The following is a 57,299-nucleotide window of genomic DNA, read 5'->3' on the forward strand; positions in this document are numbered from 1 at the left end:
CACCCTCGTCGGCGAAGGCAAATGGTCGGCGCGCGACCTGAAAGCCGCGCTCGACGCCGCCGACCGGCAGGCTCTCGGCCTCAACGCACCGCCCGACGGCCTCTATTTCATCGAAGCAAGATATCCCTGACCCACGAAAAAGGGCGGCCCTTGCGGACCGCCCTCTTCACGTCTCGGCAGAAAAGGCTCAGAGCGCCTTTTCAGCGTAATAGAGCGGCGCATGTTCGTTGAGGATCTGAAGGATCTTCGCCTGCGCGGTCTTTTCGTCGCTTTCTTCCATCGCGGCGAGTTCGCGCGCGAGGCGGCTCGACGCCGCTTCGAAGATCTGACGTTCCGAATAGCTCTGTTCGGGCTGATCGTCGGCGCGGAACAGGTCGCGGGTCACTTCGGCGATCGACACGAGATCGCCCGAGTTGATCTTCGCTTCATACTCCTGGGCGCGGCGCGACCACATGGTGCGCTTAACCTTCGGCTTCGTGGTCAGGACCTGAAGCGCTTCCTTCAGCGTCTTGTCCGACGACAGCTTGCGCATCCCCACGCCCTCGGCCTTGTTGGTCGGGACGCGCAGGGTCATTTTCTCCTTTTCGAAGCGCAGGACATAAAGTTCGAGCTGCATGCCGGCGATTTCCGACTTCTGCAGTTCAATGACGCGCCCCACGCCATGTTTGGGATAAACGACATAGTCACCGACTTCAAAGACGAGCGTGTTTGCGGACATGCAGGTTCCTTTCATTTGCCCCGTCGGGACCGGAAAAGCGCGAAAAGGCCGGGTACGTCCGCCCTCGTCGGAGGGGGATCGAAGCAAGGCGGTCGGCGCTAGCCAGTCAAAGCGACAAGGGATATGGCTCCATAAGGACGCCGCAGGGTGCCTTTCCGGCGATGGAAAGAGGCAAGCTGTCGACGCGTTGATATTTATTATATCAGATTCGCAACAAAATTGCCACCCCGCACGGAAATCCGCGGGTCGGCGGCTTGACGCCCCCCAAAACGCGTTTCACCTTGAGACGGAAAGACAGATGGGGATGCCAAGATGAAAGATCAAATCTGGTGGGTTACAGGGGCTTCGTCGGGTATCGGCGCGGCGCTGGCGCGCGGCCTTGCGGCGCGCGGCGCGCGGCTGATTCTGTCGGGTCGCAACGTCGCCGCGCTCGAAGCGGTGGCAAAGGATTGCGGCGCGGGCACGATGATCCTGCCCTTCGAGGCGACCGACTATGACGCGATTCCAGGGCTTGTCGAACAGGCCTGGGCCTGGGGCGGCCGCATCGACGGTCTCGTCAACAATGCCGGTATTTCGCAGCGCAGCCTGGCGGTCGAAACCGATTTTGCGGTCTATCAAAAGATCATCGCGGTCGACCTGCTTGCGCCGATTGCCCTCACCCAGCCGCTGCTTCCGCGCATGATCGCGGCCGGCGGCGGTCAGATCATCGCCATATCGAGCGTCGCGGGGGTTGCCGGCGTGCCGCTGCGCAGCGCCTATTCGGCGGCCAAGCACGGCATCATCGGCTATCATGACAGCGTCCGCGCCGAAAATGAGCATCTGGGGCTGAAGGTGCTGGTGGTCGAGCCCGGATCGGTGCGCACCAACGTCAGCCGCAACGCGCTCAACGCCGACGGCAGCGTCCGCGGCGCGAGCGATGCGGCAATCGACAACGGCCTGTCGCCCGACGATGCTGCGGCACAGATGCTCGCCGCAGTCGATGCCGGAACGCGCGAACTGGTGGTCGCCGAAGGCGCCGAAGCCGCCATCGCCGCCCTGCGCCGTAGCGACCCGAACGCGCTGTTCGACCGGATGAACGCCATGGTGCAGGCGGGCTATGCCCAGCAGATGGGCGCCACGTCAGCGTCCTGAGCGGGGCTTGGCGGTCCAAGGCCGCCTACCCTTATAGCAACAATATGGCAGAGCAAAAAGCCCCGCCGGATCGCTCCGGCGGGGCCATTCTTTCACCCTGACGGGCGCGATGCTTACATCGCGTGTCCCGCCAGCGCCGCGAGCAGCAGCAGCGCGACGATGTTGGTGATCTTGATCATCGGGTTGACGGCCGGACCCGCGGTGTCCTTGTAGGGATCGCCGACAGTGTCGCCCGTCACGGCTGCCTTATGGGCTTCGCTGCCCTTGCCGCCATGATTGCCGTCCTCGATATATTTCTTGGCATTGTCCCATGCGCCGCCGCCCGAGGTCATCGAGAGCGCAACGAACAGGCCGCCGACGATCACGCCGAGCAGCAGGGCGCCGAGCGCGGCAAAGCCGTTCTCCTGGCCCGCAACCGCCGAGATCACGAAATAGACGACGATCGGCGCCAGCACCGGCAGCAGCGAGGGGATGATCATCTCCTTGATCGCCGCCTTGGTCACGAGGTCGACCGTGCGCGCATAGTTCGGCTTCGACGTGCCCGCCATGATGCCGGGATCGCCCGCGAACTGATCGCGCACATCCTTCACCACGTCCCCCGCCGCGCGGCCGACGGCGGTCATGCCCATCGCACCGAACAGATAGGGAAGCAGCGCGCCGAGCAGCAGCCCGACGATGACATAGGGGTTTTCGAGGCTGAAATTGACCGTCAGGCTCGGGAAGAATTCCCGAAGGTCGGTCGTATAGGCCGCGAACAGCACCAGCGCGGCGAGGCCCGCCGAACCGATGGCATAACCCTTGGTCACCGCCTTGGTGGTGTTGCCGACGGCGTCGAGCAGGTCGGTCTTTTCGCGCACGCTGTCGTCCAGCCCCGCCATTTCGGCGATGCCGCCCGCATTGTCCGTCACCGGGCCATAAGCGTCGAGCGCGACGACCATGCCGGCGAGCGCCAGCATCGCAGTCGCAGCATAGGCAATGCCGATCAGCCCCGCGAGTTGATAGGCGATGATAATGCCAGCAACGATGACCAGCGTCGGCAGCGCGGTGGCTTCGAGGCTGATCGCGAGGCCCTGGATCACGTTCGTGCCATGGCCCGTTTCCGAGGCCTTGGCGATCGACCGCACCGGACGGAAGCCCGTGCCGGTATAATATTCGGTGATCCAGATGATCAGGCCGGTGATGACCAGACCGAGCAGCGAGCAATAGAAAAGATCGCGCCCGGTAAAGTCGGTGCCGGTGACCGCCGTTTCCATCCCGCCCAGCGCGTGGCTGGTCGCAAACCAGATCGCGGGGACCGCGAGGATCGCCGAAACCAGGAAGCCCTTGTACATCGCGCCCATGACATTGTTCGAGCCGCCGAGGCGGACGAAATAGGTGCCGATGATCGAGGTGATGATGCACACCCCGCCGATCAGCAGCGGCAGCGACATCAGGCCGGGCAGCAGATCGCCCGCCCCTTTCAGCAGCAGCGCGGTCAACACCATGGTGGCTCCGACGGTGACGACATAGGTTTCGAAAAGGTCGGCCGCCATGCCCGCGCAGTCGCCGACATTGTCACCGACGTTATCGGCGATGACCGCGGGGTTGCGCGGATCGTCCTCGGGGATACCCGCTTCGACCTTGCCGACCAGGTCAGCGCCGACGTCGGCGGCCTTGGTAAAGATGCCGCCGCCGAGACGCGCGAAGATCGAAATCAGCGAAGCGCCGAAGGCCAGCGCGACGAGCCCGTCGACGACCGTGCGGTCATCGCCGCCCACCGTCTTGCCCATCTGGACCGTCAGCACCCAATAAAATACCGCAATCGCAAGCAGCGCGAGCCCGGCGACGAGAAGGCCGGTGATGGCACCGGCGCGAAAGGCGAGCGTCAGCCCGGCCTGCAGCCCCTTTTGGGCAGCGGCCGCGGTACGGACGTTTGCGCGTACCGAAATATTCATGCCGATGAATCCGGCGACACCGGACAGGACGGCGCCGATGACGAAACCCGTCCCCGAAACGGGTCCGAGTGCCCCCGCGACGATCACCGCCACGACGACGCCGACGATGGCGATGGTGCTGTATTGCCGTTTCAGATAAGCCTGCGCGCCTTCCTGAATGGCGGCGGCGATTTCCTGCATCTTGTCATTCCCCGCCGAGGCGCCGAGCACCTGCCGCGAGGTAATGAACCCATAGAGCACGGCCAATAGGCCGCACGCTATCGCGATCAAAACCGGATTCATGCGTGTCTGTTCCTTCCCCAATGAAGGGGGCGGACACAGGATAGCTGTCGAACGTCCGACTTATTGATGCCGGTTCGCTCTCTCCCCTGATGCGACCGCCCCAAATTCTGGACGCCGCGTTATGGGAAGAAACCTCGCCCTTTGGCAAGCCCGGTTTTTTCGCCCTTTTCCGCGCCTAGTGCGCGAAACCGAGACGCTCCGGTAGCGCGACGCGCTGCGCCCGGTGCGTCAGCAGCAATCCGGCGCCGACGGCGGCATGGCCGATCGCCGTCACGGCGACGCCTTCGGCGGCCGCATGCGCCCGGATTGCATCGGCTTGCCCCGAGTCCGCCGCGAAGAGCAATTGATAATCGTCGCCTGCCGTTGCCGCTGCGAGCCGCGTGTCGAGAACGTCGGGACGCACCGCGAGCAGCGCCGCCGACAGCGGCACCACCTCCAGCATCAGCGCGATCTGGCAATCGCTTGCCGCCGCCATCCGCTTGGCGTCGATCAGCAGGCCGTCGGAAACATCCATCATCGCATGGACATGCGGCGCAAGCGCCGCGCCCAGCGCCAGTTGCGGCAAGGGCCGGGCATAGGCGGCCATGCAGGTTGCGCCCGGTTCGATCTCGCCGAGCCGCATCGCCAGGCCGACGCCCGCGTTGCCGATCGTCCCCGTCACCCAGATCTGATCGCCCGGCCTTACCCCGCTGCGCGCCGGCGCTCCGGTCGCGGGCGCGCGGCCGATTGCGGTCAGGCCGAAACTGCGCGGCGCGCCGGCGGGCGGGCGCACCGTGTCGCCGCCGAGCAACGGCACGTCGAACCGGCGCAGCACATCGTCCAGCCCCGCGACGAAGGCGGCGTCCCACGCCGCATCGCCCGACAGGCTATAGCCGAGCAGCACGCCGAGCGGCGCTGCGCCCTTCGCCGCAAGGTCCGACAGATTCACCGCAACCAGCTTCCACGCAATGTCCTGCGGCGTGTCGTCGGGCAGGAAATGGACGCCCTCGACGATCATGTCGTGCGTCAGCACAAGATCGCCGAGCAGCGCCGTGTCATCGGCCAGCCCGCGCGCCGCAGGATCGGTCGCGATGGTGCGCAGATGGGCAATGAAATCGGCTTCGTTCATTGCGGCAAGCCTAGTGGATCATGGGCCGGCATAAAAGGGAGACATCGATCCTCCCTGTGGCGAAGCCATCGGGCGGTGGCAGCGCGAAGCGCTGACGGAGGGGCTATGACGCAAAGCTACCGCTCCTCCACCATAGTTCGGACGGTCCCCCTCCCCACCGCTGCGCGGCAGGGAGGATTTTCTATTTCGCGCGCACATCCTTGCCGATGGCATCGAGCAGGCCGTTGGCAAAACCCGCCTCGCGGCCGTCGAAAAAGGCTTTGGCGACATCGACATATTCGCTCACCACCGCGCCAACCGGCACATCGCCGCGCGCGATCAGTTCATAGGCGCCGGCGCGCAATATCGCCTTCATCGTGCGGTCGAGCCGATCCATGGTCCAGCCGCTTGCCAACCGCGCCGTGATCGCCGCGTCGACCTCTACCGCCCGCGCCAGCGCGCCCTTCACGATATCGTCGAAGAAGGGAACGTCGGCTTCGGCATATTCGGCGTCCTCGATGATCGCGCCGATGCGGTGCTGGTGGAATTCATGGATCAGCTGCGCGGCCGGGGTGCCTTCCATTTCGTGCTGATAGAGTGCCTGGACGGCGGCAAGGCGGGCGGCGGAGCGGGATTGGGCGCGTTTGTTCATGGCTTTTCGTTTCAGTTGAGGCGCTGGCTGACCGACAGCGCATGCGCGGGAAGTCCCTCGGCATCCGCAAGCGCGACCGCTGCGGGTCCGATGGCCGCAAGGCTCGCTTCGTCGAGCGCCAGGAAGCTGGTGCGTTTCATGAAATCGGTGACCGAAAGCCCGCTCGAAAAACGGGCGCGGCGGCCGGTCGGGAGGACGTGGTTGGGCCCGGCGACATAGTCTCCGATCGCCTCGGGTGTCTGACGGCCAAGGAAGACCGAGCCCGCGTGGCGCACGCGCGCGAACAGCGCGTCGGCCTCGGCGGGATCGACCGCGAGTTCCAGATGTTCGGGCGCCAGCCGGTCGCAGAGCGCGATCGCATCAGTCAGGTTCGGCACGACGATGATCGCGCCATTGTCGGCCCAACTCGCCTGCATTGTCGCCGCAGTGCTCAGCGTCGGAATAATCGCGGCGACCGCGTCGGCGACCGCATCGGCAAAGGCGCTATCGTCGGTGAACAGGATCGACTGGCTCGTCGGGTCATGTTCGGCCTGGCTCAAAAGGTCGGCGGCGATGACGTGCGGCGCGTTGCGGTTGTCGGCGACGACGACGATCTCGCTCGGCCCCGCGACCATGTCGATGCCGACGACGCCGTAAAGCTGGCGCTTCGCCTCGGCCACCCAGGCGTTGCCGGGGCCGGTGACGACATCGACCGGAGCGATCCGGCCGGTGCCATGGGCGAGCGCCGCGATCGCCTGCGCGCCGCCGACGCGCCAGATTTCGTCGACTCCGCCAATATGCGCCGCCGCCATCACGACGGGATTGGTTTCGCCGCCCGGCGTCGGCGTGACCATCACGATCCGCTCGACCCCCGCGACCTTGGCGGGCAGGATGTTCATCAGCACCGACGACGGATAGGCCGCGCGGCCGCCGGGAACATAGACGCCCGCGGCATCGACCGCACGCCAGCGCGCGCCGAGCCGGGCGCCGGCGGGATCGCGATAATCGCGGTCCTCGGGCAATTGCGCGGCGTGATAGGCCCGGATGCGCGTCGCCGCGAGGTCGAGCGCGCCCCGCAATTCGGGGGCCAGCGCCGCATAGGCCGCGGCGCAGTCCTCAGCGGTGATGCGCCAGCCGCTGCCGTCGAGGTCGAAGCGATCGAAGCGCGCGGTATAATCGGCGAGCGCCGCGTCGCCTTCGGCCTTTACCCGCGCGACAATCGCAGCGACATCGGCGGATACGTCCGACGCACTCTCGCGCCGGTCGTCGACCAGCGCGTCGAATGCGGCGGCAAAGCCGGGGTCGGAGGCGTCAAGCCGCCGCATCGCGGACGGCCTCGCGGAATTTCTCGACCAGCGCGGGCACCTCGGCCGAACGCAGCTTGAACGCCGCGCGATTGACGATGAGCCGCGCCGAAACCTCGCTGATGATCGTCTGTTCGGCGAGCGCATTTTCGACCAGAGTCCGCCCCGTCGACACAAGGTCGACGATGTGCGAAGCCAGCCCTAGCTTCGGCGCAATCTCCATCGCGCCGTTCAGCTTGATGCACTCGGCCTGAATCCCCTGCCCCTCGAACCAGCGGCGCGTCGTCGCGGGATATTTGGTCGCGACGCGGATATGGCTTTCGCCCAGCCCCGGCGGCGCGCTGCCCTCCGGCCCGGCGAGCGACAGACGGCAATGACCGATGCCGAGGTCGACCGGCGCATAGAGCTCCGAATAGTCGAACTCGTCGACGACGTCCGAACCCACGATGCCGAGCTGCGCGGCGCCGTGCGCCACGAAGGTCGCGACATCGAAGGCGCGTACGCGGATCAGCGAGATATGCGGCTGGTTCGTCCCGAACACGAGCGCGCGGCTCTTCTTGTCGAAGAAGTCGGCGGCCGGCTCGATGCCCACACGGGCGAGCAGCGGCAGCGCCTCGTCGAGGATGCGTCCCTTGGGGATGGCAAAGATGATCGGTTCGGGCATAAGCGAGGGCGCACATAAGCGCCAGCGGGAGAAAGGGCAATGAGCGAGCGGTACAAGTTCGTCGACATGAACGAAACCGGACCCGACGCCGTCCGCACCGCTTTTGCCAATCAGGTCGCCTATTGCCGCGCGGCCGAAGCGCCGATCACGGCGCGCATCGTCGCCGCTGTCGCAACGCTCCTCGACCGGCCCGAAACCGGCTTCGCACGCCGCATCGCCGACTGGCCCGGCGCGGCGCTTGCCGACGCGCTGCCGCTGCGCGCCGCCGGCGGGCTCCATGCGCTGCACCTTTCGGGCGCCGCAGACGATCTCGCGCCAATCTATGCCGACGCCAACGACATCAACGATGCCGTCATCGTGGCGGGCGTGGTGCGACGGCACGAGGCGGCGCTGCTGCCGTGGCTCGACGGTCCGCCGCAGACAAACGAGGCGGGCCGGTCGGCCAACTTCATCGCCGCAATGCTGTGGCTCGCCGATCAGGGCCTTCCTGCGCGTTTCGAGTGCCTCGAAATCGGATCGAGCGCGGGGATCAACCTGATGCTCAACCGTTATCATTACGACCTCGGCGGCGTCCAGGTCGGCCCCCAGCCCGGCGTCATGGCCTTCACCCCGGACTGGCAGGGCCGCCATCCGCCGCAGCATGCGATCGAAATCGTGTCGGCGAAGGGATGCGATGTCGCCCCCATCGATCTGACCGATCCGGCGCAGGCACTACGTCTCAAAGCGTTCGTCTGGCCCGAACATGCCATTCGCTTCGCGCGAATCGAGGCGGCGATCGTTGCCGCCGAAGCGCGGCCGCCCGACCTCGTGCGCATGACCGCGGCCGATTTCGTCGAACAGGAATTGGCAAAGCCGCAGGCCGCGGGCACGACGCGCCTATTGATGCACTCGATCGTCTGGCAATATGTCCCCGGCGACCAACAGGCGCGCATCACCGCCGCGATGGAAGCGGCGGGCGCACGCGCGACCGCGGACCGGCCGCTCGCCTGGGTCGCGCTGGAAGCGAATCGCACCGTTCACGGCCACGAACTCGTCGTGCGCCACTGGCCGGGCGGCGCGGCGCCGGTTATGCTGGCGCGCGCGCACCCGCATGGCGCGTGGATCGAGTGGTTGGTGTAACCCCGCACTTTCCGTAAACGTAAAGTGATTGCGCGCGCCGCCGCGACGCGATAGGCATATCGCATGTTTTTCGGCTTCCTCGACGAGCTTCGCGCCGCGGGCATTCCCGCCAGCCTGAAAGAGCATCTGATGCTGCTGGAGGCGCTCGACCGCGAGGTGATCGATCGCAGTCCCGAACAATTTTATTATCTCAGCCGCGCCATCTATGTGAAGGACGAAGGGCTGCTCGACCGCTTCGATCAGGTCTTCAATAAAGTCTTCAAGGGGCTGCTCACCGATTACGGTCAGAACCCCGTCGACATCCCCGAGGAATGGCTGAAGGCCGTTGCTGAGAAATATCTGACGCCCGAGGAGATGGAGGCGATCAAGGCGCTCGGCGACTGGGACGAGATCATGGAGACGCTGAAGAAGCGGCTCGAAGAACAGCAGAAGCGCCACCAGGGCGGCAACAAGTGGATCGGCACCGGCGGCACATCGCCCTTCGGCAATTCGGGCTATAATCCCGAAGGCGTGCGGATCGGCGGCGAAAGCAAGCACAAGCGCGCGCTGAAGGTCTGGGAAAAGCGCGAGTTCGCCAATCTCGACAACACCAAGGAACTCGGCACCCGCAACATCAAGATCGCGCTCCGCCGCCTGCGCAAATTCGCGCGCGAGGGCGCGGCCGACGAACTCGATATTCCCGGCACGATCGAAGGGACCGCGCGGCAGGGCTGGCTCGACATACGCATGCGTCCCGAACGGCGCAATGCGGTCAAGCTGCTGCTTTTCCTAGACGTCGGCGGATCGATGGACCCGTTCATCAAGCTTTGCGAGGAATTGTTCAGCGCCGCGACGAGCGAATTCAAGAATCTCGAATTCTTCTATTTCCACAACTGCCCCTATGAAGGCGTGTGGAAGGACAACAAGCGCCGCTGGTCCGAACGCACGCCGATGTGGGATATCCTCCACAAATATGGCCATGATTATAAGCTGGTCTTCGTCGGCGATGCGTCGATGAGCGCCTATGAAATCACCCATCCGGGCGGCAGCGTCGAACATTTCAACGAAGAATCGGGCGCGGTGTGGATGCAGCGCATGACGCACGTCTATCCCGCCGCCGTGTGGCTGAACCCCGTTCCTTCGGCGCAATGGGGCTACACCCAGTCGGTGAAGCTGATCAAACAGTTGATGAACGACCGCATGTATCCGCTGACGCTGGCGGGGCTCGACGACGCGATGCGCGAACTGACGCGCAAGCATTGAGCCACGGTTTTCTTTAATCGTCATTGCGAGGGCCGAAGGCCCGTGGCAATCCAGAGCCTGCGTCAACCGCCCTGGATTGCTTCGCTCCGCTTGCAATGACGAGAAACTAGGCCCCGAATGATCGATCTCCCTCTCGTTACAATCCTTCTGCTCACCGGCTTCATCAACCTGATCGGTGCGCTGGCCTATGCCGCCCGCATCGCCGGCGTGCGGACGCGGCGGATCGCGATGTCGTTCGCGCTGTTCAACATCCTCGTGCTCTTTTCGCGCACCTCGAACAGTTTTCTGGGGCCGTTCCTCGCGAAGCGGATCGAAACGCGCATCCATGACGGCAGCGGCGCCTCGCTGTTCCTCGACATGCAATTGGTGCTGGCGGCGGCAAGCGTCGCGACGCTGCTCGGCATCCTGCTCGTTCCCACCGGCCAGCGCATGTTCGCCGCGGCGATCGGCTGGTACCAGAACAACCGCTCGACGACGCGGCTCGCGATGAAGGCGGTCAGCCCGAGCGGCCTGCGCACGATGCGCCAGTCGCTTCGTGTGCCCAGCCTTGGTCACCTCAAAGCGTGGCGCATGCCCAAGGGGATCGGCTGGGGTGTCCTGATCGCCAACTGCCTTGCGCAATCGCTCCTCGCGGTCGGCGTCGTCGCGTCGCTTTATGCGGGCTATCTCGCCCCCGAATTTCGCGTTACCGCTTCGCAGCTTTCGGCACTCATCAACGGCTTCGCGACGATCCTGCTCTTCGCCTTCATCGACCCGCAGCTGTCGGTGATGACCGACGACGCGGTCGAGGGCAAAGTCGACGAGGGTGATTTCCGCCGCGCGATCACCTTCATCTCGCTGAGCCGGCTCGCCGGCACGATCCTCGCGCAGGCGCTGTTGCTGCCCGCCGCGACGCTGATCGCTTACGTTTCCGTGCATGTCTGACGCGCCGATGCGGCACAGCCGCTTTCACGCCGTCCGCACGCGGCTCGAGGCGATGGCGGTCGAGCCCGGGCCGCGCGGCTGGTTTCTCGAATTTCTGGTGTTCGGCTTCAAACAGGGCTGGGCGTGCCTGTTCGGCGCGCTGATGCTCGCGCTTTTGCTCGGCACCCATCTATTCTGGCCCGACAGCGCGCCGGTCCACCGCTATGACGCGATCACCATCGGCGCGGTGCTGACCCAGCTCGGCATGCTCGCGTTCCGGCTCGAGACACCGCGGGAAGCGATCGTTATCCTGATCTTCCACATCGTCGGCACCGTCATGGAGCTGTTCAAGACCGCCGCGGGGTCATGGCAATATCCGGAAGGCAGCCTGCTCCACATCGGTGCGGTACCGCTGTTTTCAGGCTTCATGTACGCCGCGGTCGGCAGCTATATCGCGCGCGTCTGGCGCATCTTCGATTTCCGCTACACCGGCTATCCGCCGATGTGGACGAGTTACGCGCTTGCGGCCGCGATCTATGTCAACTTCTTCGCGCACCACTGGCTGCCCGACATCCGCTGGCTTCTGTTCGCCGTCACCGCGCTTCTCTTCTGGCGTTGTCAGGTGTGGTTCCGCCCGCTCCACATCCACCGCCGCATGCCGCTGCTCGTCGGCTGGGGCCTCGTCGCGCTGTTTATCTGGTTCGCGGAGAATATCGGTACCTTCGCGCGCGCCTGGACCTATCCCAGCCAGGCCGATGGCTGGCACATGGTGGGGTTCGAGAAGCTGGGCAGCTGGTATCTGCTGATGATCATCAGCTTCGTGCTGGTCAGTCTGGTGCAGCAACCGAAGGGGCCGGATCAACCAAACGGCTGATCGATCGAGGGCGGCGGCTCGCTGAACCATTTCGGGCCGCTGTCGGTCATGTGAAAGCAATCTTCCAGCCGGATACCGAACTCGCCGGGAATATAGATGCCGGGTTCGTTCGAAAAGCACATGCCCGCCGCCAGCTTCGTGGTTTCGCCGCGCACCAGATTGACCGGCTCATGCCCGTCGAGGCCGATCCCGTGGCCGGTGCGATGCGACGTGCCGGGCAGGCGATAGCCCGGCCCCCAGCCGAGCTTCTGGTAATAGGCGCGCACCGCATCGTCGACCGTTCCCGCCGCCGCACCGATTTGCGCCGCGGCGAAGGCGACGTCCTGCCCCTTGCGCATTTCGTCCCACACCTGCCGCTGGCGCGGGCTCGCCTTGCCGTAGACGAAGTTGCGCGAGATGTCGGACTGATAGCCGTGCACGGTCGCGCCGCAGTCCATCAGCACCACCTCGCCCGCCTTCACCGCCTGCGGCTTGCCCGATCCGTGCGGATAGGCGCTCGCTTCGCCGAGCAGGATCAGCTCGAATTCGCTGTTGCCGCCCAGCGCACGCGTCGCGGCGCGCATGATCGCGCCAATGTCGGCCGGGGTCATCCCCGCCTCGATCCGCGGCGCGGTGTGGCGATAGGCGGCGATGGTTATGTCGCTGGCGACCTGCATCAGCGCGAGTTCGGCCGCCGACTTGATCATGCGGCAACCGCGCACGACCGGCGCACCATTGACGACGCGCGCCTCCGGCATTGCCTTTTCCAGCGCGTCGACCGCGAAATAGCGCACCGTCTCCTCGACGCCGATCCTGCCCTTGGCAAGTCCGCGCTTCGCCAGCCAGTCTGAAACGAAGCGGAGCGGATTTTCATCCTCGTTCCAGGTCAGCACGTCGGCCGGAACGCCCAGGCTTTCGCGCACCGACGGTTCCTCGAAAAAGGGCGTGACGATCGCCACCTCGCCCTCGCACGTCAGCACCGCGGCCGTCAGCCGCTCGCTCCGCCACCATTCGACCCCGGTGAAATAGATGAGGCTCGACCCCGGCTCGATCAGCAGCGCGCCGATATCGTTCGCGCGCAGCAGCGCCGCCGCCTTCGCGATCCGCGTCTTGCGTTCGTCGGCACCGATCGGGACGGCCTTTGCCGCGAGGTTGGGGAGGCCCGCGGTGTCGGCAGCGAGCGCGGAAATCGGCACACTCGCCACCAATCCGGTCAGCGCCGCCGTACCCAGAAATTGCCGCCGCTGCATCGCCATCCCCTTATCCCTGGTAAATCAGCAAATCCGCAATCTCTTCACGCCACGCCGCCTCGTCGGGCAGCGCCAGCGCGTCGAGGTCGCCCGGCGCTGCCGCCGCATCATCGACCCACAGGCGCAAGTCGGACCCGCCGTTGATCACGTCGATCGCAAGCACATCGTCGGTATATTCATATTTGAAATCCTTGCCGCGCCAGATCGGATAATCGGGATAGAGCGCGCGGATCGCCTTGAAGCCCAGCGCCTGCACGCGCCACGGGCGGAACGTCGCATGGTCGTACCACGGGCCGTCAGCGTGGATATGGATGCCGCTGTTGAGCTGTCCCTTATGCTTGTGAAAGGTCGGCTCGAACCAGATGTCGCGCAGTTTGCAGCCCGTCAGCCATTCGGGGGCGAGCCGGTGCATCTCGGCGATCACCGCCCGCGCATCGATGTCGGGCGCGCCGAAGAGTTCGAGCGGGCGCGTCGTCCCCCGCCCCTCGCTGAGCGTCGCGCCCTCGACCATCACCGTCCCGGCATAGGCGCGCGCCATGTTGACGTTCGGCGCATTGGGACTGGGATTGATCCAAGCGCGGTCAGCGGGCCAGCCGAAACCCGGACCATCGGGCTGCCACCCCTCCATCGCGATGACACGATAGTCGACGTCGACGCCGAAGTGGCGAAGGAACCAGTGCCCCATTTCGCCCAGCGTCAACCCGTGGCGCATCGCCATCGGCCCCGCACCGACGAAGCTTTCCCATCCGGCGCGCAGGAGCATGCCTTCGACCGGGCGCCCCGCGGGATTGGGCCGGTCGAGCACCCACACCGCCTTGCCGTGCGCCGCCGCGGCCTCGAGGATGTAGAGCAAGGTGGTGACATAGGTGTAGATGCGGCAACCCAGATCCTGAAGATCGACGAGCATCACGTCGAACGTGTGCATCGCCTGCCCGGTCGGCCGCCGCACTTCGCCGTAGAGGCTGAACACCGGCATGCCGTAGGCCGGATCGGTGAAGTCGGGCGACTCCATCATATTGTCCTGCAGGTCGCCGCGCACACCATGTTGCGGCCCGAACACCGCGGTGACATTCACCCCCGCCGCGACCAGCGCGTCGATGCTGTGCGTCAGGTCGGCCGTCACCGACGCGGGATGCGCGAGCAGCGCGACGCGGCGCCCCTCGAGCGGTTTGCGAAGCGCCGGATCGGCGAGCAGGCGGTCGATGCCAAATGTCACGGTCATGCTGCGCCGGGTGCCCCAAGCGTCAGTTGAAAGCAATCGGGATGATGGAAGTCGGGCTTGCCGGGCGGGTGCCGCAGTGCCCAATAGCTTTTGGTGCCGTCCAGTTCCTCGATCACCGCCGACAGCGCGAGCTTGCTGCCGCGATCGGGATAGATGCCCGGTTCGATGCGCAGGATATAAAGCGCGGCGCCGCGCTCGCACGTCATGTCCCACGGCGCCAGATCGTCGCTTTTCAAGAGCGAGCGATAATCGTCGAACTGGTAGCAGGCCCAGCGGCCATCGGGCGCATAGTTGAACTCGGTATAGTCGGGCTGCCCCTCTTCGGTCAGAAACGCCTCGAAGCAGCTGCTCTGCCATAGCCCGTCGGTCGCCGTGTCGGCGATTACGAGCTGTCCTTCGCAGGGCGGCAGCACCAAGGCGCCGATATCGCCCTCGACCCCGAAGCGCAGCGAAAAACCGTCTTCGAACGACAGCGCCACCTCCGCCCACACCGCGCGCACCGCTTTCGCGGGCGTCCCGGGGTGGCAGATCAGCTGTGTGCGCATGCTATCCAAATCGCAAACCCCATGCTAAGCGCCCCCCGCTTTCAATGAGGCCGCCATGACGAACTATAAATCCGACCTGCTGCGCCTGCTCGACGAGCGAGGCTATATCCATCAGATGACCGACGCGGAAGGGCTCGATGCGCTTGCCGCCAAACAGGTCGTCCCGGGATATATCGGCTTCGACGCGACGGCGCCCAGCCTGCATGTCGGGAGTCTCGTCCAGATCATGATGCTGCGCCGCCTGCAGCAGACGGGGCACAAGCCGGTCGTGCTGATGGGCGGCGGGACGACGCGGATCGGCGATCCCACGGGGCGCGACGAGAGCCGCAAGATGCTGTCCGACGAAACGATCGCCGCGAACATCGCGTCGATCCGCACGATCTTCGAACCCTTTCTGATCTTCGGCGACGGCCCGACCGACGCGGTGATGGTCGACAATCAGGACTGGCTGGGCAAGCTCGGTTATATCGAGCTGCTTCAGGAAGTCGGGACGCATTTCACGATCAATCGCATGCTGACCTTTGATTCGGTCAAGCTGCGCCTCGAACGCGAACAGCCGATGACCTTCCTCGAATTCAACTACATGATCCTTCAGGGGTACGACTTCCGCCATCTGTCGAAGGCGATGGACGTGCGGCTCCAGATGGGCGGATCGGACCAGTGGGGCAATATCGTCAACGGCATGGAACTCGGTCGCCGCATGGACGGCGCCGAACTCTTCGGGCTGACGACTCCGCTGCTGACCACCGCCGCGGGGGCCAAAATGGGCAAAACCGCCGCCGGCGCCGTCTGGTTAAATGCAGATCAACTGTCCCATTTTGACTATTGGCAATATTGGCGCAACTGCGACGACCGCGACGTCGGCCGCTTCCTGAAGCTGTTCACCGACCTTCCGCTTGCCGAGATCGCGCGGCTCGAAGCGCTCGAAGGCGCCGAGATCAACGAAGCGAAAAAGATCCTCGCCAACGAAGCGACCGCGCTGTGCCGCGGCGCCGATGCAGCGAAGGCTGCGGCGGAAACCGCGACGCAAACCTTTGAAAAGGGCCACATCGGCGGCGACCTGCCGCGCGTTTCGGCCCCGGCCGAAGGGATCGGCATCCTGAACGCGCTGCGCGAAATGGGTTTTGCGGCGTCGAACAAGGAGGCGCGCCGCAAGCTCGACGAGGGGGCGGTGAAGGTCGACGGCACGGTGATCCACGACCCCCATTATCTGGTCGTGCCCGGCGAAAACGATGTGCCGGTCAGCCTGGGGGCAAAGAAGCACGGGCTCGTCACGCGCTGAATCCGCAAAAAAGCGTTTACGGATTCTTCAGCAATCGCGATGATCTTCTCCGGCAAACCACAAAGGTCCGGGACGTATGCGTAAGATTGACACGAGCAAAGCCCACTATGTCGGGCTCGACCAGCGAATTGCTCCGCGCAGCGACGTTTACTGTCGCCTGCCCTTCGTGCTGCCCGACGGGCGGCAGGAAATGTGCACCTGCGTCAACATCAGCGCCGACGGCTTGCTGATGCGTTACGAACGCGGGCTGGAGCCAGGCGATCTGGTCGTGTTCCGCATGCCCATCATCGGCCGCACGGCGGCAAAGGTCGTCTGGTCGCTCGGCGGCAAGACCGGTGTGCAGTTCGAAAAATCGATCACCGCCGAAGATTATCTGCCGATGATCCGCGCCATGGGCGCCCGCGGCGACGTAAACTAGCGCTTCCCGATCGCGGCGCCCCCGCGCAGGCGGGGGCCGTTGGAGACCCGTCTCTCCGTCGTTGCAAAAACTGCCAGCGGCCCCCGCCTGCGCGGGGGCGACGCTTGCTCACCCACTCCGCAGCAGCGGCACCGCCGCATCGCGCTCGAACAGATACAGGCAAAACCGTACCGCTTCGCCGCGCGCGCCTTCCATTCCGCCGTCGCGTTCGACGAACAGCCGCGCATCGTCATGCGCCACCGGCAAGAGGCGAACGAGCTGTTCGGGCGTCGCCAAACGATAATCGGCGTCGCCCGACTGCTTGAGCCCCAGCAATTCGCCGCCGCCGCGCAGCTCCAGATCCTTTTCGGCGATCACGAAGCCATCGTTCGTGTCGCGCATCAACGCGAGCCGCTCGCGCGCCGTTTCGGACAGAGTCTGCGATCGCAGCAGCAGGCACACCGATTTCGCCGTTCCGCGTCCGACGCGGCCGCGGAGCTGGTGGAGCTGGGCCAGCCCGAAGCGGTCCGCATGCTCGACGATCATCAGGCTGGCGGCGGGGACATTGACCCCGACCTCGATCACCGTCGTCGCAACGAGAACGCCGATCTCGCCCGCCTCGAACCGTGCCATGACGTCATCCTTGTCCTGCCCTTTCATGCGGCCATGGACCAGCCCGACGCGCGCCTCGCCGAACCGGGCGCGGAGCAGCGCGGCGCGATCTTCGGCCGCGGCCAGTTCGCTCGCCTCGCTCTCGGCCACCAGCGGGCACACCCAATAGGCCTGCGCGCCGTTCGCCAGATGCCGGGCCAGGCCGTCGATCACTTCGTCGAGCCGGTCGACCGACACGACGCGCGTATCGACGGGCGTCCGCCCGGGCGGCATTTCGTCGAGCCGCGACACGTCCATCTCGCCATGGTTGGCGAGCAGCAGCGTGCGGGGAATCGGCGTGGCGGTCATGACCAGCAGATGCGGCGGACGCGCCGCCTTGTTCGTCAGCATCAGTCGCTGGGCCACGCCGAAACGATGCTGTTCGTCGACCACGACGAGCGACAGATCGCGGTAGTTCACCGCGTCCTGAAAGATCGCATGCGTTCCGACCAATATGTCGATGCTGCCGTCGGCAAGCCCCATCAGCGTCGATTCGCGCGCCCGTCCCTTGTCGCGGCCGGTCAGGATGGCGAGATTGACGGGCAGCCCGGCGAGCATTGATTGCAAGGTCGCATAATGCTGGCGGGCCAGAATCTCGGTCGGCGCGAGCAGCGCCGCCTGCGTTCCCGCTTCTACCGCCGCCAGCATCGCGCGCAGCGCGACAAGCGTCTTGCCCGATCCGACATCGCCCTGCAGCATGCGCAGCATCGGCGTGTCCTGCGCCATGTCGCCGGCGATCTCGCGCCCGACGCGCTCCTGCGCGCCGGTCAGGCCAAACGGCAGCCTTAGCGCATCGACCAATCGCCCGTCGCCGCGCACCGCCCTCCCCCGCCGATTGCGCAATCCCTGCCGGATCAGCATCAGCGCGACCTGACTGGCGAATATCTCGTCGTAGGCGAGCCGGTCGCGCGCCGCTTCGTCGCGCGGGCTGGCGTGGGCGCGTTCCATCGCATCGCGCCACGCGGGCCAGTTGCGACTCGCCAGCAGCGGCGCGTCGATCCATTCGGCAAGTTCGGGTCGGCGCTCGAGCGCCACCGCCGCCAGCTGCGACAGCCGCGCATTGGTCAGTCCTTCGGTCAGCGGATAGACGGGCTCATGTTCCGCAATCCCGGCCTCGTCTCCCGGTTCGGCGACATGGTCGGGGTGCACGATCTGGCGCATATCCCCATAAAGATCGAGCCGCCCCGACACCCGGCGCTGCTCCCCGAGGGGGAACAGTTTGCGCGCCAGACCCGACGTCCGCCCGAAATAGACCAGCCGCACATGGTCGCCCGCCGCGTCGAACGCCTCGACGCCGAAGGGCGCCCGCGGCGATCGGCCGGGGCGGTAATCCTGCGCGGTCAGATCGACGATGATCGTCTGGCCCGCCTGCGCCTGATCGAGGCGGTCGACGGGCACGCGCGAAATCAGGCCGGTCGGCAGATGGAACAGCACATCGACAACGCGCTCGAGCCCCAGTCGCGTCAGCGGCTTGGCAAGCTGCGGACCGACACCCTTGAGGTCGGTCAGCGCGGCAAAGAGCGGGTTGAGGATTTCGGGTCGCATGGCTAGGGCGTGTCTAGCCTCGTCTTTCCGTTCGTGTCGAGCGAAGGAAACCCAACCTCTCTTCCGTTTGTGCTGAGCTTGTCGAAGCACCGTCCTTATTTCCAGCGGCGGAAAGAGAGAACAGCCCTTCGACAAGCTCAGGGCGAACGGTGAGTGGGGGCGATGTCCGTTTTCACTTCATCGCTTGCGCGATTAGAAGGCCCGCCATGCAAGACCGCCTCAAACGCCTGAAATTCCGTGCCTGGCACCGCGGCACGCGCGAGGCCGACTATATGATCGGCGGCTTCTTCGATCGCTATGCGGCGGCGTGGGGCGAAGACGAAATCGCGTGGTTCGAAGCCGTCGTCGAAGAAGATGACGTCGATATCATGGCGTGGGCGCTCGGCACCGGGCACCCGCCCGCGCATCTCGACCGTCCGGCAATGATCGCCGCGATGCGCCGGCTGGACTATATTCCGCTGCCATGACCCGTCCCTCCGCCGACATTTTCGCCGCCATCGCGTCGGCGTCGGCACCGCTGACGCTCGCGCGCACCGCGGACGGCTTCCTGCCGCTGCTGCTCGCCGATCTGGCACGCGCCAGCGACAAGCGGCTCGTCTATGTCGCGACCGACGATACCGCGATGCAGGCGGTCGCCGATGCCGCGCCTTTCTTTGCGCCCGACCTTGTCATCCATCGCTTTCCCGCCTGGGACTGCCTGCCCTATGACCGCGCCGGGCCGTCGATGCGCGTCAGCGCCGACCGGCTCGCCACGCTGTCGGCGCTGCAGGCGCCGCCGAAGCGCGGCGAACTGATCCTGACCACCGTCGCCGCGATCACCCAGCGCACCCTCACGCCCTTCCGCATCCGCCAGCTCGCGACCACGCTCGCACCGGGGCAGCGGATCGATCGCGACGCGCTTGCCGAACTGCTCGTCGCCAACGGGTTCAACCGCGTCGATACCGTCGCCGATCAGGGCGAATTCGCGGTGCGCGGCAGCCTCGTCGACCTTTTCCCCGCCGGCGAGGACGCGGGGCTGCGCGTCGACTTCTTTGGCGACGAGATCGAGAGTATTCGCCGCTTCGATCCCGCCGACCAGCGCAGTCTTGGCCCCGCCAAGTCGCTGCAACTGCTTCCTGCGGCCGAAACGCTGCTCGATCAGGACACGATCAAGCGCTTCCGGTCGAGCTACCGCGAGATGTTCGGCGCGCAGGCAACCGGCGATCCGCTCTATCAGGCGGTCAGCGAGGGCCGGCGGCAGGCGGGGATGGACCATTGGCTGCCGCTGTTCGAGGAACGGCTGGCGACACTGTTCGACCATATCGACCCCGCAACCCCGGTGCTGCGCGGCCACCGCACCGACGCGACGGCGGAGACGCGCTTCGATGCGATCACCGACTATCATGCAAACCGCGTCGCGGCCGAGCGCGAGCAGGCGGGCAGCTATCGCCCGCTCGCCCCCGACACGCTTTACCTGACCTCGAGCGAGTGGGCGGCTGCCGAGCGCGACCGGCCGGTGCATGTCGTCTCCCCCTTCGATGTCCCGCCCGCGCCGAACGTCATCGATCTCGAAAGCTTTGCCGCCCGCGATTTCACGCCCGAGCGCGCGGCGGACCTCAACGTCTATGACAATGTCGCCGACCATCTGTCGGACGAACGCCGCAAGGGCCGCCGGACGATTATCGCCAGCTATTCGGTGGGCGCGCGCGATCGCTTGTCGGGGCTGCTCAGGGACCATGGCGTCAGCGCGCTTGCCTCCGCCGACGGCTGGCAGGAAGCACTCGGCACCGCTTCGGCCGATGCCGGCGGCGCGACCGCAATGGTCGTTCTTCCGCTCGACCACGGCTTCGCGAGCGACGCGATCAGCCTGCTCACCGAGCAGGATATTCTCGGCGAAAGGCTGGTACGTCGTCAAAAGCGCCGCAAAAGCGCCGACGCCTTCCTCGCCGAACTCGCGACGCTCAGCGTCGGCGATCTCGTCGTCCACCTCGATCATGGCATCGGCCGCTACGAAGGGCTGACGTCGATCCCGGTCGGGAAAAGCCCGCACGATTGCGTCGCGCTCACTTATGCGGGCGGCGACAAGCTCTACGTCCCCGTTGAAAATCTGGACGTCCTCTCGCGCTACGGAGGCGAGAGCGACGGGGTTGCGCTCGACAAGCTCGGCGGCGAGGCATGGCAGCGCCGCAAGGCGCGGATGAAAGAGCGCATCCGCGAAATCGCTGGCGAACTGCTCGCGACCGCGGCGCAACGCGCGCTCCGCCCCGGCGAAGTGCTGGCGCAGGACGCCGCTTATCCCGCTTTCGCCGACCGTTTCCCCTACCAGGAAACCGACGATCAGGACCGCGCGATCGGCGACGTGCTGGAGGATATGGCGTCGGGCCGCCCGATGGACCGGCTCGTCTGCGGCGACGTCGGTTTCGGCAAGACCGAGGTTGCGCTCCGCGCCGCCTTCGTCGCGGCGATGGCGGGGGTGCAGGTCGCGGTGGTCGTGCCGACGACCTTACTCGCGCGCCAGCATTACACGAACTTCGTCGAGCGTTTCAAAGGCTTCCCGGTCAACATCGGCCGCCTGTCGCGTCTCGTGCCCGCGGGCGAAGCGCAGAAAACGCGCGACGGCCTCGCCAGCGGGCAAATCGATATCGTCGTAGGCACCCACGCGGTGATCGCGAAATCGGTGGAATTCCGTAATCTCGGCCTCGTCATCGTCGACGAGGAGCAGCGTTTCGGCGTCGTCCACAAGGAACGGCTGAAGCAGCTCAAGGCCGACGTCCATGTGCTGACGCTGACGGCGACGCCGATCCCGCGCACCTTGCAGATGGCGATGTCGGGGCTGCGCGAACTCAGCGTCATCCAGACGCCCCCGGTCGACCGTCTGGCGGTACGCACCTATGTCGCGCCGTGGGATCCGGTGGTGATCCGCGAAGCGCTGCTGCGCGAGCATGACCGTGGCGGCCAAAGCTTCTTCGTCACCCCGCGCATCAAGGATCTGCCCGACATCGAGGAGTTCCTGCGCACCCGCGTCCCCGAAATCAAATATGTCGTCGCGCACGGCCAGATGGCGCCCGGCGAAGTCGAAGAGCGCATGAGCGCCTTCTACGATCGCAAATATGACGTGCTCGTATCGACCACGATCGTCGAAAGCGGCCTCGACATTCCGAGCGCCAACACCTTGATCGTGCACCGCGCCGACCGTTTCGGCCTGGCCCAGCTTTACCAGCTCCGCGGCCGCGTCGGCCGGTCAAAAACGCGCGCCTACGCGTACCTCACAACGCCCGAGGGCGGCGCGATCACCGACACCGCCGAAAAGCGGCTCAAGCTGCTCGGCGATCTCGACACCTTGGGGGCCGGCTTCCAGCTTGCCAGTCACGACCTCGACATTCGCGGCGCCGGCAATCTCGTCGGCGACGAACAGTCGGGACATATTCGCGAGGTCGGATTCGAACTCTATCAATCGATGCTCGAAGAGGCGATCCTCGTCGCCAAGGCCGAAGGTGCCGGCGTCGCACCGCCGCGCGAGGCCTTGTCGCCCGTTATCACGGTCGATGCGCCGATCCTTATCCCTGAAGATTATGTACCCGACCTGCCGCTACGCATGGCGCTCTATCGCCGCCTCAACGAGGCCGAGGACCGTACCGGGCTCGACGGTTTCGCGGCCGAGATGATCGACCGCTTCGGCCCGCTGCCGCCCGAAACCGCGAACCTCATCCAGCTCATGGAGATCAAGGCGAACGCGAGGGCGGCTGGCATCGCCAAGCTCGACGTCGGCACCAAGGGCGCCCTCGTCAGCTTCCACGGCGACCAGTTCGCCAATGTCCCCGGTCTGATCGCCTATGTCGAGCGGCTGAAGGGTCGCGCGCGCATCCGGCCCGACAACAAGCTGTCGGTGAGCGGAGACTGGATCAGCGCGGGCGCGCGGCTCAACGGCGCACTGCAACTGTCGAAAGGTTTGGGGAAACTCGCACGGCAGGCGAGCTAAGACGGCCGCTATTGCGGACTTATTCCATCAGCCCCGGCAGTTCGCTTCCCGGCACCGGCCCCGACTTCAGAAAGCCCTGCCAGGTCGCAACGCCCAGTTCGCGCAGCCGCTCGAGTTGGCGTTCGTTCTCGACCCCTTCGGCGACGACGAGCAATCCAAGCGCACGCGCAAGGTCCACGATCGCGCGCACCACGATGCGGTCGCGGTCGCTGCCGTCGATCGTGCGCGTGAAACCATTGTCGATCTTCAGATAGTCGATCGGCAGCCTGGCGAGCAGCGACAGGCTGGAATAGCCCGTTCCGAAATCGTCGATCGCGATTGCGCAGCCAAGCGCCCGGATTTGGGCAAGCTGTGCCGCTGCGCTGGCCGGATCGCTGAGCATCGCCTGTTCGGTGAGTTCGAGCGTCAGGCGGTCGGGATCGACACCAGTGGCCTTCACCATCGCCGCGAAACGGTCGGCGAAATCGGGATCGCCGAGGTCGGCGGCGGTGATGTTGAGCGACACGCGAAGCTTGCCGAGCGCCCGCGGCCAGCCGGCGATCTCGGCCAGCGCGACGCGATGCGCATGTTCGGTAAGCTCGCGTTCCATGCGCGCCGCGCGCGCTGCGGTAACCAGCGGTCCGGCGCCGAGCAGGCCGAGTTCGGGATGTTGCCAGCGCAGCAGCGCCTCGACCCCGATCATCGCTCCCGTCGCGACCTCATATTGCGGCTGATAGAAGATTGCGACCTCGTCATTGGCGAGCGCCGACTTGACCATCACACCGTCGCGCGCCGATGCTGGACGTGCGAGCTGGTCGGCAGCGGCGCGAAGCTGCTCCTCGACGGGCTCGTCGCGCGTGATCAGCGCCGTAACGATGCGAATCGCAAGCCGGCCATTCGGATCGCCGACCATCGGTTCGGCCAGCGCGACGTGCAAAGCCCGCTCCTGCGCGCGCAGCGCTCCGAGCGATAAGGGCACCGCAGGCACGATCAGGAAGCGCGGCCCCTCGAGCCGGCCGACGAACGAGCCATGACCGAATTCGTCAGCGGCAAAGGTTTCGAGCCGGCGCGCGACTTCGTCGAGCAGCGCGTTTCCGGTCTCGGTACCGGCGCTATGGTTGATTCGGGCGAGCTGGTCGACCTGGACCAGAATGACGCCCGCGTCGGCGCCGTGCCGACCGTGGAGATTTTCAAGGTGCCGAACGCTTTGTGCGTTCGTGTCAACTGTGCGATTCATTGGCGCCCCCTAGCAGGCTTTGCTTGCCAATCTCTTCCCTTTTGCACCATCATTCAGGCGATGGCCGCAAATTCCGCCCCGCCTGTCGCTCCACTCACCGACGGTCACGGTCGGCGCATCAGCTATTTGCGCCTGTCCGTTACCGATCGCTGCGACCTCAGATGTCGGTATTGTATGGCTGAGGAGATGCAGTTTCTGCCTCGATCCGCGGTCCTCAGTATAGAAGAAATGGGCGTACTTGCCGAACGCTTTGTTGCGCGCGGCGTCCGCCGTATCCGCCTCACCGGCGGCGAACCGCTCGTACGGCGCGGGATCGATCTGCTCGCGGCGCAACTGGGCGCGCTCATCGGCCGCGGGCTCGACGAACTGACGCTGACCACCAACGGCATGCGGCTGGCCGACCATGCTTCGATGCTTGTCGAAGCGGGGATTCGCCGCGTCAACGTCAGTCTCGACACGCTCGACCCCGACGCCTTTCGCCACATTACGCGCGTCGGCGAACTCGCTACGGCGCTGCGCGGCATCGCCGCAGCCCGGGCCGCCGGGTTGGCGGTGAAGATCAACATGGTCGCGCTGGCAGGGCTCAACGAAGACCAGCTTCTGCCGATGCTCGACTGGTGCGCCAACGAGGGCTGCGATCTGACCCTCATCGAGACCATGCCGCTGGGCGAGGTCGCCGATGAGCGCAGCGATCATTATATTCCGCTCCACCATTTCATCGCGCCGCTGCGCGCCGATCGCGCCATCTTTCCGGTCGATCGCCACACCGGCGGCCCGGCGCGCTATTTCGGGATCGAGGACAGCCCGGTCACGCTCGGCCTGATCACCCCGCTCAGCGATAATTTCTGCACCAGTTGCAACCGCATCCGCCTGACGGTCGAGGGGCGCATCTATATGTGCCTCGGCCAGGACGACCATGTCGACCTGCGCGCCGCGCTGCGTGAAGGGAGCGATGTCGATGGCTTGATTGATGCCGCATTGGCTGGCAAACCCCGCGCGCATGACTTTCAGATCGAACGAAAGTCCACACCGGCGGTCGCGCGTCATATGAGTGCAACGGGCGGTTAGATCACGCCCCAGGGGGACCAGATGCAACGCAAGATCGCGCTCGTCGCGTCGAATGCGCCCGCGGCGATGGAGGCGGAGGCCGAGCTTCGCCCGCTTTACGATTTCGTCGATCTTGGCGAAGCCGACATGCTCATCGTGCTCGGCGGCGACGGCTTCCTGCTGCACATGCTGCACCAGCTTCTCGATCAGCGGCGCAGTCTGCCCGTGTTCGGGATGAACCGCGGCACCATCGGCTTCCTGATGAACGAATTTCGCGTCGAAGGGCTGATCGACCGCATCGCGAGCGCCCGCCCCTTCCTGATCCACCCGCTGCAGGGCGATATCACCACGATCAGCGGCGAACGGCACATCCTGCCGGCGATCAACGAAATTTCGCTGCTGCGCGAAACGCGGCAGGCCGCGAAGCTTGAGGTGCTGATCAACGAAAAGCAGATGCTCGAGGAACTTGCCTGCGACGGCGTGCTCGTCGCGACCCCGGCGGGTTCGACCGCCTATAATCTGTCGGCGAACGGCCCCATCCTGCCGCTCGAATCCGAAATGCTCGCACTGACCCCGATCAGCCCGTTCCGCCCGCGACGCTGGCGCGGCGCGCTGGTTCCCGAATCGACGCGCATCCGTTTCAACGTCCGCGAAGCCGCCAAGCGGCCCGTCAGTGCGGTCGCCGACCAACGCGAAATCCGCGACGTGAAGACCGTGCTCGTCACCACCGATCGCAGCCGGCCGCTCACGCTGCTCTTCGATCCCGATCAGGGGCTCGACGAACGTATCGCGATGGAACAATTCATCGTTTGACCGCTTGCGCGGCCGCCGGGCGCGGTTAGCATCGCCCTTCACATGAATGGGGGAATTTCATGCGTCTGACCATGCTTGCTCTTTTGCCATTGCTCGCGCCGCAGCCGGCCTTCGCCGAATCGTGGCGGCTTGCCGCCTATTCCAGCAACGCGCCGCAGCTTGTCTATCTTGTCGATATCGATTCGGTGCAGCGGTCGGGCACCACCGTCACCTTTCGCCAGCAGACGCTCTACGAAAGCACGACCGATACGCGCGATTTCGACCGCACGATGACCACGCGGCAGGCCGACTGTGGTTCGAACACGTCATTCATGCGCGACAGCAGCTTTTACGTCGCCGGCAAATATCTGGATACCGAAGCGGGGCCGTCGGACTCGACCACCGCGCAGTCGGGATCGGTGCTACGGCAGCTGATCGATACGGTCTGCGGCCGCTCGGACTATTTCTCGCCCATCCTCCCGGCGCCCGAAAGCTGGGTGCGCGAAAAATTTCGGTCGGGCTTCTGAACGATCCGTAAAAATTGCCGTACAACCCCCTTGCAAAATGATCCGCATGGCGGCAAAGGGGCCGCCTTGCCCGCCTCGGCGGGCTGCTCCTCGGTAGCTCAGCGGTAGAGCAATCGACTGTTAATCGATCGGTCGTAGGTTCGAATCCTACCCGGGGAGCCATTCACTTAAATCGCTGAAGCGGAACGCCGAACCGGACGACAAGCCGATGTTCGTCCAGTATCGCGCCTCCAGAGGCGACGCCTATCGGGACTGCCGACGAAATTCCTGCGGCGTCATGCCGGTGTCGGCCTTGAAGGCTCGGTTGAACGGGCCGATCGAACCAAATCCGCAATCCAGCGCAATCGTCAGGATCGGCAAGTGGGCGAGCGCCGGATCGACCAGGCGGCGCTTTGCCTCTTCGATGCGGTAGCCGTTCACCATCTGATTGAAATTGGGGTAGCCAAGCGCACCGGTAATGCACTGGGTCACCTTATATTCGGGCTCACCCGTGAGCCGTGCCAGGTCGGCAACGCGCAGATCAGCCTCGGCGTAGAGGCTGTTCTCGCGCATGAGCGTGATCAACTGCGCTTCAAGCCGGGGGTCCGACGCAACGGGTTTCCGCGAAGCGCGCGCCTTCGGATCGACGAGCGGATGCCGTTTCCGATGGCCGAGGGCCAACCCATAGCCGAATACCGCCGCGATCGCGCAAACGACCTTGACCGGAATGCTGAGTTGGGATGCGGCCGACCCGTCGGGCGCCCCGTCGACGGCCAGGACCGCCACCGCCAATATGGCTGCGTAGATGCCTGAATACAGGATGCGGAAGCGCCGTTCGGATTTGTCGCTTTGCGCGCGCAGATCGAGCAACGGTTCGGCCACCGCCATAAGCAGCATGGCGGAACTCCCCAATCTGGCAAGATTATCCAGGATCCTGAGAGGCATGCCGTCTGCCGGCACCAGCGATGTCACAGCGGACGCGATCATCACCATCAGCACCGCGGCGACCGGCCACCAGTCGCCTCGCGACGGAGATTCGCACCGGAAAAGCGACCGGGTTGCCAGCCACGACCATCCGCATGTCGCATTACCCAGGATCGCAACCGCGTCGACGGCCATACCCAGCCGCGATGCCAGCACGGACTTGAGGCAGAATGCGAGCGACGCACAACAAAAGGCCGCGCCGTAGAGAAGCGAAAGGTCGATCCTCATCGGGTCCGGTCGCTGCGAACGAATGCCAGGCTGCAAAATCGACGCCATCAACGCAGAACCCTTAAAGACTCCGGACAGAAACCACGACGCTCACCGGATCGGTTGGCCTCGCATGCCCCCCATCGGCAATCGCACCCTGCAACAAGTAAGCCGCGGGGGGCGATCGGCAAGCATATTCGGCGGCCCGCTGGCCCGTGCGGCGGATCCGATGGCCGAAATTTCATCGGCAATGTGAGGCAATCGACGCAAAAAAACATCGCCGAATTCCAAACCGGCAAGACTAGCGGCGCCAAAATGACCGATCCGGCGGGTGGCCCGAGCGGAAACGGGGACGAAGGAGAGATGGCCGACCGGCCCGCCTCTTTGCAACGACCCGACGATCCGTGGCCGCCCATATTTTGGACTTAACAAGGTCATGCGATGAAGAGTCTCACGGACATCCCGGTCCCTACCCGCCTCAAACTGTCGACGCTCTGGACAGCAACAATGTTCTGCTATGTCTATGGCGACTATTTCGGCCTCTATACCGATAACAAGCTGGCATCGATGGCGCAGGGAAACATCGGGCCGCTTGGACCCGCAACCCCTGGAACGCTGGTTGCCGTTTCGCTGATGATGGCGATCCCCGCGCTGCTGATCGCGGCGACGCTCTATCTCCCGGCAGCAATTTGCCGCTGGAGCAATATCGTCTTCGGCCTTTTGTATACCGCTATCATGGCGATGACGCTGCCGGGTGCCGCGCCATTCTACATCACTCTGGCGATCATCGAGATGGCGCTCACCGCCTCGATCGTCATCGCCGCCTGGACGTGGACTACCACCGAAGGAGGCCCGGAATGAGCGCGGACGCTTCGCATGCCCGCCTCGCCGGATTCCTGTATCTGGGAACGATAGGCTTTGGCGTTTACGCAGAAGTCGTCGCCCGCGGCGCCTTGATCGTGCGCGGCGATCCCGCCGCAACCGCACAGGCCATTTTCGCATCGGGATCGACATTCCGGCTCGGGATGATCGCCGATCTCGCGATGCTGGGTTGCTATATCGGCGTCACCATTCTCCTGCATGGCATCTTCCGCAAGGGAGCGCCGCGGGTCTCGGCCATAGCCGCTTCTTTCAGCCTGATCGGCATCGCGATGCTCGCATGCGATACGCTGCTGTCGGCGATGATTTTGCGGCTCCCGGATTTGGGGCAGCCGTCATCCTCGCTCGCCGATTGGGTGTATCTGCTGCTGCGCGTCCATGGCGACGGCTACAAGATCAGCCTTGTTTTCTTCGGCGCTTATTGCCTGCTCCTTGGCTGGCTCATTTGGCACGGACGCGCGATGCCAAGAGCCATCGGCCTTCTCGTTGCTGCGGCGGGCGCATGCAATCTCGTCAACAGCCTCGCCTGGCTCGGAGCGCCGCTCCGGGCGGCGCAGCTTCCGCAATATTTCACCCTGCCCACTCTGCTCGGCGAACTGGCGCTCGCACTGTGGTTGCTGGCGTTCGGCATTCGCGAGCGCGAGGCGTAATATGCGAACACAGAGCGAAGCCGTTCTGCCCGAGCAAGGCCGATGAGCGCTCCCGACAAGCGAGGCGAATTCGGGCGCGATCGAAATACGCCTTGCGAAAAGCCGTACGCGGCGTCGCTCCGCGACGCCCTTCGAACCAGGCAGAATTCCAAATTGCTCATTGTCGTCGCAGCCGACGGTCATGCGGTTGCGCAAATTCGGGCTCTGGCGTCGGCCTGCCTCGAAATCGACGATCGTACCAATGCCGACCCCTGTCCCGAGATATCGCCGGTCGAGTCGAACATGAGGGGATTGCGGGACGGTCTGACGCAAAGGCAATTCGAAATCGCCCTGGGCGTCATGCGCGGCCTGTCGAACAAAGGCATCGGCCGCGAACTCGGTATTTCGCATTTTACCGTCCGCAACCATTTGTCGCGGATATTGCTGCTCCTTGGCCTTTCGTCCCGCCAGGAGCTCGGCGACTATCTTCGCGCGCGGCTAATTCAGCCGACGTAGCGGCCCATCGGCTGGATCACCTAACGCGCCCCGACTTGGCGCCACGGCATGAAGTTATAGGCGAGCAGCATCCCGATGCGGTTTTGGAAAAGCGCTTCGATATCATGCGTCCATTTGCCCGCGAGCCACACCCGAAAGGCGATCAGCAGAAGCCAGATCGTCTTCCACCCGACCTCTATTATGTCGCGCGATCGGCCCCGAATGATATCCGGAAAATGGTCGCGCTTGCCTGCCTTTTTGCAGCTCCGTCGAGCCCGCCTATTTCGCTGCCCGGTAAAATTTTGCATTGGCGGGCAAGCGATTGGCAGAGCAAAAGGTCCATGCGTCGCCCACCCCAACAAGCTCAAACGATTGGGGTCCGGTGATCCTGTAATCCTGTGTGGCGGGCATCGGCCGTCCATCGATGTCGGGGCAGCTCTCGGTTTGCCGAAAGGCGTTTGTGCTCGTCATCTTCAGGCTGGTGAACTTGCAGCTGTTGCCGCGCTGGACGATCCGGTCCTCGGCTAGATAAATCGCGATGTCGGCGAAGGGCTTTTCGCAGGTTGAGATGCGCGCATCGACATAATAGCCGACCGGCAGCGGCAAAATGCGCGACTGGCCCGGACCTGCCGCTCCCCCAGCATTGGCCACAGCACCGCGTGGGCATTGTTTCTCCAGCGTTCGGATCGCCGCCGTCGATCCGGCAAGCGAAAGCGCCGTCAATTCGGTCCATTCATCGCCGCCGTCATAGCTTGCATAGAGCGAAAGGTCGCTGTCGGCGCCCATCAGCAGGCCGCGGGCGACGGGATCGAGCGCGCCGCTGAAATCGGGCTTTCCGGCTTCGGGGCTCAGGCTTTGCGTCGCCTCGCTGCCTTCGCCGGCGCTTCGAAAGCCGATCAGCAGGGGCTTGCCCGGCGGGGGCAGGTGCAGCCCCTTGGCCGGCACGATCGTCATCGCCACGCCGCCGCCCGGTTGGCAACGAAGCCCCACCGCGGTGAATTCGGGATGCCCCGTTACCGCGGCGACGGTGCCGGCACCGCCTCCTGCGACCTGCCAGCGCGCGCTGTGAAGGGCGGGCGGCGGCCCGGCGTCTTCACCGGTTGACGCCGACAGGTCGGCATCGGTGCCGCGGCGCCGTTCAACCACCGCCCATTTGCGTCCATCCCACCGCAGGACTTCCAGGCACATATCCGCCCCGACGCTTCCGCACACCGTCCCGTGAACCGAAAGGCCCAGCCCGGTGCGCCCCTTTCCGTCGAGCTTCACCGCCTGCCAGTCCCGGACATTATCGTTGAAGATTTCGCGATAGCCGTTGCGGTCGGCCCCGAAGATGGCAATCATGCATCCGGCGGTGCCGCAATAGGCCGAATAGCCCGCGTTGGAGCATCGCGCACTGCTGTAATCCACCACCCAGTCGGGCTTTCCGTCGCCCGTCACCTCGGTCTCGACCGCGAAATGCGCGCGATCGGGAATGAATTTGCCGCCTTCGGCGCGGCATTCCTGTTTCAGACTGTCATAGAGCGCCTGCACCTCGCGCGGCCAGACCTTTGGCGTCGCCGCGGGTTGCGATTGGACGAGCGCGAGCAGCGGCAGCAGCATCGACGACGCCGTCATCAACGGGCGGATCATGGGCGCCCCTCCGCCGTCATAACGCACCGATGGCCTGACTGTGCCCGCATGATCGCTCCCTCTCTACCGATTCCGGCCCGTCCGCCGGGTTTCATCAGAGAGCTAGCGAGCGCGATGCCACGAAGTCTTCACGCCGTTCTAAAGATTATCTCAAGCCAGAACCGCCTCGCGCTCCAGCCTTACCCGCGCAATTGAGCGCGCAGCCGTTGCAACCGCTGTTTGAGTTCGGGATCTTCCGACGCCTTTGCCGCAGCCTCGGCCGTATCGAGCAGCGTACCGGCCTTGGCACGGTCGCCCAGCCCCAGCATCGTCTCGGCCCGCGCCGCGGCCAGAGTCGCGGCGAAATCGGGCCGCCCGGTCAATTCGGCAACCTTGGTTGCATCGACAAGCGAAAGGCTGCGCTGCGCTTCGGCAAACCGGTGGTTCGCAAGTTCGCACTCGCCCAGATAGAATTGAATCGTATGGGTCAGGCCGTAATCGGCGCCGAATGCTTGGCGGGCCTTTGCCGCCGCATCCACCAGGATAGGCAAGGCATCGCGACGCCGGTTCGTCTGACAGAGAGCCGACGCATAGTCATTCTGGCCGACAAGCGCCTGATGCGACAGCGATCCGGCCTGCGTAGCGGCCCCCTCCCAGACGCGCTTCGCTTCCACCGCTGCCTCGTCATAGCGTCCGAGAGCGGCGAGGCTCTCGAACCGCGTCGAATGCATCGCCAGCGTGAAGCGATGATCGGGACCGAAGCGCCGTTCGAGCGCTGCGATCAGCGGACCGCTTTCGCGCAGCGCGCGCTCATGTTCGCCGAGCATCGACAGCGCCGTCACCCAGTGCTGCCGCGTCACAAGCGTGTCCGGATTGTCCGCTCCACGTATCCGGGTCGAGTCGGCGACGATAGCCCGCGCCACCGGTTCCGCCTCTTTAACCTTGCCCTCGCGTAGCATCACGAGCGCCAGCGAAGACCGCGCTTTCAGCAATTGGGTCGGCGAAACGCGCGCGCCCGGCGCCGAACCGATCGCGACCGCGCGGCGTATCGCGCGCTCGGCCCGCTCGATGTCGGCGGTGTAGGCATAAGCCCCCTCCGACTGCGCCAGCGCGAAGCCGATACGCCCGCTTTTCGCCCGGTCGCCGAGCGCCTTTTGCTCTTTGGCGATGGCGGCCCCTGCCGCCTCCAACCGTCCAGGCTGGCCCGAAGTTGCGTCCATATGGATGCTGCCGAGCCGGCCCAGGACGGCATCCTCGCTGTCGGCTTCCCCGGCCTTGCCGAACAGCGTGGCGGCGCGCGCATATTCGGTGCGGGCGGTGTCGAAATCGCTGCGCTGATAAAAGGCGCGCGCGACCGCGAGATGGAGCCGCGCGGCGGTGCCCGGCGAGCGGGCATAACGCGCGTCGATATTCGCGCTCGCGCGCTTCATCGCCTCGATGACCGTTTCGTCGGTGCTCGACTTCGCCGGATCGGGGCTGGACAGCACATCTTCGGCGATGAAGGCATAGCTGGTCTCGGCCTGATCGCGTGCGTCCAGTGCCGCACCGCGCTGATGCCAGGCATAGGCCGCCAGCGCGCTCGACGCGATAAAGCCGCCCGCGAGGCTCGCGATGGCGGCGCGGATCCAAGGACGCCGCGCCGCCTGTTTTTCCTCGGCCCGTCGCGCTTCTTCGGCGGCCGCCGCCCGCCGCGCCGCCGCCGATGCGTCGGCGCGCCGACGGTCGATCGTCTCGAGCCGGTCGGCGAGATCGGCGGCGCTGGCCAAGCGGAGCGCCGGATCGCCCTCGGCCGCGGCCAAAATGTCCGAGCGTAGTACGGGATCGGCGATGCGGCCTTCCCAGCCGGGCGCCAGCGACGCCGAAAAATCGCCGACCACGAGCTGATAGAGGATCATTCCCAGCGCATAGATATCGCTTTTCGCCGTCGGCATCGCATCGCCGGTCAGCTCGGGCGCGCGATAGGCAAGCGTTCCCGACCGCGGTTCGTCGCGCGCCAGATCGGGGTCGAGCGATCCCGGATCGGTGATTTGAAAGCTGGCGAGCACGCTATCGTCGAGGAGGCGCCCGCTACCGAAATCGGCCAGCCGGATCGTTTCGCCGCCGTCCTCGGTCGCGATCAGGATATTCGCGGGTTTCAGATCCTTATGCAGCACGCCCAGATCGTGCATCCGCGCGACCGCGCGCGCGATCATCGCCGCGACCGCAATGCGCGTTTCGACCGCAATCTCCGCCAGCCCGCCCCGCTCGGACGCCCACGCCGTCAGATCGCGGCCGCCATAGCTATATTCGAGGAAGAAGGGCGACGCGTCGAAATTCCATTCGAGCAGCGCGGGAAGCGGGGCCGATTTGCCGAGTCCGGCAAAGAGCAGCCGAGTCAGCGCCGCTTCGCGTTTCAGACTACGCAGCCGGTCAGGCGCATCGGCGAATTTGAAGACGCGCGTCTCGCCGGTCTTGTCATGGCGCGCCTGCCAGACATCATCAGCGCCGCTATCGCCAAGCGCGTCGACCAGCCGCCATTGCCGGCGGCCGGGGACCGCGTCGCCGGCGGCAAAAGCGAAGCGCGGCGCCAGCGGGGACTCGACGCTTTCGATCGCAACCGGCGCGGCGAGCTTGTATCCGACCCGCGGCACCGTCTCGACAATCTGCTCGCGCGTTTCGCCGAGCGCCTTGCGCAATTTCGATATGGCCGTGGTCAGCGACCCCTCGACCACGGTGACGCCCGGCCACACCGCATCGAAGATCTCATCCTTCGTCACGACCTCGCCCGCGCGCAGAAGCAGCTCGTGCAGCACTTCGAGCGGCTTGCCCTCGAGCGTTACGGCATGACCATCGACACGCAGCGTCCAGCTGGCTTCGTCGAACTCTGCCCCCGCGAACTTCCAGAGCCTGCGCCTCCGTCGGGAAGAGCTTGATTGCGTCATGGCGACCCCCTGTCCGGTCAACTTTAGAAATTCTTTAGAGTAGCTTCAAGACTTTGAGGACCCACCAAAATAGCCCGTTCGTCACGCGAGGCATCCTTCGCAGGTGCTTCCGCTTTTCAAGCGTCCGGTGCGCGGTCCCACGGGTTCGTCCGCCGGCCTTTTTCGGGGGCGGTATATGAAGGGAAAGATACTCGGGTTCGATGAGGCGACCGGCAAGGGCGCGATATCGGCGGACGATGGCACGCGCCACAAATTCGATCGCGCCGACTGGCGCGGCGGCGACAAGACGCCCGCGCCCGGGCTCGTGGTCGACTTCGAAAGCGAAAACGGCGGTGCGCGCGAAATCTATCCCGTCGGCGGTTCCGCGATGGCCGCGCTCGGCACGATCGGGGCCGATCTCGGCGCGCTGACCGAGTCCGAACAAGGGGCGCGGATCGCCGCGTTGATGACCCGCTCGCTTGCGGTTCCGCTGGCGCTTCTCGTTCTCCTTGCCTGTTTCCTCTCCGCGCTCACCTCACCGGTTCAGAGCGCGACGCTGATCGGCCTTGGCAATGCGATGGACGATCTGGGTCGCGTGGCCGCGGCGCAGGAAATGCTCGGCGGCGGCAAATCGGGCTTCGACACCGTCCAGACGCTGCTCATCCTGCGCTTCGCCGCGCCGATCGCCGCGCTGTGGCTGATCTGGGCCGCATGGTCGGGCAAGTCCGAACGGCTGCCCATGCTGGTAACCGGCGCCGCATCGATCGTCGCGGCGCTGATGGTCGTCATGCTTCGTTCGGCGATCCTGTCGATGGTCCCCGATTTCGTCCGCGACCGGATGGCCGACGGGATCAGCCTCGGCATCGGCACATGGCTGCTGCTGCTCGCCGGCGCGGCCCTGATTGCCGCCGGACTCGGAAAGCTGCGCAACCCGCTCGCAAAGGACTGATACGATGCCTCACGCCAAGAAATTCCTGGTTGCCGCCGCCGCATTGTCGCTCGCTGGCTGCGGCGGCGGCGATCCCAAGCCGTCTGAAACGCGCGACCTGGCCGCGGGTGAAGGTCCGTCGGGTGCGATGACCTATTATGGCAAGAAGATCGAGGTCGATTGCGGCGGCACCGTGATACCGCCGCGCCCTGAAGGAAGCGCGGTCGACGACCTGCGCGGCCTCCGGCTCGGCGTCCCGCTCGATACCGCAGTCCGCTTTGTCCAATGCCCCGACGGCAAGGAGGCGGACAGCATCCTCCTCGAAGGGGACGGCCCCCAACTGTCGCGCGATCAGGCCGGCCTCAAGATCCGCAGCTTCGTGCGCGTCGCCACGGGCCAGCACAAGGCGCGCTGGAGCTCGACCGACGTGCTGAACTATGACCCGCGCAACCGGCTGGAGCAGGTCGATGCCGAATGGAGCCTCTATGCCGACGGTATGCCGGGGCAGGAGAAGCTTTATGCATTGTGGCTGACCCAGCCCTTCCAAAAGGGCGGTGAGCCGACGATCGCTTCTCAGCAGGCGGCGCTAGAACAAAAATATGGCAAGCCGTCGCTCACCGGCGATCGCGGCGAGATGTTCTGGCTGCGCGGTCTCGATGGCAAGCCGCTACCCGAATTCGACCGCGAAAAGCTGCGCGAATGCAGCGCCGGCATATCGATCTACGGGACGCAGATGAACTGGCGCCCCGACTGCGGGTTGACCATCGCCGCGATGATCGAGCCGGCATATGGAAATCCGCAACTGGCGCAGGCCGTTCGTGTCGCGATGATCGATGCTGCCGCCTATTACGATTATGAGGTCAACCGCTTCCCGCAAGAGCGCGATGCCTATCGCGCGTCGCAAGCCGCCGATGCCGGCGCCAACCAGGGAGGCAAATTCTGATGCGCAGGATATTTCTGACATCGGTCGCGGCGCTTTGCATCACGCTCACCGCAAGCGGGTGCGGCGACAAGCAGGCCGCGGGCGGCACGGACGCAGGCACCGCGACTTCGGCTTCCAGCCAGCCGGTGACCGCTGCTGCCCAGCCCGCCCAACCTGCCGCCGCACCGCCGGAAAAATGCGACAGCTACACCGAAGACCTCACCGATCGCGACTGGGCGATTATCTATTATGCGATGACCGGCCTTGCCCCACCGCGCGAAAAATGGGCGGACGAGGCATTGTCCGGCCTCGACCGGGGCCTCGGCGCCGAGGAGGCATGGAAGCGCGCGAACGCGCAGGTCGATACGCAGTGGAATGCGATCAAGGACGTCCGCTGCGTCACCCTGCGCACCCGCGCCGATCCCAAGGACTATGACCCCGGCCTCGGCGGCATCCCGCTAGGTGCCTTCGCACCCGACGCCTTCTATCCCTTCCGCGACGGGGCGATGCAGATCGCGCTCAAGTTCCGCAACGCGGACAAGGCGCGCGTATGGAAAATGTCCGCCGACAAGGCTGCGGCGCTCAAGGCCGACAGCTGGCTCGGCAATCTCGGCCTCGTCATCCGGGCCCGCCTCGTCGCTTCGCGACCCAGCGGCAACGGCGGCACGATCGAGGCCGAGGTTGTCGGGTTCGATCTGGAGCCTTCCGAATATAGCCGGATCGCCCGCGAAACCGTGACGGTGCAGCCATGAGCCGCGGCCTTTGCATCGCCTTCGGCGCGCTGCTGCTTATGGTTGCGGAACCGGCATCGGCGCAGCAATCGGGCGTTGCGGCGACGCTCGAAAGCGGCGGCCAGACAAGCGGCTGCGTCGAATGGAGTCACCAGACGATCGCCAAGCCGGGGCACAAGAGCCCCGACCAGAAACTCGTCTACTTCCGGTTCGTCAACAAATGCGGACGCGAAGTCAGCGTCGTGCTGGTCAGCCAGACCGATGGCTATGCGGGGCGCGTCAGCGATCACGGCAGTATCACGCTAGCGCCGGGGCAGTCCTATGGCGACGCAAAGACGATCCGTAACTATCTGTTTTTCAATCCGCTGAGCGATAATTTCCTTAACTTCTGGGTGTTCCAGTCGGACGGCCGCTACAATGCCGCCCTCATGCCGAACATGAGCCGCTGCATCCCCGGCTTCCAGCCCGTGCGCAACAGCAAGCGCCAATATCCCGCCTGCCCTCCCCATTTCCGCTATTCGCAGGGATGACCCTTATGCGCCATCTTGCCGTCCTGACCCTCACCGGCCTTTGCACCGTGCTGACCGCGGCCGCACCGGCGGACGCGCAAACCGCATCGCCCCCCGCGACGCAGCGCGCCGACATCGAAACGCTGCAGCGCCTGTATAATGAACGCTTCGTCGCGACACCCTTTGCGGGATTATATCAGATCGATCGCCCCATCCCCTATTCGCCGCGCGAAACCGCGCCGATACTGGTGACGCGCGATGGCGAATACAGCTTCAACAACGGCAAGCTCGGCGCGCAGCAGGGCGACACGGGGGCGCCGCTTTCGGGGTCCGAATGGGGCGCGCTGGTGCTGCGCTGGCGCGACCAGATCCGCTATTCGGATCTGATCCAGCAGGGCGGAAACGGCCCGCTCCGCATGCTGCTTCTGTCCGCCTATGACTGTCCCTTTTCAAAGAAGCTGGAGGCCGCCCTTGCCGCCGCCGGGACGCGCTATGCCATCATACCCAGCACGATCGGAACCGCGAACAAGCCCTTCCTGCCCGACATCTGGTGCAGTCCCGATCGCGCCGCGACTTGGCGGCGCGCCATCAGCACCGGCGCCCTCCCGCCGCGGGCATCGCGAAGCTGTCGCTACGACCGTCGCTATTTCGAGACGTTGAGCGGCATGTTCGGGGGATCCAAGCCGACGGCGCTGTTCGCCGACGGCACGATCGTCGCGTCGCCCAGCCCCGCCTTCGTGAAGCAAAAGCTGGCAACGCTGTCCCGCCAAGGCATCGCCTTTTAGGGTCGGGGCCCAGCGCAGACGAGGCGGCAGGAGGGCGCGCTTCGGACCGCCCCCTCCTTCCCGTGCCAGGCTAGAATTCGCCGGCGATGCCGACGCGCGCCGCCGTATTCCGGCTCCCCGCATAGGAAACGCCTGCCGTGAAGGCGAAGGGGTTGTCAGTGCCGAACCGGTGCGCGATCGATGCGCCCACCGCCTGCTCACCGCGGAAGGTGGCGAGGTTGAAGGTGTAGCTTGTCTTGCCCGGTTCCGACGGCATCGGTGCGGGGACGAGCGCGACCGCGGCCGCAGTTCCGCGCTGTGCATCGCGGCGGTCGCGATCGGTGATCGCATAGAGGTCGCTGATCTGTGCACTGTGCGTCGCGGCAAGCGACTGGAGCGCCGGAAGCGCTGATCCGGCCATGCTTTCCAGCGACATCAGCCGATTGTCCTGCACGCTGTTTACCGTTTGAATAGCCGCAATCTGGCCGTCCTGGACCATATTCTGCGACGCGGCGGCATCGGCGGTCGTCTGTGCCGCTGCAGCGGCCGTTGCGACGGTCTGGACCTGACCGACGTTCGCCGCATCGGTCGCCGCCGTACCGGCAGCGACGTTCACGATACGCCGCTGAAAGCCCGCCGAGCCAACCGAAACCGTGTTCGCTTCATCGGCAACCGAACTGGAGCCGATCGCAACCGAGTCCGCCCCCGACGCTTTCGCATTCACGCCCAGTGCCGTCGCCCCGAGGGCCGTGGTCTGACTGTTCACGCCCAAGGCGACCGAATAGCCGCCGTTGGCGAAAGCCCCGGACCCCGTCGCCGTGTCGCCCTCCTTGATCGCGCGCGCGCCATAGCCGGTGGCAGTCGAGAAATCGCCCCCGGCAGCGGCGCCCTGGCCGAAAGCGGCGCTTGCGAGGCCGCTGGCAAGACTGTCGCGACCGACTGCGGTCGCGTTTTGCCCGCCTGCCGCGGCGTTGGCGCCGATCGCCACCGATGCCGGCGACGCGATCGTGTCACGACCAATGGCGATGCTGCCATCGGCCAGCGCATTCGCATTGTTGCCGATAGCGATGGCCGACAAGCCAAAGGCGTTGGAGGCGTTGCCCAAGGCGACAGCGCCGTCGCCGATCGCCTGATTGTCGGCGCCAATCGCCACGGCGCCGGTCCCGGTCGCGACATTCGGATCGCCGATCGCGACGGCGCCATTGCCGGTTGCAGTCTGCCCCTGCCCCAGCGCGACGGCGCCGTTGCCGCTTGCGGTGCTGCCGTCGCTTTGCAGGCTGCCATCACCGCTGGTGCCGACGCCCACCGCCGAATTGGAAATCGCGTTGAGGACGGCGTCGGTCATCGCGCTATTGAGCTGCGCGACGTTAACGGCATCGGTGGATTGCGTGCCGGCTGCGACTTGGACGATCTGGCGCTGCAGATTGGCGCTGCCGACCGATACGGTGGCATTACGGTCGGCCACCGATCCCGAACCCAGCGCGACCGCTCCGCCGGCGCTGGCTTGGCTGAAGGATCCAATTGCGGTCGCGTTGAGGTCGCCTGCAGTGGCAAGAAAGCCGACTGCCGTACTGTCTGGGGCCGTCGCAAACGCCGCATTGCCATAAGCGGTCGTATCGGCGCTGGTTGCCTGGGCATTGATGCCACACTGGAGCGAATTTTCAGGGTCGTCGGCGGTGCCGGGAAAATCGTCCGGCCCCGGATTCTGGACGCAGGGCACGGTCTGGGCATGCGCCGGCGTTGCTCCGCCAAGAGTCACGAGGATCGCCAATGGTGCGGCGGTGCCAAGAAGCCTGATGGTGTTTTTCATATCGATCGCTCTTTCATTCTGGGTCGGCGACGCACCGACCGGCTTGCAGGATTGCCGTGGCGACCTGTTACCGGCGCCATCGCTTCGTGAATCCGCCGCGGTCGCCCGGCGGGCGGGCGCAGCGGTGCGACACTCGGTAAGACGGGAAGCATCGCCGAAACCGGACAGGGCGGCCGGGCGATCTTCAATATTGTCTCGCGAACGTCCCCGAAATCAGGCATCTAGAGCGCGCGTCACGCCTCGAAAGCGGGATAACGGGAGACCGACGATCAACGATGAGAGCAAGCCGGCGGGCATCAAAGGCAGCGACGCCGACGCGCTGATCGCGACCCTGTACGACGAGTTGAAAACCATTGCCCGGCGCGAACATTACCGGGCCGGCGGTGGGCAGACGTTGCAAACGACGGCGCTGATCTCCGAAGCCTATCTGAAGCTGAACCGGCGTAAAGGCTGGGAGAGCGAACGGCATTTCCTGGGCTGTGCGGCAACCGCCATCCGCCACATCCTGATCGACGCCGCCCGCGCCCGCATGACGGCAAAGCGCGGCGCGGGCGAATATGCCTTTACCGAAAGCCTCGATTCGCTTGCGGCTGCGCCCGATGACGAAGATGTCGTGCGGCTGGGCGAGGCGTTGCAGCGGCTGGCGCGCCTCGACCCCAATCTTGCGCAGCTGATCGACTGCCGCTTTTTCGCCGGAATGACCGAGGAAGAGACCGCAAAAGTCCTGGGCGTCAGCGACCGGACGGTACGCCGCTGGTGGCTCCAGGCGCGCGCCTGGGTGCACAAGGAAATGGACGCGGGCTAGCCGGTCAAGCGCCGGCGCAATGCCGCGAAGGATTTGAGGTAGGATTCGCCCGGCGCACCGAGCGTGCGGAATATCTGTTCCGATGCGTCGGCCTCGCGCCGCGCCTCGGCGATCCGCCCCTGTTTCAGACGGATGATCGCCCGCGTCCGCGCTGCAATGCCCTGCGGCAGGCCGACCGGCCCCATGGCGGCGACCGGCGGCGCGACTTCGCCAACCAGCGCGTCGGCCCGTCCGGTGTCGCCTGCCTCGGCCAGGGCTTCGGCAAGGCCCAGCGTGATGACGAGCGTCGGCACCGCATCGGGGCCGAGATTGTCGATAGCCATCGGCCGCGCTTCGCCAAGGACGTCGCGCGCCGCGGCGAATTTCCCCAGCGCCAGTTCGGCGCGCCCAAGTTGCAACAGATCGACCGCCAACGCCGCCGATTTGCCGAACACCGCGCGGCGCCGGTCGGCAACGCTGCGAAACAGGCGTTCGGCCTCGGCGAGCCGGTCGAGCTTCATCAGCCGCACGCCTTTCAACTGCTCGATCGCCAGGCCCTGCGCGCTGCCCTGTTGCCCCGTCCGCGCGAGCGCCGCGTCGGCGGCGGCAAAGACCGCGGGCATCGCATCGAGCCGGTTCGCCTCGACCATATAGACGAGCAGGTTATTGTAGCGGGTCAGCAGTTCGCGATGATCCTCGGCATAGACGCGGTCGGCGTCGGGCAGGCTCGATTGCAGCAGCCGGATGGCGGTGTCGTAATCGCCCTTGCGCCGGGCGAGCTGCGCCCGGCCGCTCATGCTTTCCAGCCGTTCCTTGCGGAAACGCGCCGGGTCGGCAGCAAAGACGGCGTCGGCCGAATCGAGCAGCGGCGCCATGTCGTCGGTCCGCCCCATTGCGGCGGCGGTCGAGGCGAGGCGAAGCTTGATTTCTGCGGTCGCCACCGGATCGCCCGCGCCGATCCCGCGCGCAAGCGCCTGGCTGAGCAGCGCGTCGGCGCCCGCCGCGTCTTCCAGATTGACGTACAGATCGGCGAGCGTTGTAATCAGCGTTGCCGATTTGGCGCTCCTGTCGACCGACGCGACAAGCTGCGCCGCCGTCTGATCGAGCATCTGTTTGACTGTGGCCTCTTCACCCACCGCGCTGCTGGCAGTGTCGCGAAACATGACGGTCAGCATGCGGTTGATCGATTCCGATCGCCGCGCTTCGGCCAATGCGACATCGCGCTCGATCGCCGTCTGGCGCGCCTGCCACGCCGCCGCACCGCCGCCCGCCACGATAGCGAGGAGCGCGGCGGCCGCCGCTGCCGTCGCGACGCGGTGTCGGCGCAGGTAGCGCCCGATCGTATAGCCCGCCGAACCCGAGCGCGCCGTAACGGGGCGCAGGGCCATATGGCTGCGGACATCGTCGACCAGATCGCCGACGCCGCGATAACGATCCTGCGGCGCGCGGCGCATCGCCTTGAGCACGATCGCGTCGAGATCGCCCACGACCTCGCGCCGCCCGAAGGGAAAGCCGGGTGGCACAAGCGCACTCGGCAAGGGAGGATCGTCGTTCAGAATACGCCGGATCACCGACGGCAGCGCCGATCCCGGCTCGCGCCACGGGCTGCGACCGGTGAGCAGTTCGAACAACAAGACACCCAGCGCGTAGACGTCGGTCGCGACAGTGGGCGCGGCATTGCCGAGCTGTTCGGGCGCGGCATAATCGGGGGTCATCAGCGCGACCGTGGTTAGTGCCTCGCCCTCGCCTTCGATCTCCACAAGGCGCGCAATTCCGAAATCGAGCAGCCGCGCGCGGCCGTCGCCGTCGACCAATATGTTCGACGGCTTGAGGTCGCGGTGGACGATCAGGTGGCCGTGCGCATAGGCCACCGCCTCGCAGACGTCGCAGAATAGCCGCAATCGCGCCGCCAGATCGGCGTCATGGGTCCGGCACCAAGCGTCGATCGGCTCGCCGGTCACATATTCCATCGCCATATAGGGCCGCCCGTCGGGGGTTACCCCGCCGTCGATCAGCCGGGCAATCCCCGGATGCTCGAGCCCGGCAAGCAGGCGGCGCTCGCGATCGAACAACTCGCTGTGCGCGGCCGCTTCGGGGCGCAGCAGCTTGATCGCCACCTGTTGGTCGAACATCTTGTCGCTGCGGTGCGCGGCGTAGACCTCGCCCATCCCGCCGCGTCCGATCAGGCGGTCGATGGTGAAACCGCCGATGATCGCGCCTTCGGCAAGCGAGCTGTACGCGCGGCGCGGGGCGGTTTCGAACGACGACGGCGCCGCACCGTCCAATATCCCCGAATGGCGTGACGCGGCGAGCAACGACCGTAGCTGGCCGGCGATGAAGTCATCCTCCGCCGCCAGCCGACCGTCCTGCGCCGCCGGGTCGAGATCGATCAGTTCGGCGAACAGGGCCTGGATATGGCTCCATTCGGACCGGCTCGGCTGCCGCACCATATCGCCCCTCCCCTGGCGCATCATCGCACCTCGGTGCGAACCAGCACCGCTGCGCGCCGGCCGTCAAGCACCAAGTTTATGCGCGAGCGCGACGGCCTGCTCCTTCGACGCATCGCTGGCCGGCACCGTGATGATCGCGAATTTATCCTCGCCGATGAAGACATTGAGCGATTTGGTCATCGCGGCCCAAAAGGCCGCCTTGCCAAGCCCGCCGACCGTCTCGACATGACCGCCGAACCCCTTGAGCGTCTGCTCCAGGCCATTGCGGGTCAGGTTGATCGAACCTTCGCTATTGTCGCCGATTGGCGACCAGCGGAGCATCAAGGCGGCCGAACCGCCATCGGCAAGCTGATAGCTGCACTCGGAGGTGACCGCGGTCGCGCCATCGCTTTGGCTGACATTGCCCAGCCGGGTTTCGGTGACCGCCTGTCCGAGGATCGCCGCCATCGCCGCCTTGTCGACTACGGCGCAGGCGTCGGCGGCATTCCAGTCGCGCGGCGGCGCCGTCCCGCTCTTCGCCGCAGCCGACGAAGCCGCCCCCGCGCCATCGCCCTTGTCCGCCGCTTCGCCCCCACATCCTGCAAGCGTCAGCGACGCCGCGACGGCAGCCAGCATGATCGATCTGCTCATCCCCTAAATCCTTTCATTCGCAAGCGATGTCAGCGGCACGCGCCGGGGCGGTTCGCCCGCCGGTCCGCACTCATATAGGTTGCATAGCCAAGGCGGTCGGACTCGGTGAGACCGCGCGCAAAGCCGATCAGCTTGCCGCCGTCAGGGGTCAGCCCGAAATAGCCGCGCATCCGCCGCGGCGCCCCGTCGGGGCCCGTCTCCACCATGTCGAGCGTCAACACCCGGCCGTCGATGTGGCCGGTAACGCGCCCCGCCTGATATTCGTAACAGCCGGTTACCGTATTGCCGCTCTGCGTCAGGTTGAGCGTCCCCCAGCCGCTCCATCCTTCATAGCGTCCGGTGACATCCGGCAAGGTCGCCGTTGCGGTGAGCGGACGGCCATAGCCGTGAAAGCCGGTGAAGCCGGTATAATCATCGCCATAATTGCTCGCGATCGTCAGCCGCACCCAGCGGCCGACGGGGCGATGTTCGGGGTCGAAGCCGAAGCTCTGACCATCCTTCTTCATCTTCAGATCAGCGGCCAGGATCGGCACGAAGCCGCTGCGCGCCGATGTGTCGGACAGTTCGACGCGGATCGCCCGAGGCGACTTTTCGTCGCGATTGAGGAAGGCGGTGTCAAAGGCGATGCGCGACAATTCGGTTCGCTCCGCCAGTTCGAGCACGAACACGGCGGGCCGCCCCGCTTCGCCCGTCCAGTCGGTCGTCGCCGATCCGTCGATCAGGTTGAGCGGGCTGCTGTCCATCGCCGTAAATTCGGCGTCGTCCGGAACCTGCACCAGCCGCGCGCCTTGCGAAAAGGCGAACAGGTCACTCGCTGGACCCGTTTGCGCGGCAACGGGCGCGGCGAGCGCAAGCGCGAAAATCATTGCTCCGAGATATCTCATTTCTTCTGCTTCCTTTTCTTTGCGGTTTCGACAACCGCGCGCAGCAGCGGCGAAACGCCGCCGGCGACCGGCGCCTCGATACCCACGGCACCGGTTAGCGGATCGATCCGGTCGCCGATCCGGTGCAACGCATCCTCGGCATCGACCGCTTCCGCGTCGCGTTTCTCACCCAGCAAATCGCGCCCCGCCGCACCGGCGCCCAGATCGCCGAAGCGCCGCCGCGCCGCCGCCTGACCGACCGGGTCGCTGCCAGCCGACCAGCCCTCTTCTTCGGGGCGGTCGGGCGCCCCCGCCTTGGCCGCACCATCCGAATTGCCTTCCGGCGGCGCGTCCCGATTGCTCCGTTCCGATCCGCCATTGTCGTTGGCGTTGCTGTCGTTGCTGGCCGAGCGATCTTCGCTATCGGCGCCCGACTTGTCCTTCTGGCTGTTCGGGGCTTCGCGTCCGGAGTTGTTTGCCGGCGCCTCATTCTGGTTTCGATCGACCGACCTGTCCGATCCCGAGCCCCCCGAATTGCCCCGCGCAGGCAGGTTTCTTGCCGATCCGCCGGCGCTGTCGCGGCCGCCGCCTGCATTTCCATTCTCGGCAGAACCACCGTTAGAGCGCCGGTTGCCGTTGCCATTGGCGTTTTCGGACCGACCGCCGCTAGCGCCGCCGAAGGAGTTTAGTGCGCCCTCGATCCCGGTGCTGCCCGAATTGGTGCCGCCCTGCGCCGAGTTGCCGCCGCTGCCACCGTTGCTGTTGCCGCCCAGCCCGGCCGCCGAATTGAGCAGACCGGCGCTGGCCCCCAAATTGCCGTCGCCGGCAGAATTGCGGCCGGAACCGCCGGTGGGTCCACCATTGCCATTATCGGGAATGACGACCGCACGATCATAGCCGCGCTCGACATCGGCGGCCGACGCCCCGCCGGTACTGCCAGGACGGGATTGGGGGGCGCCCGCGGCTCCGCTGCGCGGCCCGCCCGCGCCCGGCAAAGCCCGACCCGAACCGTTGCTCAAGGCTGCGGCATCCCGATTGCCATCGCGTGCGTCCAAGGCTGCGGAAGGCTCTGGCGTCTGTCCGATCCCCGTACGCGCTGAGCGATTGGGGATATGCAATATCCTAGTCGGCTGTGCCGCGACGGTGGGGACGCCACTTGCCCGGCGCGGCGCCACCACCGGCCCGTTCGGAGAGCTCGCCTGCGCCGATTCATCTTCGGGTGGCTCGCTCGCTGCGGCGAATTGTGCGCGGGATTCGGGCGCCGAACCAAGCGCGGCAACCAATGCCAATGCGGTCCAATAACCCGGCCTTACCCAGTTCTGCATCGTCTTCCTCCCATCCCGTCCTCTTGTCGGACCGGAGGCACAAGGCATGCGCAGCGATCCGACAATCCGTTAGACGAGACGGCGATGCAAAAGCGGACATGGGCCGCGGAGATCGATGCCCGGCCCGCCCCGCCCCCGATGCCACGCGACGTTTCATCAACGGAAGCGCACGGGTTAGGCCCGTGCCGCGGTGATAAGGAGTAGGACAAGCGTTGCGTCCGCAGCCGGCGAGGCTCTCGATCGGCGCGGCGCTTATCGGCATGGCGCGCCGCCTTCACGATAAAGCCGCTTGCTCCGCTCGCTTTCCCAGATACGATCCCGCGGATTGCCCGAGGCAGGAGCCGACGATGAGTTTGCAGTCCGCGGCGCTGCTGGCGCTGGCCATGATCCTGCTGTTGTTCGTCATTGCGGCGCTCGTCGAGACGCGTGGTGCGGCGCTCGCGCGGCGTCCCGCCCTGCGCCACCGTGCCTATACGCTGGCGCTCGGCGTCTATTGCACGAGTTGGACCTTCTATGGTGCGGTCGGCAGCGCGGTGCGCGACGGGTGGAGCTATTTGCCCATCTATGCAGCGCCGATGCTGCTGCTGCTCGCCGCGCCGCGCTTTCTGCGTCGCCTGTCGGAGGCGGTCCACGAGGAGCAAGCAACGACCGTATCGGACTTCATCGCTGCGCGCTTCGGCCACGATGTCGTCGTCGCGCGGCTGGTGACGGTGATCGCGCTGCTCGGCACCATTCCCTATATCGCGTTGCAGCTTCGCTCTATCGGCGCCGCGCTCAGCATCGTGTCGGGCGCCGATGTCACGGCGCAGGCGATGCTGGTCGCGGCACCGCTGCTGGCGCTGTTCGCAATCCTCTTCGGGGCGCGGCGGTTCGAACTCGCGGGCCGCAGCGAAGGGCTGCTCTACGCGATCGGCCTTGAATCGGCGATCAAGCTGCTTGCGCTCGTCGCGGTCGCGGGCGTGGCGGTGGCCGTACTCGCCGCCACCCCGCCGCAACGCGTGATCGAGGGCTTTTCGGCGCTGCAATCGCGGTTCGAGCCGCAAGGACTGACGCTCAATGTCGCGATCATCTTTCTGATCGCGATGCCCGCCATCCTGTCCTTGCCGCGGCAATTCTACATGGGACTGGTCGAAGCGCGCCAGCCCGACGATCTCGTGCGCGCCCGCTTCGGCCTTGCCGCCTATCTCGGCACGATGGCGATCGTCGTCCTTCCGATCGCACTCGCGGGGTTGACCGTGCTCGGCCCGGCGATCGCCCCGGACGTCTATGTGCTCGAACTGCCCGCGGCCGAGGGCTTCGGCTTCGTTCTCGCAGCGGCGTTGCTTGGCGGGGTCAGCGCGGCGGCGTCGATGGCGATCGTCGATTCGACCGCGCTGGCGACGATGGTATCGAACGACCTTGTCTTCCCGACCCTGATGCGCGCGCCGGCGACGACAGAATCGGGGGCGATCGGGCGGCGGATGCTCACGATCCGGCGACTGTCGATCCTTGCGATCCTGACAATGGGACTCGTTTGGGCTCTGCTCGTTTCAGCACGGGATTCGCTCGCCTCCATCGGCCTCATCGCCTTTGCCGCCATGGCGCAGTTCACCCCGCATCTCATCCTCGCGGCAACTGGCAAGGGCCGCGATTCACTCGCGGCACGCGCCAGCCTTTCGGTGGGATTGGCACTCTGGCTCTACACGCTCGCATTGCCGCCGGTCGTCCCGACCGCGTGGCTCGACGCGCTGGCGGGGACCGCTATCGATCCGCTGCGCCTGCTCGGGATCGGCGGCGCCGCGCCACTCTCGCACGGCGTCATCTGGAGCGTCGGCGCCAATCTGATCGTCTATGCCGCGATCGCCGCGCGCAAGGTGCAAACGCCGCCGCTGCCGCGCTTCGTCCGCGCGCAGCGGCCGATCACCAACCTCGCCGATCTTGCGCAGCTCACCGGAAGCTTCGTCGGCGAGGAACAGGCGGGCAAGGCCTTTCCGGGCGCCGATCGCAGCCATCCGGTGGACCGGCAGGCGGCACAGCGCGCCCGCGAACTGATCGCGCAGGTCGTGGGTGCCTCTTCGGCACGCGCGCTCGTCGCCTCTGCGCTCGCGGGCGGCCAGCTCAGCTTCGACGAAGTCACGCGGCTGCTCGACGAAGGGGGTCAGAGCCTGCGCTTTTCGCGCCGGCTGCTCGCCGCGACCTTCGAAAATGTCGGCGCCGGAATCAGCGTCGTCGATTCCGACCTCAACCTCGTCGCATGGAACAGCCGCTATCTTGAACTGTTCAACTACCCCCCCGGTCTGGTTCGCGTCGGCGTGCCCGTCGCCGATCTCATCCGGCATAATGCCGAGCAGGGCGATTTCGGACCGGGCGATGTCGCACATCATGTCGAAAAGCGGCTCGAACATCTGCGCCGCGGGCAGGAACACAGCGTCGAACGGCACCGCAACGACGGCCGCGTCATCAAGATCGTCGGCGGATCGATGCCCGGCGGCGGCTATGTCATGTCCTTCACCGACATCAGCGAAGAAGCCCGGATGCGCGAAGAATTGCGCCGCACCCTCGAGGAGCTCGAACAGCGCGTCACCGATCGCACGCGCGAGCTCAGCGATGCCAACCGCCGCCTCGCGCGGACCGATCAGGACAAGACGCGCTTTCTCGCTGCGGCGAGCCATGATCTTCTGCAGCCGCTCCATGCCGCGCGGCTGTTTACCGCCGCGCTCGGGCGCGATGCGAGCGCGGCGCAGCACGACCTGATCGGCCGCGTCGAAAGCGCGCTGGTGGCGGCGGAAGACCTGCTACGCTCGCTGCTCGATATCAGCCGGCTCGACGCGGGCGGGGTGACGCCCGAACCCGCCGCCATCGCGCTTGCGCCGTTTCTGGGCGATCTCGCCGAAACCTTCCGTCCGATGGCGGAAGCCAAGGGCCTCCGACTACGCATCGGCGCGATGCCGGGCACCGTCGAAAGCGACGCCGGGCTGCTCCGATCGGTGATGCAGAATTTCATCGGCAATGCGGTGCGCTACACCGCGCGCGGCGGCGTCCTTATCGGTGTAAGGCGGCGCGGCGGCGATTGGCGGATCGACGTCATCGACACCGGCGTCGGCATCGCCGAGGCACAGATCGAGGATATATTCTCCGAATTCGTGCGGCTCGGCGAGGTGGAGGTCGAGGGTCTGGGGCTCGGCCTTGCCCTCGTGCGCCGCATCGTGCGGCTGCTCGGCGGGCGGATCGAGGTGCAATCGGCGCCCGGTCGCGGCAGCCGTTTCAGCCTCTATCTGCCGGCCGCCGAGTCCGGCGAAGCGCCGACCGCGTTCCCGAAGATCGCAGCGACGGGAAACCCAGCGCCGCAGTCGCTGCGTGTTCTGGCGGTCGATAATGACGAGCGCATCGTCGAGGCGAGCCTCGCCCTGCTCGCGCGCATGGGCCACGATGCGGTTGGCGCGCGCGGGCCGGGCGATGCTCTCTCAGCGCCGGGACGTTTCGATGCAGCACTCGTCGATTATCAGCTGGATGACGGCGCCAACGGGCTCGACCTGATCGCGCAGTTGCAGATGCAGCACCCCGGTCTCCCAGCCCTTCTGGTGACGGCGGAAAATGGCGCTGCCATGCGCGCCCGCGCGGCCGAACTGGGGGTGACGATCCTTGCCAAACCCGTCGCGGCGGGCGCGATCGAGGATTTTCTGACGGCGCTGTCAGTGCGCGAGATCGAGCCCGAGTGACCGCGCGACAAGGGCCGCCTGGGTGCGGTTGCGAACGTCGAGCTTGCGCATGATCGCGGTCATATGCGCCTTCACCGTCGCCTCGCTGATTCCCAGATTATGGGCGATCTGCTTGTTGAGCTGGCCGCCGAGCACGGCGAGCAGGACCTTGAGCTGAGTCGGGGTCAGGCTGGCGACGGTTTCGCGAATCTCGTCGGTGGCCGAATCCGGCGCGGGGGAACGCGGCGCCGACCGGCGGCCAATCGCTGCCGCAACCGCCGCCTCGATCGCGCCAAGGTCGCTGCCCTTGTGCAGAAAACCGATCGCGCCAAATGCCCGCGCCTCATCGGCAGCCGCCGCGCCTTCGGCGCTCGATACGACGAGGATCGGAACGTCGGGACATTCGGCGTGAAGCAGCGCAATCCCCGAATAGCCGGTCGCGCCGGGCATTTTGAGATCGAGCAGGATCAGCCGGAGATCGGGCGCGGCGGTGGCCGCGGCGACCGCTGTGGCGAGCGTTCCGGCCTCCGCAATCGCGGCCTCGGGCAATATTTTTTCGACCGCCAGGCGCAGCGCCTGACGAAAAAGCGGATGGTCGTCCGCAACGAGGACGGTTCCTGTCACGCCTCCGCCAGCAAGGGCCGATGCGCGAGCAGATGATCGACCACCGTGGGGTCGGCGAGGGTCGATGTGTCGCCCAGATTGCTCACATCATTCTCCCCGATCTTGCGCAGGATACGCCGCATGATCTTGCCCGAACGCGTCTTCGGCAGCGATGGCGCGAACTGGATGACGTCGGGCGTCGCGATCGGGCCGATTTCGTGGCGCACCCATTGGACCAGCTCCTTGCGCAGCGCCTCGTCGGGTTCGACCTCGGCGTTCGTGGTGACGAAAGCATAGATGCCCTGCCCCTTGATGTCATGTGGCATGCCGACGACCGCTGCTTCGGCGACCTTGGGATGCGCGACGAGCGCGCTTTCGATCTCGGCGGTGCCCATGCGGTGACCCGACACGTTGATGACATCGTCGATACGGCCGGTAATCCAGTAATAGCCGTCGGCATCGCGGCGGCAGCCGTCGCCGGTGAAATAGCGGCCCTTGAAGGTCGTGAAATAGGTCTGGAAAAAGCGCGCATGGTCGCCCCAGACGGAGCGCATCTGCCCCGGCCAACTGTCGGTGATGACAAGGCAGCCGTCACCGGCCCCTTCGATAACGACGCCGTCATTGTCGACCAGCGCCGGCTGAACGCCAAAAAAGGGCCGTGTCGCCGAACCGGGCTTGAGCGCGGTGGCGCCCGGAAGCGGACTGATCATCACGCCGCCGGTCTCGGTCTGCCACCAGGTATCGACGATCGGACAGCGCCCTTCGCCGACCACCTTGTGATACCATTCCCAAGCCTCGGGATTGATCGGCTCGCCCACGCTGCCGAGCAGGCGCAGCGTCTTGCGGCTGGTTTTCGTCACCCAATCGTCGCCTTCGCGCATCAGAGCGCGCAGCGCGGTCGGTGCGCCATAGAAGATTTCGACCCCGAACTTGTCGACGATCTGCCAGAAACGCGACGGATCGGGGAAATTGGGCACCCCTTCGAACATCACCGTCGTGGCGCCGTTCATCAACGGACCATAGACGACATAGCTATGCCCGGTGACCCAGCCGATGTCGGCGGCGCACCAATATATCTGCCCCGGCCGGTAATCGAAGACATAGCGGTGCGTGACCGCCGCCCACACCGCATAGCCGCCGGTGGTGTGCAGCACGCCCTTGGGCTTGCCCGTCGATCCCGAGGTATAGAGGATGAACAGCGGATCTTCGGCGTTCATTTCCTCGGCCGGACAATCGTCGCTCTGCGCGGCGACCGCCATGTGCCAGTCGATGTCGCGGCCCTCCACCATCGAAACATCGGCGCCGGTACGCCGTACCATGATGACGCGCTCGACGCCGGGGCAATGGGCCAGCGCTTCGTCGACATTGGCCTTGAGCGGCACATGCTTGCCGCCGCGCAGCCCTTCGTCGGCGGTCAGGACGATGCGGCTGTCGCAGTCGGTGATGCGTCCGGCGAGCGCATCGGGCGAAAAGCCGGCAAAAACGATCGAATGGATCGCGCCGATCCGCGTGCAGGCAAGCATTGCCACCGCGGCCTCGGGCACCATCGGCAGATAGATGGTCACGCGTTCGCCGCGCTGCACCCCCTGCGCTTTGAGCAAATTAGCGAAGCGGCAGACGTCGGCGTGCAGCTCGCGATAGCTGATCGCGCGGTGCGCATCGGCCGGATCGTCGGGTTCCCACAGGATCGCGATCGCGTCGCCGCGCTCGGCGAGATGGCGATCGAGCGCATTGGCCGAAAGATTGAGCGTCCCGTCGGAGAACCAGGCGATGCCGAAATCGCTTTCGTCAAAGCTCGTCTCCTTGACGCGGGTAAAGGGGCGCATCCAGTCGATGCACTTCGCCTGATCGCGCCAGAAGGCATCGGGCTGCTCGACCGATTGCCGATACATCGCATGATAGCTGGCGTCATTGACCAGCGCATCGGCCGCCCAGGCGGACGGCACCGGATAAATCGTCTCTCCCATCGCTTGCTCCTTTTGGTCCGCGGGGACTTTTGCCGGTCTGCCTAGCGCAAACATCGCTCGCCGCGCTGTTAGACAAAGGTCGTAGGTCTACGACCATCGTCCGGATGGCGCCGCGATGGCGCGCGCCGCACTCTGCCCCGATCCCGAGGTGAACATCGGGAACAGGGAGACGTCGGATGAAAAGGCGAATTACAACACCCCTCCATCTTTTGCTGGCCGCCACCGCGCTCGTCGCGCCGGGGACGGCCTTTGCCCAATCGACGCCGCGCGAAGCCGAGCTCGAGGCCCGGCTGGCGAAGCTCGAGGCCGAAATGCAGAGCCTGCGCGCCGATCTGGCAAGCGCGCGAAGCGATCAGGCAGCGACCGCCGCCGTCGCGCAAGAAGCCGCCGCGAAGAGCGATGCCGCGGCTACGAAGGTCGCGGCGCTGCAGCCGCAGGCAGTGCAAGCGGCGCCCGCCGACGGTTTCCGTTCGGGCGCAACGACGATCAAGATCGGCGGCTTCATCAAGCTTACCGCGACGAACAGCCGGTTCAGCGAAGGCGAAGTCGCGACCAACTCGCTCGGCCGCGATTTCTATCTGCCGCAATCGATCCCGGTCGGATCCGGTCCGGCCGCTCGCGTGCAGGATTTCAGCGCCAAACAGTCGCGGCTGTGGCTCAACCTGTCGACCGATGTCGCGGGCCATGCGGTGAAGGGCTATGTCGAAACCGACTTTCAGACCTCGCCGGGTACGCAAGGGTCGCAGCGCACCACCAACGGCTATAATCTGGCGCTGCGGCGCGCCTATATCCAGGTCGACAAATTCACCTTCGGGCAGGACTGGTCGACCTTCCAATATGTCGGCGCGCTGCCCGAAAGCACCGATTTCGTCGGCGCGACGGAAGGCACGGTGTTCGTCCGCCAGCCGCTTGTCCGCTATTCGGCGCCGCTCGGCGGCGGCGTGACGCTCCATGCATCGATTGAAAATGCGGAGTCGGGAACCGCCACCCTCGGCGCCCCGGCGCTGATCGAAAACGGCGACGACAGCATACCCGACTTCGCGGTGCGGATCGCCTATGCAGGCAAGCTTGGCGAATTGTCGCTCGCGGGCCTCGCGCGCGAAGTGCGCGTTGCCAATGCCGGTGTCTCGGCAAAGAATTTCGGCTGGGGTGTCAGCGCCGCGGGCAAAATCTATCTTGCCGCCGACAAGGGCAGCGATATCCGCTTCATGGCGACCTATGGCAGCAATGCCGGCCGCTATGTCGGCCTGAACTTCGCGCCCGATTCGGTGTTCGACCCGGCGACCGGCAACCTTGCCGATGTTCGCGAGTTCGCCGCGCTCGCGGCGGTACGCCTTGCCGTGGCGCCGCAGCTCCGGGTCAACCTGATGGGTAGCTACCAGAATGTCGACTATGCGGGTTCGATCCCGCTCGCGACCCTGTCGGGGTTCAACGACAAGGCGTGGAGCGCGGCCGCCAACCTTTTCTGGTCGCCGGTCAAGAGCATCGACCTTGGCATCGAATATCGCCACGGTGAGCGCGAAATCGTGAGCGGCGCCAAGGGCCAGCTCGATCGCTTTGAATTTGCCGCAAAATATAGTTTCTAAACCGAACAGGGACAGGGAGAGGTTTCATGGCAACGGCATATGACCATTTGCCCAAGCATCACGAGGCGACGCAGAGCGAAAAGCTCGTCATCACCGCCTCGTCGCTGGGCACCGTTTTCGAATGGTATGATTTTTATCTCTACGGCCTTCTGGCCACTATCATATCGGCGCAATTCTTTTCGGGCGTCAACGAAACGACCGGCTTTATCTTCGCGCTGGCGGCCTTTGCCGCGGGCTTTGCGGTGCGTCCCTTCGGGGCGCTGGTGTTCGGGCGGATCGGCGATCTCGTCGGCCGAAAGAACACCTTTCTGGTGACGATGGGCTTGATGGGACTTTCGACGTTCGTCGTCGGCCTTCTTCCCTCCTATGCCACGATCGGCGTTGCAGCGCCCATCATGCTCATCGTCATGCGGCTGGTGCAGGGCCTTGCGCTCGGCGGCGAATATGGCGGTGCGGCGACCTATGTCGCCGAACATGCGCCCAACGACCGGCGCGGGCTGTACACCAGCTTCATCCAGACGACCGCGACGCTCGGCCTGTTCGCGGCGCTGCTCGTCGTCATCGGCACGCGCACGCTGATCGGCGAAGAAGCGTTCAAGGACTGGGGCTGGCGCGTGCCCTTCCTCGTTTCGATCATCCTGCTCGCGGTGTCGATGTGGATCCGCATGCAGCTTTCCGAAAGCCCGGTCTTTCAGAAGATGAAAGACGAAGGCACAACCTCGAAGGCGCCGCTGACCGAAGCGTTCGGCCAATGGAAGAATGCCAAATGGGTTCTCGTCGCGCTGCTCGGCGCGGTCGCCGGCCAAGCGGTGGTCTGGTACACCGGCCAGTTCTACGCGATGTTCTTCCTCGAAAAGATGCTGCTCGTCGACGGCGCGACAACCAATATCCTGATCGCAATCGCGTTGGCGATCGGCACGCCCTTCTTCATCTTTTTCGGCTGGCTGTCGGACAAGATCGGGCGCAAGCCGATTATCCTGGTCGGTTGCGCGCTGGCCGTCGTGACCTATTTCCCCGCCTTCCACGCGCTGTCCGAAGCCGCGAACCCGGCGCTTGCCCGGGCAGAGGCTTCGGCGCCGGTGACGGTGGTGACGAACGACGCCGACTGTTCGTTGCAGTTCGACCCCGTCGGCAAGAACAAGTTCGACGCCAAGAGCTGCGACATCGCCAAGGCCTTCCTCGCCAAAAACGCGATCGGCTATGCGAACGTCGCCGCGCCGGCAGGCAGCGTCGCGGTCGTCCGCATCGGTGCCGAAAGCTTTACCGCTCCCGATCCCGCCAAGGTAACGGGCGACGAACGCAAGGCCGCGATTACCGCTTTCCAGGGGCAGATCAAGGAGGCGCTGACCAAGGCGGGTTATCCGGCGAAGGCCGATCCGGATGCGATCAACAAGCCGATGGTCATCGCCATCCTGACCTATCTCGTCCTGCTCGTGACGATGGTCTACGGCCCGATCGCCGCCATGCTGGTCGAATTGTTCCCGAGCCGCATTCGCTACACCTCGATGTCGCTGCCCTATCATATCGGCAACGGCTGGTTCGGCGGCTTTCTGCCGACGACAGCCTTCGCGATGGTCGCGGCAACGGGGGATATCTACTACGGCCTCTGGTATCCGATCGTCATCGCCGCGCTGACGGTGATCGTGGGGCTATTGTTCCTGCCCGAAACCTTCCGCCGCAATATCGACGCATAGGCAGGCCTTTCGGCATGGACTGGGGAGGATGGCGGGTCGCGCATCCTCCCCTGATTTTTTCGCCCCTGATTTTTCGTGGCTTTGCGCTGGATCAAGGCATAATCGGACGCCGGGGCGCAAGAGGCACAGGCTCTTGAACGAAAGGCTCTCTCCCATGGACACGACGCTTCTGCTTCCCACCCGTTCCGGCATCGACGTGCTGGTGCGCCCCGCCACCGAAGCCGACGAGGCGGCGCTCGTCGATTTCTTCGACCGCGTCAGCGACGAGGACCGGCGCTTCCGCTTCTTTTCGGCCGGCGCCCACGTCAACCACCGCCAGCTCGAACCGCTGATCCACGCCGACCATTATCGCAGCGAAAGCTTCCTCGGCTTCGACGCGGCGAGCGGCAAGTTGATCGGATCGGCGCTACTCGCCTGCGATGCGGCGATGGACACCGCCGAAATCGCGGTGTCGATATGCAGCGACTATCGCGGCAAAGGCGTGGGCTGGGCACTGCTCGATTTCGTCAGCCGCGAGGCCGAACGGCGCGGCGTCCGGCGCGCGATTGCGATCGAGGCGCGCGAAAATCACGCCGCCATCGAACTCGAGCGCGAAAAGGGCTTCGCCCCCGAAGCGTTCGACGGCGATCCGACGCTGGTGGTTCTCGCCAAGACATTTCGATAAAGGACGACAGATGAGCGACGCCTACCGGCAGGCCTGGACCGACAGCATCACCGACCGCGAAGCCTTTTGGGGCGCGGCCGCGCGGGCGATCGACTGGGTGACGCCGCCGCAGCGCATCCATGATGCCGATGCGGGCTGGTTTGCCGGGGGCACGCTCAACACCGCCGCCAATTGCCTTGACCGCCATGTCGCGGCGGGGCGCGGCGATGCGCCGGCGCTCGTCTATGACAGTCCCGTCACCGGACAGGCGCGCCGGTTCACCTATGCGCAATTGCTCGAAGAAAGCGGCCGCGTCGCGGCGATGCTCAAGCGGCTGGGCGTCGGCAAGGGCGACCGCGTCGTCATCTACATGCCGATGATCCCCGAAACGGTGTTTGCGATGCTCGCCTGCGCCCGTATCGGCGCGATCCACTCGGTCGTTTTCGGCGGTTTTGCGGCGCTGGAACTTGCCAAGCGCATCGACGATGCCGCGCCGCGCCTGATCCTGACGGCCTCGTGCGGAATCGAGGGGAGCCGGCTGATCGCCTACAAGCCGATGGTCGATGAAGCCCTCGCGCTCGCCAGCCACCCGGTCGAGCATGTCGTGCTGGTCCAGCGCGATGCGCTTGCCGCCGATCTCCAGCCGCCGCGCGATATCGACTGGATGACGCTGCGCAGCGAATGTGCCGGCGATCCGATACCCGAAGCCGCGGTCATGGCGGCGAACGATCCGCTCTATATCCTCTACACCTCGGGGACGACGGGCACGCCCAAGGGGGTGGTGCGCGAACATGGTGGACATGCCGTCGCGCTCGCCTGGTCGATGGCGAATATCTATGGCATCGGCGCGGGCGATTGTTTCTGGGCGGCATCCGACGTCGGCTGGGTCGTCGGCCACAGCTATATCGTTTACGCCCCGCTACTGGTCGGCGCGACGACGATCCTGTTCGAAGGCAAGCCCGTCGGTACCCCCGACCCCGGCACCTTCTGGCGCACGATCGTCCGCCACGGGGTCAAGACCTTCTTCACCGCACCGACAGCGATCCGCGCAATCCGCAAGGAAGACCCCGACGCCGCCTTTCTGGCCGACATCGGGACGGGCGATCTTGAAGCGATTTTCCTCGCCGGCGAGCGCGCCGATCCCGACACCATCGCCTGGCTGGAGGAAAAGACCGGCCTGCCGGTGATCGACCATTGGTGGCAGACCGAGCTCGGCTGGCCCGCAATCGCCAGTTGCTTTGCGCTCGGCGACCTGCGGCGCAAGCGCGGGAGCGCCGGCTTTCCGGTACCCGGCTATGAATTCGTCGTGCTCGGCGAGGACGGCCAGCCGGTCCCCGACGGGCAGAGCGGCTCGATCACGATCAAGGCCCCCCTTGCCCCCGGCGCCTTTCGCACCTTGTGGAACAATCCGGTCGGCTTCGCGCGCAACTTC

Annotated in this window: 48 protein-coding genes and 1 tRNA gene (2 of these 49 only partly in view); 28 read left to right on the forward strand and 21 right to left on the reverse strand. The window is 65.7% G+C overall.

The genetic code is table 11. The annotated features are described in order from the left end of the window. Positions 1-130, forward strand: partial view of a tRNA pseudouridine(38-40) synthase TruA gene (gene truA, locus MU856_RS10425; RefSeq protein ID WP_263587498.1) — the 3' portion only. 611 nt of this gene lie to the left of the window's left edge; only the last 130 of its 741 coding nucleotides appear in the window; its start codon lies off the left edge, out of view; the stop codon is at positions 128-130. Positions 131-187: 57 nt separating this feature from the next. Here truA and MU856_RS10430 read toward each other — a convergent pair whose 3' ends face one another. After that, positions 188-718, reverse strand: coding sequence for a CarD family transcriptional regulator (locus MU856_RS10430; RefSeq protein WP_003039510.1), 531 nt, complete (start codon positions 716-718; stop codon positions 188-190). A gap of 312 nt (positions 719-1,030) precedes the next feature. On the opposite strand from MU856_RS10430, the gene MU856_RS10435 reads away from it, so the two are divergent. Continuing rightward, entirely contained in the window at positions 1,031-1,849 is an 819-nt protein-coding gene (locus tag MU856_RS10435; RefSeq protein WP_263587499.1) for an SDR family NAD(P)-dependent oxidoreductase, read from the forward strand. 113 nt (positions 1,850-1,962) lie between these two features. On the opposite strand, the gene MU856_RS10440 is transcribed toward MU856_RS10435, so the two are convergent. From MU856_RS10440 to hisG, 5 genes are all read right to left on the reverse strand, one after another. Next, entirely contained in the window at positions 1,963-4,065 is a 2,103-nt protein-coding gene (locus MU856_RS10440) for a sodium-translocating pyrophosphatase (protein ID WP_003039517.1), read from the reverse strand. A 175-nt stretch (positions 4,066-4,240) separates the two neighbouring features. After that, on the reverse strand, positions 4,241-5,173 hold the full coding sequence (thiL, locus tag MU856_RS10445) for a thiamine-phosphate kinase (protein WP_263587500.1): 933 nt from the start codon (positions 5,171-5,173) through the stop codon (positions 4,241-4,243). Between the two features lie 181 nt (positions 5,174-5,354). Next, entirely contained in the window at positions 5,355-5,804 is a 450-nt protein-coding gene (gene nusB, locus MU856_RS10450) for a transcription antitermination factor NusB (protein WP_263587501.1), read from the reverse strand. 11 nt (positions 5,805-5,815) lie between these two features. After that, on the reverse strand, positions 5,816-7,108 hold the full coding sequence (gene hisD / locus MU856_RS10455; protein WP_263587502.1) for a histidinol dehydrogenase: 1,293 nt from the start codon (positions 7,106-7,108) through the stop codon (positions 5,816-5,818). Beyond that, positions 7,095-7,751: an ATP phosphoribosyltransferase gene (gene hisG, locus MU856_RS10460; RefSeq protein WP_062900357.1), complete on the reverse strand. Its 657-nt coding sequence runs from the start codon at positions 7,749-7,751 to the stop codon at positions 7,095-7,097. Before hisG ends, hisD begins: the two co-directional genes overlap by 14 nt. Before the next feature lie 39 nt (positions 7,752-7,790). Here hisG and MU856_RS10465 point away from each other — a divergent pair, with 39 nt between their 5' ends. The 4 genes from MU856_RS10465 to MU856_RS10480 all read left to right on the forward strand — a co-directional run bounded on the left by MU856_RS10465 (position 7,791) and on the right by MU856_RS10480 (position 11,889). Then, positions 7,791-8,870, forward strand: coding sequence for a DUF2332 domain-containing protein (locus MU856_RS10465; protein WP_263587503.1), 1,080 nt, complete (start codon positions 7,791-7,793; stop codon positions 8,868-8,870). A gap of 63 nt (positions 8,871-8,933) precedes the next feature. Then, positions 8,934-10,112 (forward strand): vWA domain-containing protein, encoded by a 1,179-nt coding sequence (locus tag MU856_RS10470; protein WP_186402416.1) that lies wholly within the window; start codon positions 8,934-8,936, stop codon positions 10,110-10,112. Positions 10,113-10,229: 117 nt separating this feature from the next. Continuing rightward, the gene (locus tag MU856_RS10475; protein ID WP_082819764.1) at positions 10,230-11,036 is read left to right on the forward strand and encodes a lipid II flippase Amj family protein; all 807 of its coding nucleotides are present in this window, start codon (positions 10,230-10,232) and stop codon (positions 11,034-11,036) included. After that, positions 11,029-11,889: a DUF817 domain-containing protein gene (locus MU856_RS10480; protein ID WP_263587504.1), complete on the forward strand. Its 861-nt coding sequence runs from the start codon at positions 11,029-11,031 to the stop codon at positions 11,887-11,889. The genes MU856_RS10475 and MU856_RS10480 overlap by 8 nt, the downstream gene beginning before the upstream one ends. Here the strand turns inward: MU856_RS10480 and MU856_RS10485 are convergent. Genes MU856_RS10485 through MU856_RS10495 form a run of 3 tightly spaced genes read right to left on the reverse strand, consistent with a single transcriptional unit; the run spans position 11,874 to position 14,885 of the window. After that, complete coding sequence (locus MU856_RS10485) at positions 11,874-13,124, reverse strand: M24 family metallopeptidase (protein ID WP_263587505.1); 1,251 nt, start codon at positions 13,122-13,124, stop codon at positions 11,874-11,876. The genes MU856_RS10480 and MU856_RS10485 overlap by 16 nt on opposite strands. A gap of 4 nt (positions 13,125-13,128) precedes the next feature. Continuing rightward, positions 13,129-14,334: a DUF1343 domain-containing protein gene (locus MU856_RS10490; protein ID WP_263588980.1), complete on the reverse strand. Its 1,206-nt coding sequence runs from the start codon at positions 14,332-14,334 to the stop codon at positions 13,129-13,131. Positions 14,335-14,336: 2 nt separating this feature from the next. Continuing rightward, on the reverse strand, positions 14,337-14,885 hold the full coding sequence (locus MU856_RS10495) for a DOMON-like domain-containing protein (protein WP_062900362.1): 549 nt from the start codon (positions 14,883-14,885) through the stop codon (positions 14,337-14,339). A gap of 55 nt (positions 14,886-14,940) precedes the next feature. Between MU856_RS10495 and tyrS the strand changes: the two genes are divergently transcribed. Together tyrS and MU856_RS10505 are read left to right on the forward strand one after the other, a co-directional pair. Next, on the forward strand, positions 14,941-16,167 hold the full coding sequence (gene tyrS / locus MU856_RS10500) for a tyrosine--tRNA ligase (protein ID WP_263587506.1): 1,227 nt from the start codon (positions 14,941-14,943) through the stop codon (positions 16,165-16,167). A gap of 76 nt (positions 16,168-16,243) precedes the next feature. Beyond that, a complete protein-coding gene (locus MU856_RS10505) occupies positions 16,244-16,585 on the forward strand; it encodes a PilZ domain-containing protein (RefSeq protein WP_003039557.1) in 342 nt (113 codons plus the stop codon). A gap of 108 nt (positions 16,586-16,693) precedes the next feature. On the opposite strand, the gene recG is transcribed toward MU856_RS10505, so the two are convergent. After that, complete coding sequence (recG, locus tag MU856_RS10510) at positions 16,694-18,760, reverse strand: ATP-dependent DNA helicase RecG (RefSeq protein WP_263587507.1); 2,067 nt, start codon at positions 18,758-18,760, stop codon at positions 16,694-16,696. 206 nt (positions 18,761-18,966) lie between these two features. Between recG and MU856_RS10515 the strand changes: the two genes are divergently transcribed. Both MU856_RS10515 and mfd read left to right on the forward strand, forming a co-directional pair. Further along, positions 18,967-19,227: a succinate dehydrogenase assembly factor 2 gene (locus MU856_RS10515; protein ID WP_062900365.1), complete on the forward strand. Its 261-nt coding sequence runs from the start codon at positions 18,967-18,969 to the stop codon at positions 19,225-19,227. Next, positions 19,224-22,718 (forward strand): transcription-repair coupling factor, encoded by a 3,495-nt coding sequence (gene mfd, locus MU856_RS10520; protein ID WP_263587508.1) that lies wholly within the window; start codon positions 19,224-19,226, stop codon positions 22,716-22,718. Before MU856_RS10515 ends, mfd begins: the two co-directional genes overlap by 4 nt. A gap of 19 nt (positions 22,719-22,737) precedes the next feature. On the opposite strand, the gene MU856_RS10525 is transcribed toward mfd, so the two are convergent. After that, positions 22,738-23,934, reverse strand: coding sequence for a GGDEF domain-containing phosphodiesterase (locus MU856_RS10525; RefSeq protein WP_062900367.1), 1,197 nt, complete (start codon positions 23,932-23,934; stop codon positions 22,738-22,740). A 60-nt stretch (positions 23,935-23,994) separates the two neighbouring features. Here MU856_RS10525 and moaA point away from each other — a divergent pair, with 60 nt between their 5' ends. The 4 genes from moaA to MU856_RS10545 all read left to right on the forward strand — a co-directional run bounded on the left by moaA (position 23,995) and on the right by MU856_RS10545 (position 26,462). Continuing rightward, positions 23,995-25,002, forward strand: coding sequence for a GTP 3',8-cyclase MoaA (gene moaA / locus MU856_RS10530; protein WP_062900368.1), 1,008 nt, complete (start codon positions 23,995-23,997; stop codon positions 25,000-25,002). 21 nt (positions 25,003-25,023) lie between these two features. Further along, positions 25,024-25,794: an NAD kinase gene (locus MU856_RS10535; protein WP_062900369.1), complete on the forward strand. Its 771-nt coding sequence runs from the start codon at positions 25,024-25,026 to the stop codon at positions 25,792-25,794. Positions 25,795-25,853: 59 nt separating this feature from the next. Next, the gene (locus tag MU856_RS10540; RefSeq protein ID WP_062900370.1) at positions 25,854-26,300 is read left to right on the forward strand and encodes a surface-adhesin E family protein; all 447 of its coding nucleotides are present in this window, start codon (positions 25,854-25,856) and stop codon (positions 26,298-26,300) included. 87 nt (positions 26,301-26,387) lie between these two features. Then, positions 26,388-26,462 (forward strand) — tRNA-Asn (locus MU856_RS10545). A gap of 81 nt (positions 26,463-26,543) precedes the next feature. On the opposite strand, the gene MU856_RS10550 is transcribed toward MU856_RS10545, so the two are convergent. After that, on the reverse strand, positions 26,544-27,539 hold the full coding sequence (locus tag MU856_RS10550; RefSeq protein WP_263587509.1) for a helix-turn-helix domain-containing protein: 996 nt from the start codon (positions 27,537-27,539) through the stop codon (positions 26,544-26,546). A 372-nt stretch (positions 27,540-27,911) separates the two neighbouring features. Here MU856_RS10550 and MU856_RS10555 point away from each other — a divergent pair, with 372 nt between their 5' ends. From MU856_RS10555 to MU856_RS10565, 3 genes are all read left to right on the forward strand, one after another. Then, positions 27,912-28,331: a DUF6326 family protein gene (locus MU856_RS10555; protein WP_062900372.1), complete on the forward strand. Its 420-nt coding sequence runs from the start codon at positions 27,912-27,914 to the stop codon at positions 28,329-28,331. Further along, entirely contained in the window at positions 28,328-28,999 is a 672-nt protein-coding gene (locus tag MU856_RS10560) for a DUF4386 domain-containing protein (protein ID WP_062900373.1), read from the forward strand. The genes MU856_RS10555 and MU856_RS10560 overlap by 4 nt, the downstream gene beginning before the upstream one ends. A 153-nt stretch (positions 29,000-29,152) precedes the next feature. Beyond that, positions 29,153-29,494, forward strand: coding sequence for a helix-turn-helix domain-containing protein (locus tag MU856_RS10565; RefSeq protein ID WP_263587510.1), 342 nt, complete (start codon positions 29,153-29,155; stop codon positions 29,492-29,494). Between the two features lie 258 nt (positions 29,495-29,752). On the opposite strand, the gene MU856_RS10570 is transcribed toward MU856_RS10565, so the two are convergent. Both MU856_RS10570 and MU856_RS10575 read right to left on the reverse strand, forming a co-directional pair. After that, entirely contained in the window at positions 29,753-31,102 is a 1,350-nt protein-coding gene (locus MU856_RS10570) for a hypothetical protein (RefSeq protein ID WP_263587511.1), read from the reverse strand. 179 nt (positions 31,103-31,281) lie between these two features. Beyond that, a complete protein-coding gene (locus MU856_RS10575; protein ID WP_263587512.1) occupies positions 31,282-34,002 on the reverse strand; it encodes a protein kinase domain-containing protein in 2,721 nt (906 codons plus the stop codon). A gap of 175 nt (positions 34,003-34,177) precedes the next feature. Between MU856_RS10575 and MU856_RS10580 the strand changes: the two genes are divergently transcribed. Genes MU856_RS10580 through MU856_RS10600 form a run of 5 tightly spaced genes read left to right on the forward strand, consistent with a single transcriptional unit; the run spans position 34,178 to position 37,856 of the window. Continuing rightward, positions 34,178-34,930 (forward strand): hypothetical protein, encoded by a 753-nt coding sequence (locus tag MU856_RS10580; protein WP_217372487.1) that lies wholly within the window; start codon positions 34,178-34,180, stop codon positions 34,928-34,930. 4 nt (positions 34,931-34,934) lie between these two features. Then, positions 34,935-35,852, forward strand: a complete 918-nt coding sequence (locus tag MU856_RS10585; RefSeq protein ID WP_263587513.1) for a hypothetical protein — start codon at positions 34,935-34,937, stop codon at positions 35,850-35,852. Beyond that, positions 35,852-36,583 carry a hypothetical protein gene (locus MU856_RS10590; protein ID WP_263587514.1) on the forward strand — a complete coding sequence of 244 codons (732 nt, stop codon included), beginning with the start codon at positions 35,852-35,854 and terminating at the stop codon, positions 36,581-36,583. The genes MU856_RS10585 and MU856_RS10590 overlap by 1 nt, the downstream gene beginning before the upstream one ends. Continuing rightward, positions 36,580-37,092 (forward strand): hypothetical protein, encoded by a 513-nt coding sequence (locus MU856_RS10595; protein WP_263587515.1) that lies wholly within the window; start codon positions 36,580-36,582, stop codon positions 37,090-37,092. Before MU856_RS10590 ends, MU856_RS10595 begins: the two co-directional genes overlap by 4 nt. After that, the gene (locus tag MU856_RS10600; protein ID WP_263587516.1) at positions 37,089-37,856 is read left to right on the forward strand and encodes a hypothetical protein; all 768 of its coding nucleotides are present in this window, start codon (positions 37,089-37,091) and stop codon (positions 37,854-37,856) included. Before MU856_RS10595 ends, MU856_RS10600 begins: the two co-directional genes overlap by 4 nt. A 70-nt stretch (positions 37,857-37,926) precedes the next feature. On the opposite strand, the gene MU856_RS10605 is transcribed toward MU856_RS10600, so the two are convergent. After that, positions 37,927-39,645 (reverse strand): YadA-like family protein, encoded by a 1,719-nt coding sequence (locus tag MU856_RS10605; protein ID WP_263587517.1) that lies wholly within the window; start codon positions 39,643-39,645, stop codon positions 37,927-37,929. Here MU856_RS10605 and MU856_RS10610 point away from each other — a divergent pair. Beyond that, positions 39,632-40,450 (forward strand): ECF-type sigma factor, encoded by an 819-nt coding sequence (locus MU856_RS10610; RefSeq protein ID WP_263587518.1) that lies wholly within the window; start codon positions 39,632-39,634, stop codon positions 40,448-40,450. The two genes, MU856_RS10605 and MU856_RS10610, sit on opposite strands and share 14 nt — an antisense overlap. Here MU856_RS10610 and MU856_RS10615 read toward each other — a convergent pair. From MU856_RS10615 to MU856_RS10630, 4 genes are all read right to left on the reverse strand, one after another. Next, positions 40,447-42,879, reverse strand: a complete 2,433-nt coding sequence (locus MU856_RS10615) for a serine/threonine-protein kinase (RefSeq protein WP_263587519.1) — start codon at positions 42,877-42,879, stop codon at positions 40,447-40,449. The two genes, MU856_RS10610 and MU856_RS10615, sit on opposite strands and share 4 nt — an antisense overlap. A gap of 63 nt (positions 42,880-42,942) precedes the next feature. Beyond that, positions 42,943-43,509, reverse strand: coding sequence for a hypothetical protein (locus MU856_RS10620; protein ID WP_263587520.1), 567 nt, complete (start codon positions 43,507-43,509; stop codon positions 42,943-42,945). Between the two features lie 29 nt (positions 43,510-43,538). Continuing rightward, positions 43,539-44,375 carry a hypothetical protein gene (locus MU856_RS10625; RefSeq protein WP_263587521.1) on the reverse strand — a complete coding sequence of 279 codons (837 nt, stop codon included), beginning with the start codon at positions 44,373-44,375 and terminating at the stop codon, positions 43,539-43,541. Between the two features lie 14 nt (positions 44,376-44,389). Beyond that, entirely contained in the window at positions 44,390-45,391 is a 1,002-nt protein-coding gene (locus tag MU856_RS10630; protein WP_263587522.1) for a hypothetical protein, read from the reverse strand. A gap of 653 nt (positions 45,392-46,044) precedes the next feature. Between MU856_RS10630 and MU856_RS10635 the strand changes: the two genes are divergently transcribed. Next, positions 46,045-49,395 (forward strand): PAS-domain containing protein, encoded by a 3,351-nt coding sequence (locus MU856_RS10635; RefSeq protein WP_263587523.1) that lies wholly within the window; start codon positions 46,045-46,047, stop codon positions 49,393-49,395. On the opposite strand, the gene MU856_RS10640 is transcribed toward MU856_RS10635, so the two are convergent. Then, a complete protein-coding gene (locus MU856_RS10640) occupies positions 49,369-49,998 on the reverse strand; it encodes a LuxR C-terminal-related transcriptional regulator (RefSeq protein ID WP_062900390.1) in 630 nt (209 codons plus the stop codon). The genes MU856_RS10635 and MU856_RS10640 overlap by 27 nt on opposite strands. After that, positions 49,995-51,944 carry an acetate--CoA ligase gene (gene acs / locus MU856_RS10645; protein ID WP_263587524.1) on the reverse strand — a complete coding sequence of 650 codons (1,950 nt, stop codon included), beginning with the start codon at positions 51,942-51,944 and terminating at the stop codon, positions 49,995-49,997. The genes MU856_RS10640 and acs overlap by 4 nt, the downstream gene beginning before the upstream one ends. Before the next feature lie 176 nt (positions 51,945-52,120). Here acs and MU856_RS10650 point away from each other — a divergent pair, with 176 nt between their 5' ends. From MU856_RS10650 to MU856_RS10665, 4 genes are all read left to right on the forward strand, one after another. Beyond that, entirely contained in the window at positions 52,121-53,530 is a 1,410-nt protein-coding gene (locus MU856_RS10650) for a porin (protein ID WP_263587525.1), read from the forward strand. A 26-nt stretch (positions 53,531-53,556) separates the two neighbouring features. Beyond that, positions 53,557-55,224: an MFS transporter gene (locus MU856_RS10655; protein ID WP_263587526.1), complete on the forward strand. Its 1,668-nt coding sequence runs from the start codon at positions 53,557-53,559 to the stop codon at positions 55,222-55,224. 154 nt (positions 55,225-55,378) lie between these two features. Further along, positions 55,379-55,888, forward strand: coding sequence for a GNAT family N-acetyltransferase (locus tag MU856_RS10660; RefSeq protein WP_263587527.1), 510 nt, complete (start codon positions 55,379-55,381; stop codon positions 55,886-55,888). Between the two features lie 10 nt (positions 55,889-55,898). After that, positions 55,899-57,299, forward strand: partial view of an AMP-binding protein gene (locus MU856_RS10665; protein WP_263587528.1) — the 5' portion only. The gene runs 483 nt beyond the window's last position; 1,401 of the gene's 1,884 nt are visible here — the first part of the coding sequence; it begins with the start codon at positions 55,899-55,901; its stop codon lies beyond the right edge, outside the window.

Source organism: Sphingopyxis sp. GC21, from assembly GCF_025727575.1.
GTDB classification, from domain to species: domain Bacteria; phylum Pseudomonadota; class Alphaproteobacteria; order Sphingomonadales; family Sphingomonadaceae; genus Sphingopyxis; species Sphingopyxis terrae_A.

Excerpts from the sequence above, each read along its gene's own strand:
- MU856_RS10430 (WP_003039510.1), bottom strand. The coding sequence starts at position 718 with ATGTCCGCAAACACGCTCGTCTTTGAAGTCGGTGACTATGTCGTTTAT.
- MU856_RS10435 (WP_263587499.1), top strand. The coding sequence starts at position 1,031 with ATGAAAGATCAAATCTGGTGGGTTACAGGGGCTTCGTCGGGTATCGGC.
- MU856_RS10440 (WP_003039517.1), bottom strand. The coding sequence starts at position 4,065 with ATGAATCCGGTTTTGATCGCGATAGCGTGCGGCCTATTGGCCGTGCTC.
- thiL (WP_263587500.1), bottom strand. The coding sequence starts at position 5,173 with ATGAACGAAGCCGATTTCATTGCCCATCTGCGCACCATCGCGACCGAT.
- nusB (WP_263587501.1), bottom strand. The coding sequence starts at position 5,804 with ATGAACAAACGCGCCCAATCCCGCTCCGCCGCCCGCCTTGCCGCCGTC.
- hisD (WP_263587502.1), bottom strand. The coding sequence starts at position 7,108 with ATGCGGCGGCTTGACGCCTCCGACCCCGGCTTTGCCGCCGCATTCGAC.
- hisG (WP_062900357.1), bottom strand. The coding sequence starts at position 7,751 with ATGCCCGAACCGATCATCTTTGCCATCCCCAAGGGACGCATCCTCGAC.
- MU856_RS10465 (WP_263587503.1), top strand. The coding sequence starts at position 7,791 with ATGAGCGAGCGGTACAAGTTCGTCGACATGAACGAAACCGGACCCGAC.
- MU856_RS10470 (WP_186402416.1), top strand. The coding sequence starts at position 8,934 with ATGTTTTTCGGCTTCCTCGACGAGCTTCGCGCCGCGGGCATTCCCGCC.
- MU856_RS10475 (WP_082819764.1), top strand. The coding sequence starts at position 10,230 with ATGATCGATCTCCCTCTCGTTACAATCCTTCTGCTCACCGGCTTCATC.
- MU856_RS10480 (WP_263587504.1), top strand. The coding sequence starts at position 11,029 with ATGTCTGACGCGCCGATGCGGCACAGCCGCTTTCACGCCGTCCGCACG.
- MU856_RS10485 (WP_263587505.1), bottom strand. The coding sequence starts at position 13,124 with ATGGCGATGCAGCGGCGGCAATTTCTGGGTACGGCGGCGCTGACCGGA.
- MU856_RS10495 (WP_062900362.1), bottom strand. The coding sequence starts at position 14,885 with ATGCGCACACAGCTGATCTGCCACCCCGGGACGCCCGCGAAAGCGGTG.
- tyrS (WP_263587506.1), top strand. The coding sequence starts at position 14,941 with ATGACGAACTATAAATCCGACCTGCTGCGCCTGCTCGACGAGCGAGGC.
- MU856_RS10505 (WP_003039557.1), top strand. The coding sequence starts at position 16,244 with ATGCGTAAGATTGACACGAGCAAAGCCCACTATGTCGGGCTCGACCAG.
- recG (WP_263587507.1), bottom strand. The coding sequence starts at position 18,760 with ATGCGACCCGAAATCCTCAACCCGCTCTTTGCCGCGCTGACCGACCTC.
- MU856_RS10515 (WP_062900365.1), top strand. The coding sequence starts at position 18,967 with ATGCAAGACCGCCTCAAACGCCTGAAATTCCGTGCCTGGCACCGCGGC.
- mfd (WP_263587508.1), top strand. The coding sequence starts at position 19,224 with ATGACCCGTCCCTCCGCCGACATTTTCGCCGCCATCGCGTCGGCGTCG.
- MU856_RS10525 (WP_062900367.1), bottom strand. The coding sequence starts at position 23,934 with ATGAATCGCACAGTTGACACGAACGCACAAAGCGTTCGGCACCTTGAA.
- moaA (WP_062900368.1), top strand. The coding sequence starts at position 23,995 with ATGGCCGCAAATTCCGCCCCGCCTGTCGCTCCACTCACCGACGGTCAC.
- MU856_RS10535 (WP_062900369.1), top strand. The coding sequence starts at position 25,024 with ATGCAACGCAAGATCGCGCTCGTCGCGTCGAATGCGCCCGCGGCGATG.
- MU856_RS10540 (WP_062900370.1), top strand. The coding sequence starts at position 25,854 with ATGCGTCTGACCATGCTTGCTCTTTTGCCATTGCTCGCGCCGCAGCCG.
- MU856_RS10550 (WP_263587509.1), bottom strand. The coding sequence starts at position 27,539 with ATGGCGTCGATTTTGCAGCCTGGCATTCGTTCGCAGCGACCGGACCCG.
- MU856_RS10555 (WP_062900372.1), top strand. The coding sequence starts at position 27,912 with ATGAAGAGTCTCACGGACATCCCGGTCCCTACCCGCCTCAAACTGTCG.
- MU856_RS10560 (WP_062900373.1), top strand. The coding sequence starts at position 28,328 with ATGAGCGCGGACGCTTCGCATGCCCGCCTCGCCGGATTCCTGTATCTG.
- MU856_RS10570 (WP_263587511.1), bottom strand. The coding sequence starts at position 31,102 with ATGATCCGCCCGTTGATGACGGCGTCGTCGATGCTGCTGCCGCTGCTC.
- MU856_RS10575 (WP_263587512.1), bottom strand. The coding sequence starts at position 34,002 with ATGACGCAATCAAGCTCTTCCCGACGGAGGCGCAGGCTCTGGAAGTTC.
- MU856_RS10580 (WP_217372487.1), top strand. The coding sequence starts at position 34,178 with ATGAAGGGAAAGATACTCGGGTTCGATGAGGCGACCGGCAAGGGCGCG.
- MU856_RS10585 (WP_263587513.1), top strand. The coding sequence starts at position 34,935 with ATGCCTCACGCCAAGAAATTCCTGGTTGCCGCCGCCGCATTGTCGCTC.
- MU856_RS10590 (WP_263587514.1), top strand. The coding sequence starts at position 35,852 with ATGCGCAGGATATTTCTGACATCGGTCGCGGCGCTTTGCATCACGCTC.
- MU856_RS10595 (WP_263587515.1), top strand. The coding sequence starts at position 36,580 with ATGAGCCGCGGCCTTTGCATCGCCTTCGGCGCGCTGCTGCTTATGGTT.
- MU856_RS10600 (WP_263587516.1), top strand. The coding sequence starts at position 37,089 with ATGACCCTTATGCGCCATCTTGCCGTCCTGACCCTCACCGGCCTTTGC.
- MU856_RS10610 (WP_263587518.1), top strand. The coding sequence starts at position 39,632 with ATGGTGTTTTTCATATCGATCGCTCTTTCATTCTGGGTCGGCGACGCA.
- MU856_RS10605 (WP_263587517.1), bottom strand. The coding sequence starts at position 39,645 with ATGAAAAACACCATCAGGCTTCTTGGCACCGCCGCACCATTGGCGATC.
- MU856_RS10615 (WP_263587519.1), bottom strand. The coding sequence starts at position 42,879 with ATGGTGCGGCAGCCGAGCCGGTCCGAATGGAGCCATATCCAGGCCCTG.
- MU856_RS10620 (WP_263587520.1), bottom strand. The coding sequence starts at position 43,509 with ATGAGCAGATCGATCATGCTGGCTGCCGTCGCGGCGTCGCTGACGCTT.
- MU856_RS10625 (WP_263587521.1), bottom strand. The coding sequence starts at position 44,375 with ATGATTTTCGCGCTTGCGCTCGCCGCGCCCGTTGCCGCGCAAACGGGT.
- MU856_RS10635 (WP_263587523.1), top strand. The coding sequence starts at position 46,045 with ATGAGTTTGCAGTCCGCGGCGCTGCTGGCGCTGGCCATGATCCTGCTG.
- acs (WP_263587524.1), bottom strand. The coding sequence starts at position 51,944 with ATGGGAGAGACGATTTATCCGGTGCCGTCCGCCTGGGCGGCCGATGCG.
- MU856_RS10650 (WP_263587525.1), top strand. The coding sequence starts at position 52,121 with ATGAAAAGGCGAATTACAACACCCCTCCATCTTTTGCTGGCCGCCACC.
- MU856_RS10655 (WP_263587526.1), top strand. The coding sequence starts at position 53,557 with ATGGCAACGGCATATGACCATTTGCCCAAGCATCACGAGGCGACGCAG.
- MU856_RS10660 (WP_263587527.1), top strand. The coding sequence starts at position 55,379 with ATGGACACGACGCTTCTGCTTCCCACCCGTTCCGGCATCGACGTGCTG.